Source organism: Rhizobium sp. WSM4643 (genome assembly GCF_025152745.1).
GTDB lineage: Bacteria > Pseudomonadota > Alphaproteobacteria > Rhizobiales > Rhizobiaceae > Rhizobium > Rhizobium leguminosarum_I.
On record NZ_CP104042.1, the window covers coordinates 112,253 to 168,841 of the forward strand.

A 56,589-nucleotide genomic window follows, 5' to 3' on the forward strand; every position below is an offset into this window, starting at 1 on the left:
CGGCGATGGGAGCCTGATCAATTTCAGGCGATCTTCTGGCGGACCGGCAGCTTCCAGCCGGGCCGGACGAAATGGCAGGTATAGCCATTCGGAATCCGCTCCAGATAATCCTGGTGCTCGGGTTCGGCTTCCCAGAAATCGCTGACCGGCACAACTTCGGTGACGACCTTGCCAGGCCACAGGCCTGATGCATCGACGTCGGCGATCGTATCCCTGGCGACGCGCTCCTGCTCAGGAGTGACGTAGAAGATCGCCGAGCGGTAACTCAAGCCAACATCGTTGCCCTGGCGGTTGCGCGTGCTCGGGTCGTGGATCTGGAAGAAGAATTCGAGGATTTCCCGATAGCTGATCATTGCGGGGTCGAAGATGATCTCGATCGCCTCGGCATGGGTTCCGTGGTTGCGGTAGGTGGCATTTGGCACATCGCCGCCGGTATAGCCGACGCGGGTCGAAATCACGCCCTTGTATCGGCGGATAAGGTCCTGCATACCCCAGAAGCAACCACCGGCGAGGACTGCACGTTCTTCGGTCATTGGATATCTCCTTTTCCGCAAGAGATAGTATCTCCTGCCGCCGATTTCCACTCGGGGCAATCAGCACAGCTGTGCAATTTCCCTGCCGATACGCCCGATCCTGTCATGTCGATGTTACGCGCCGGCGCTAGCAAAGCCTTGGACAATCCTGCGGAGGCTGAGCCTCGACACCTGATGGAGACGGTTATGAATAGACGCGAATTTCTGATCACATCGTCAGCTGCAGCCGGTCTGCTGGCTCTTCCGCGTTTCGCATCGGCTGCGGCCGGCACGATCGATCTCTACAGCGGTTCGGATGCCAACATCGTCGACCTCTGGAACAACGTCATCCGCCCGGCCTTCGAAAAGGCGCATCCGGGTGTTGCGCTGAAGGTGACCGATGCCGGCGACAATAATGGTCTGCGCGCCATCGCCGACCGTGCGCTCGCCGCACTGAAGACGAAGACCAATCCGCAGGCTGACGTTTTCGAGCAATTCGATCCGCGCCTGCCGTCCGGCGGCATCGATGCCGGGCTCTGGGTCAAATTCTCCGCCGAAAACATCGAAGGCTACGACCATATCAACCCGCTTGCCTTCGATACCCCCTACTCCCTTCCCTATCGCGGTTCGCAGGTGCTTCTCGCCTACGACACGACCAAGCTCGATCCGAAGGATGCGCCAAAGAGCTGGGATCAGCTCACCGCATGGATCAAGGCCAGTCCGGGCCAGTTCATCTACAACAGACCCGACAAGGGCGGTTCAGGCGGAAATTTCGTCCGCCGCGCGATCCATGAGGCCAATGGCCGCGATCCGAAGAAGTTCAAGATCGATAATTTCACAGCCGACTTCGCCACTGAGACGCTGACGCCGGCCTGGAAGATCCTCAACGACCTCGCGCCCGCGCTCTACGACAAGGGCGCCTATACATCAGGCAACACCCAGTCGATCCAGCTGCTCGCCCAGGGCGTCGTTACCATGGTGCCGGTCTGGTCGGACCAGGTGCTGCAGGCAATCTCGCAGGGCGTGCTGCCTGATACAACCGGCCTCGTGCAGCTTACCGATCTTGCCCTTTGCGGCGGCTTCTCCAGCATCACCGTCTTCTCGAACGGCGCCAACAAGGATGCGGCGCTGAAGCTGGCTGCATTCATGCTGACGAAGGAAATGCAGGAAGCGATCATCACCGAGATCGGCGGCTTCCCCGCCATCTCGTGGGACCACATTTCCGACGACCTCCGCAAGAAATATGCCGACGTCATTCCGTCGACCATCCCGACCTTCCCGGGCGGCGATTGGGAAAAGGCGATCGCCGACGGCTGGTACCGCAATGTCGCTCCGGGTATCAGCCGCACCTGATGTCCACTGACACTGCGCCGGCGGTTCTGCGCCGTCACCCGTTCATCAACAGGGGGAGCTCGATCGGGCTCCTCCTCGTTGCCCTGCCGGTCTTCCTGCTCGCATGGCTGATCGTCTTCCCGATCTTATCGGCGGTCTTCGGCACGATTTTCGTTCGAGGCCCCGACGGCGCGACGCAGTTTTCGCTTGCCTCTTACCGCTTCTTCTTCACCGACGGCTACAGCCTCGGCAATCTGTGGCTGACGCTCTGGACCACTGCCGTCTGCGGCATTCTGCTTCTGGCGATCGGTCTTCCAATCGCGCTTTACCTCCGGTTCTCGCAAGGACGCCTTGCCGCCTATGTGCAGGCTCTCGCGATCTTCCCGATGTTCGTGCCGTCGATCATTCTGGCCTATGCGCTGATCCGCACCATCGGTCCGAACGGCACCGTCGACCTGCTGCTGAATGCCATCGGCCTGCCCAAGCTGCGTACGCCCTATCTGACGCCGTGGGGGCCGGTCATCGGCCTCGTCTGGGACAATCTTCCCTTGACGGTGCTGATGCTGACATCAGGGCTCTCCTCCGTCTCGAACAGCGCCATCGAAGCCGCCCGCGATGTCGGTGCAAGGCCGCTCCGGGTGTTCATCTCGATCATCCTGCCGCGCATGGGCAATTCCCTGCTGGTGACCGCGTCCTTCGCCGTGCTCGGCATCTTCTCTGCCTTCACCCTGCCCTATGTGCTCGGCTCGGCATCGCCGGAGATGATGGGACCGTTCATGCAGCGCACCTTTGCCGACATGAACGACCCGCTGAACGCCATGACCCAGGCCGTCATCACCTTCGGCTTCTGCCTAGTCTTCGGCATTCTCTACATCAGGTCGATCGCCCGCAACCGCGAGGCCCGGCCATGAGTGCCGGCAGATCGAGCTTCGGCCTGCGCTTCGACTGGATCGGCTTGCTCTTCGCCTGCCTGCTGACGCTGTTCATCGCGCTGCCGCTGATCGTCGTCGGGACATGGGCCTTCACCGAGATCTGGCGTTACCCCTCGGTGATCCCACAGCAGTTCGGCCTGCGTTTCTGGGGCCAGACGTTGGCGCGTCCGGATGTCTGGGACGCGCTCTTCCTCAGCTTGCGGCTGACCGCCACGGTGACCATTCTTTCCGCCGTCATCTGCCTTCCCGCGGCTTACGCCTTCGCGCGCATGCGCTTTCCCGGCAGAAACATCCTGTTCCTGTCGTTCCTCTCATCGCATGCCTTTCCGAAATTCGGCCTGCTCGTCGCCATTGCCGGCATCTTCCTGCAGCTCGGCCTGATCAGCACCTTCTGGGGCGTTGTGTTGATCCAGCTTGTCGGCACGCTGATGCTGATGATCTGGATTCCGGTCGCAGCCTTCCAGAATGTCGACCGGCGCATGGAAGAGGCGGCGCGCGATGCCGGCGCAACCCCGCTGCGCGTCTTCTGGTCGATCACCCTGCCGCAGGCCGCACCGACGATATCAGCAGCACTGCTTTTGACCTTCGTCGGCACATTCTACGAGACCGAAGGCGCCTGGCTAATCGGCGCGCCTCAAGTCCGCACCATGCCGGTGCTAATGATCAGCTTCATCAACAATCAGATCGTCGTGCAATACGGTGCCGTACTGTCAGTCATGCTGTGGGTGCCGTCCTTCATCGCGTTGATGTTTGCCCGCCGGGTGATCGGCACCGGCGCCTTTGCGAGAGGCTTCGGCGCCTAAGGCATCGCTTATCAGGAAAGGGTTTGAGAATGGCACATCTTTCGATCGAGGGCGTTTCGAAGCTGTTCGGGACCACCTTTGCCGTTCGCGACTTCTCGCTCGAAGTGAGCGATGGCGAGCTCGTCTGCCTGCTCGGCCCATCCGGTTCCGGCAAGTCGACGCTTCTCAGAATGATCGGCGGTTTCGAGCGCCCGAGCGGCGGAACGATCCGCATCGATGCGAAGGATGTGACGGCGCTGCCGCCCGAGCGGCGCCCGACCGGCATGGTGTTTCAGAGCCATGCGCTCTGGACGCACATGGATGTCTTCAACAACATCGCCTTCGGCCTGAAGCTCCGCCGGCTGCCGAAAGCGGAGATTCGCCAGCGTGTCGAGGATGCTTTAGCCTTGGTCGGTCTCGCCGATTACGGACGGCGGATGACGACTCAGCTCTCCGGCGGTCAGCAGCAGCGCGTCGCGCTTGCCCGCTCGCTCGTGCTCGAGCCGAAGATCCTTCTGCTCGACGAGCCCTTCGCCAGCCTTGACCAGCATCTGCGCGAAAGGCTGCGGGAGGAAGTGCGCGATATCCAGCAGCGCCTCGGCATCACCACGCTCTTCGTCACCCATGGCCAGGACGAGGCCTTAGCGCTCGCCGACCGCATCGTCGTCATGCGCGACGGACGCACCGAACAGATCGCGCCGCCAAGCACTATCTACCGGCAGCCGCAGACAGCTTTCGTCGCCGGTTTCATCGGCTCGATGAATTTTGTCCAGAGCCGCGTTAGAAACGGTGTCTGCGAGCATCCGCTGTTCCCGCTTGCGGTTCCCGTCGAGGATGGGCCGGTGACGCTGGCCGCCCGCCCGGAAGCGCTGACGATCCGTTCCTCGGACCGCGTCGATGCCGCGACAGTCCATCGCATCGTCGATTTCGGCACCCACAAGATGGTCGATGTCGATCTTGCCGACGGCACCCGTCTGAAGGCGATGATGGCGCCGGACGATCGGATCCGGGCCGGGATGAGGGTCGAGCCGTGCTTCTCCCGCTTTTTTATCTTCCGTCACAACGAGCTTGTGCATTCCGAGTTGCAGATCCTGCCGCAGTACCCCGGTGAGCGAATCAAGTCGAATACATGCCTTTGATTCGGCATGAGCGGCGCTTCAGATGTTGACTGTGCCGGCTCACGCCGTGTGATCTGATACCAGGTCGGTGTTTTCGAACTAAAGTTAAAGTTTATTCTACTTTTTCCATAGGCTTTTTATGTATCCGTGGTTGTGCGGAGCGACCGCCATTTCGATTATCTGAAACAATTCAAATAGAAATGCGCGAATCTTACACGAATGCATTCGTACATTTACATATTATAAATGTCTTCATTTAAGAATTGGCCCTATCAAAAGTGATGGTATTTGATGGCTTCCCGCCTGCAATAATTGGCCATTGTGAAACTATGGAGGAATGAATGTTGGGATTTGGCGCAGGCGCCGATGCAAGGGCCGTTCTCGAAGCGATGAGCAAGTCTCAGGCGATCATCGAGTTCAAGCTGGATGGTACAATCATCACCGCGAACGAAAACTTTTGCCGGGCGCTCGGTTATCAGCTTTCCGAAATCGTCGGTCAACATCATCGCCTCTTTGTCGATCCGGCTGAGGCAGCCAGTTCCGACTATAAAGACTTCTGGGCAAAACTAGCGCGCGGCCAGTTCGATCAACGGCAATATAAGCGCATCGGCAAGGGCGGCACGGAGGTCTGGATCGAGGCCTCCTACAACCCGGTCATTCGCGGGGGCAAGCCGTATAAGGTCGTCAAATTCGCGACCGATATCACCGCGCAGAAGCTCAAGGCGGCCGAAGATAGCGGTAAGCTGAACGCCATCTCGCGCGCCCAGGCAGTCATCGAGTTCACTCCGAAAGGCGATATTCTCACCGCAAATGAGAATTTCCTGACGACACTCGGCTACGAACTGGCGGAAATCCAGGGCAAACATCACTCGATGTTCTGTGAGCCAAGCTATAGCAACAGTGAAGACTATCGTCGGTTCTGGACGAAGCTTGCCGCGGGAGAATTTGTTGCGGATGAGTTCTTGCGCATCGGCAAGGGCGGCAAGAAGGCCCATATCCAGGCATCATACAATCCGATCTTCGACATGAACGGCAAAGTGTTCAAGGTCGTCAAATTTGCGACCGATGTCACCACGCGCGTCGGAAATGTCGACCAGCTCGCGGGAGCGCTAAAAGCTTTGTCAGAGGGCGATCTGATGCAGACCATCGCCATGCCCTTCCTGCCCGCCTTGGAGAAGCTGCGCGCTGATTTTAACGACGCTTCATCGAAGCTTCGCGTTACATTGCAGACAATCTCGCAGAACGCTGGCGCCATCGCTGCGGCATCGCAACAAATACAATCCGCCTCGAACGATCTGTCCAAGCGTACCGAGCAGCAGGCTGCTTCCGTCGAGGAGACGGCCGCTGCGCTGGAGGAGATCACAACCACCGTCGCTGATTCCAGTTCCCGCGCCCAGGAAGCAGGGCAGCTTGTTCGCAAGACCAAGGAGAACGCGGAAAATTCTGGCAACATTGTCAGTCAAGCCGTCGACGCGATGGGCAAGATCGAAAAGTCCGCCAGCGAGATCGCCAACATTATCGGCGTGATCGACGAGATCGCATTCCAGACCAATCTTCTGGCGCTCAATGCAGGTGTTGAAGCGGCCCGGGCCGGCGACGCTGGCAAGGGCTTCGCCGTCGTCGCTCAGGAAGTTCGCGAACTCGCCCAGCGATCGGCCAAGGCGGCAAAGGAAATCAAGGAGCTGATCAACGCCTCGAACGAACACGTCAAAAGCGGTGTCACATTGGTTGGTAACACCGGCAAGGCATTGCAGGAAATCGTGACCCAGGTCGTCCAGGTCAACGGTAATGTCGGCGCCATCGTCGAAGCCTCCAAAGAGCAGGCAACGGGTCTCAAGGAAATCAACACCGCCGTCAATACGATGGACCAGGGCACACAGCAAAATGCCGCCATGGTCGAGGAGACGACGGCCGCGGCGCATAGCCTTGCCAAGGAAGCAGATCAACTCTTCGATCTCCTCGGTCAGTTCAACATCGGGACAGGTGCCGGTGCACCTCGCGCCGTCCCGGTTGCAGCCGACCGGCATTTGCGGGCTATGCCGTCGCCAGCCCGTCAGATGACGGCGAAGGTTGCCCGAGCATTCAGCGGCAATGTGGCGCTCAAAGGCGGCGACAGCTGGGAGGAGTTTTGATGGCGTCGACATCCAAAAATCGCGATGGACGCACGTCTCTCGAAATCATTGCATTCCAATTGCATGGTCAGAGCTTCTGTATCGAAACCACCTCCATTCGAGAGATCCGTGGATGGGCAGCTTCGACGCCGATCCCGCACGCGCCGCCGGAAATGGTCGGCATCATTAACTTGCGAGGCGTCGTCATTCCCACCATCGACTTATGTCGCAAGCTGGGGATGCCTTCGTCGGAAGCGACCGAACGCAGCGCAATCGTGGTCGCCGAAGTTCACGGCAAACCGATCGGCCTTATGGTGGATCAGGTCACCGATATGCTTTCGATCAACGCCGATGATCTGCAACAGGCTCCAGAGATTGTCAGTTCGCCGGACCGCTCATACTGTGAAGGAATTATCACTCACCAGTCTGGGATGATTTGCTTCCTCAGCTTGACCCGGATGTTCGCTGACGATGACGAAGCATTGGCCGCTTAGATGCTGATGATTTTAGGCCGGCTCGGCCTAAAATCTGAATCAGCATCTAAATCAAATAAATAGAGCATGATGTCGTCCGAAAACCGCCCATAGGCATCGTCCTCTAGTACCGCGCCAACACAGTTGTTGGCGCGGCATTCGCCTATGCGAAACCGGGATAATTGCGCCGGAATGCATCGGTTCACGTCCTGATCTGGAAGCCTTCCAGCAGCCAGGGATGCAGCGCCTTGCTGGCAGCCAGGATGTCGCTCTTTCCGACAACCTTAGCGCCGGAAAAACGGGTGACGATGCCGCCCGCCTCTTCGACCATCAGAGCCGAGGCGCCGAAATCATGGATCGCGAGCCCGTCCTCGAAGAATCCGTCCAGCCGGCCGCAGGCGACATAGGCGATCGACAGGGCCGCCGAGCCGAGGCGGCGCACACCCGCCGTATTCGCCATCAGGCGTTTGATGGCCTCGAAATAGGTCTCTTCCGCAACCGCCGTGACCTGGCCGGGGATCGGCAGCCCGGCGCCGACAAGCACGTTCTCGACGTCGCCGACATCGGCGCAGTGGATACGCTCGCCGTTCAGATAAGCGCCGCCACCGATCTCGGCGCTGAACAGCTCGTCCTGCATGGCGTCATAGACGACGCCCATGACGAGCCTGCCGCTTTCGACGATCGAGATCGTCATGCCGAAATGCGGAACGCCCCAGGCGTAATTGGTCGTGCCGTCGATCGGGTCGATGTAGATAACAGGCGTTTCGGGACCCGCCGTGCGGTTGCCGACGGCTTCCTCGCCTTGGATGGCGTAGTCCGGGAAGGCCTTCGTCATCTCGTCGACGATGATCCGCTCGACGGCGAGATCGATTTCGGTCTGATAGTCGCGCGGCGCCTTGGCGAGCATCTCCTGGGATCTGCGCCGCCGCAGGGAGCCGCGGGCAGTTTCGCCCGCCTTCAATACCGTTTCGGCAAGCACGACAAGGCGGAACGAGGCGGTCGGGGAAAGACGCGCGGAAATCGGGGAAGATGTCATGAGAAAGGTCCGGATGCTGCTGGATATGACGGAGTGAATCGCAAGGAGCCCATCCCTTCGCAGAGGCCGATGATGATTTTATGAAGCGCGCTCATGCCGAGCGGATTATCGCAGGATCGTTTCAAGCTCGGAAATGGTCGGAAACGCCTTTCTTGTTCCATGTCTTGAGACGGTGATGGCTGCGGCTGCCACTGCGTGTTCGATGGCTAGCCTGTCCAACCGCTGTCCGCGCAGCGCGCAGGATGCAAGTGCTGCGGCCATGAATGTATCGCCTGCGCCCGTTGTATCCACAACATCGCAGACCTGGGCGGGCACTTCGATGCTATCGTGCCGATTCACCAGCGTCGCGCCTTCGCCGCCCAGCGTCAGGACGATTTCGCGCAGCCCTCGGCTCAGCAGATATTCGGCAGCATCCCTGCCCGTCGTTCCCGTCAGGGCCTGCGCCTCGCCCTTGTTGAGGAAGGCGATGTCGATCAATCCCCAAAGATCGGAGAAATAGGTGCGCACCGGCGAGGGATTGAAAGCGGTGACCATGCCGATCGCTCTTGCATGCTCGAGAATGTCGCGTGTCGTCCGGTCGGACAGATTGCCCTGCAGCATTATGAAATCGCCGCTACCGGCCGCCGACAGCGTCCGCCTGACATGGGAGAGGGACAGGCTTTGCGCCGATTCCGTCGTCGTGACGATGGCATTTTCGCCGCTCGGCAGCCGGAAGATGATCGAGACATCGCTCGATGCATTTTCCATTTCGATCAGTTCGCTTTGAAGCGGTTCGTCCGCGAGGTAATGGCGAATGGTATCGGCCCTGGCATCCCTGCCGACCGGCGCCACCAGCGTTGTCGGAACGCCGCAGCGGGCCATGACGACCGCCTGGTTCGTGCCCTTGCCGCCGAGATCGCTGCCCCCGGCATTGCCCAGAATGGAGGCGCCGATGACGGGAAGTTCGGAGACGGCGATGGTTTCGTCGATGGCGACGTTACCGATTATGTAGGCGCGCATGCATCCGCTTTCGCAAGGTGGGGTTTAGAGCGGTTTAGCTTTTCATAAAATCGCAGCACCGTTCTAAGCTTTTGTTTTTACGCAATTCCCGGCAAAACCGCTTCGCGCTTTGCCTGGGAAAACCGCTGCGCGCTTTTCCTGGAATTGCTCTAGAGGTAAGGCGCATCGTGAAAATCGATCTCGAGCTGCATCGCCCGGGCGAAGATCGCGCTGAGCCGCGCTTTTTCACCCTCTTCCAGCGTTTCTCCTGCCATGTCGAGTTCATTCTTCAGCCATTGCGCCTGGGCGGCGAAATTCAGATCGATATGCAGGTCGACCCATTCCTTCAAGAGGGGATCGCTGATCGGGCGGTTAGCTGCTTCCTTCGACCAGGTCCAGTACATCCACTCGGCCGCAAACATCGCCGCGACCGTGTCGAGGAAGCCGCCCTGGCGGGCGATCTCCAACATGCCGGTGCGAAAGGCCTCGACTTCGGCGATGCCGGTATCGAAGGACGAGGGATCGATGCCGCGGCTGGCGAAGGTGCGCTCGAAATAGGTGATCTGCTCGTTGGCAAGCGCATCGAGAACCGCGATCAGCCAACGCTTCTGCGCTATCGTTCCGGCTGTCGCCGCCGCATAGGCGAAGATCGAGATGGCGCTGTCGACGAAGGCGCCTTCATAGACGAGATAACGCTCGAAAGCCTCCTTGCTCAGCCTGTCGTTCTTGACGTCCTCGACGAAGCGATGGCTGAGCATCGTGCCGAGGACGGCGTTGTTCTCGCGCAGGATGCGGTCTGAAAGGCTTTCTGCTGCCATGCTCAGCCCTCCAGTCCCGGTTCGGCCGCCGCCCGGAAGGCGCGCACCCGCTCGACGTCGACCGGGTTCCACCAGACGCCGCCGTGCTTCAACGAAGACGCAACGATGACGCCGTTGGTGCGGGCGAGAATATCGACGATATTGTCTTTGTTGACGCCGGAGCCGACGAGCAGCGGCAGGTGTGTTGCCGCACCGATCTCCTCGATTTCTTCCATCGTTGCCGAATTGCCGGTCCGCTGGCCGGTGGCGATGACGCCGTCGGCATCGAAGAAGGCGAGATCGCGCGTCAACTCCTGGATCGACCGGTCGGCGACGATGGCGTGGCTGCCATGCTTGACGTGGCTGTCGGCAAAGACCTTGATGTGCTCGGCTCTCAGTAGCGAGCGGTAGCGCATGGCTTCAGCAGCCCTGCCCTCCATGAAGCCTTCATTGGCGACATAGGCATTGGCCCATTGGTTGACGCGGATGAATTTGGCGCCACCGGCCATGGCAATGGCAAAGGCCGGGATAGGCGCGTTGGCAAGCACGTTGACGCCGAGCGGAATACCGGCCGCGCGCGCGATCCGGTCGGTGACGACGGACATGAAACCTGTCGTCTCGGGGCCGATATCCTCGGGCTTCGAGAACGGCACGTCGCCGTGATTTTCGATGATCAGCCCATGCAGGCCGCCTTCCACGCAGGCTTCTGCGTCGCGCATGCAGGCGTCGTAGATCGCATCCATCGCAGCCCCCCGGTAGCGCGGCGCGCCCGGAAAGGCCGGGCAATGGATCATGCCGATCAGAACCTTGTCCCTGCCGAAGATATCGCTGATAGCGTTGGACGGCCTGTCCGAAATTTCCTGCATGTCGTTCCCTTTCCAATTCCCGCCCGGCGCTGACATCACGCCTGCTTTTCGGTGAGCCAGCCGAGGATGTTCTTCCAGAGCTGGCCGTAGCCTTCCCATTCGCAGAAAGCGGGCGAGAGCCAGTGCGGGCCGATATCCGACGTCCAGGCCGCGGTCCGCCCGGTGCCATGCGTGCCGACGACGAGCAGCGGATAGCCGCCCTGATCCTGAGGCAGGCGCGCGATGATCTCGACATCGGCGCGCTCGCGCACTTCGACCTCGTTGACGCCGAGAAGCACCGGCCAGGTGCCTTCGAGGCCCCGCATCGTCGGATGCTCGGGCTTTACTACCTCGGCAACGGTTCCTTCGGGAATTTCGATGCGGTCGTCATAAGGCAGGCACGTGACCGGCAGCGTGTCTTCGACGGGGGTGCGCCGCCAACGCGCCTTGCCGTCGATGCCCTGGAAGGAGAAGTATCCGCCAACCATCAGCAGGCCGCCGCCCTTCTCCACCCACACCTTCAGGAGCTTCAGCCGGTTCGGCACCGTGCGCGAATGCAGCCACACATCCGGCGGCAGCAGCAGCGAGTTGGCGCCGATATCGGAGAGAATGATGGCGTCGTAGGCATCGAGCCCCGCCATATCGAAGGGGAATTTCTCCACTGCCTCATGCGCCGGCATATAGATGAGCTCGAAGGCGCTGCCGGCGAGTGCTTTCACCAGCGGTTCGGCGCCGAGATGGAAGGTGACGCTGCCGAACTGGTCGAAGCCTTTGTAGTGGGTGGCGGAGCTGACCCAGCTTTCGCCGACAAGGAGGATTTTCTTAGTCATGGTCTGCGTTTACCTGTGATCATTGATTGGGTGGAGCTAGGCTCCGGCATGAAAGACGCGGCGCGGATTGCTGCGCATCATTTCGTCGAGAACCGTCCTGTCGAGGCCGTGCCGCTGAAGACGGGGAAGGAAGTGGCGGAGGACGTAGGCGTAGCCGTTACCGCCATAATGCGTCAGCATCATCTTCAGAAACACGTCATGCGACAGAAGAATACGGTCGAGATAACCGGCCTCGACGAGACGCACGATCGCGCGCGCCGCCTCCTCGTCGCTCGGGCACTGCACCTGCTGGTCGGCATAGAAGAAATCCATGCCGATCATGTCGTATTCGATGAAGGCGCCGCGCTCTGCCAGCTCGCTCTGGTAGGCGATATCGTCATGCGACGGATTCATGTGGCAAAGCACGGTGTGGCGGAGATCCGCCCCCTCCTCGGCCACCACGTCGAGCACGCGGTGGCCGAGACGGAACCAGCCCGGCAGATGCACCATCAGCGGAAGCCCGGTCAGCACCTGTGCGCGTGCCGCACCGCGCAGCGACTTCTCCTCTTCGGCGGTGAAATCCGAGGAGACGCCGATCTCGCCGATCAGGCCGATCCTGACGCCGGTGCCGTCGACGCCTTCCCTCGCCTCGCGGAGGATCTCTAGCGCGATGTCATCGACGCTCATTGTCGCGACGCCTTCCGGATGTGAGGAGCCGAGGTAATAACCCGCCCCCATCACGATGTTGAGACCGGATGCTTTCGAGATGCGCTGGAGCGCTTGGGGATCGCGGCCGATGCCCTTGCAGGTCGGCTCCACTACCGTGCGGCCACCTTCTGTTACGAAGTCCTTGAGCTCGGAGATCGCCAGATGTTCGTCGTCGAGCGTGATATTGTGTTTGTTGACGAAGGGATCCTGCCGGAGTTCGCCGAGGATCTCCATGCAGACGAAGCTTTCGGCAAGATATTGCCGTTCCGGCGTCTTCGGCGCATGCCACCAGCAGCGGCAGTCGTTGAGGATATGCTCGTGCATCAGCGTCACGCCGAGCGCATCCGCCGAAATCGGACCGGTCACGGTCATCACCTTGCCCGACCGGACATGCGCTTCGGACAGGTTCTCTCCATTCTGTTCGCTCATCGCTTCATCCTTTCCTGCTCAGCCGGAAATGGAAATTGGCCGTGAAGATGCGCGTGTTCAGCCAGATGGCGACGAGGATGATGGCGCCGGTGACGATCTGGGTGAAGAACGGCGATATGTGCATCAGGATCAGGCCGTTGCCGATGACGGCGATGGTCAGCGTGCCGAGCACGGTGCCCAGGATGGTGCCGCGTCCGCCCATCAGCGACGTTCCGCCGAGCACGACGGCAGCGATTACCTGCAGTTCGAAGCCGACGGCGGCATTGGACGAGCCGGAGCCGAGACGAGCGGCGATCAGCAGGCCGGCGACGGCGCAGGCGATGCCGGAGATGATATAGACCGAGGCGATGATCCATTTGGCCGGCATGCCGACACGCCGCGCGGCTTCCGCATTGGAGCCGACCGCCACGACCTGCCGGCCATATTTGGTCGCGGTGATGACGACGTAGCCGAGAATGGCGATGGCGATGGCGATGACCGCCGGGATCGGGAAGCTCAGAATTTCGCCCCGGCCGAGCGCGAAGAAGCCCGGCGCATCCTTGATCGGAATGGAATAGCCCTGGGTCAGATAGAGCGCCAGACCGCGCAGGATCGAGAGGCCGGCAAGCGTGACGATGAAGGCCGGGATGCCCTGATAGGCGGTGAACCAGCCCTGGACCAGCCCCATGAAGCCGCCGAGCACGATCATGCCGATGACGACCGACGGCCAGGGAATACCCATCGCCATGACGATCGCCGCGACTGCATTGACGAGGGCGACCTGCGAGCCGACCGACAGATCGATGCCGCCGGTGATGATGACGAAGGTCATGGCGATGGCGACAATCAGGATGGGGGCTGCCTGGCGCACGATGTTCAGGATGTTGCCGAGCGTGAAGAAGGTTTCGCTGCCGATCGAGAAGAAGATCATGCAGGCCAGGAAGAAGATGGCGATCGACAGGACCTGTGCGTGTTCACCGAAGAAATCGGCGACGCGCGAGCCGTGGCCGCGTTCCGTATAAGCTGTCATTGTCTGGCTCCTTCACCGACGATCAGCCTGACGAGATCCTCGAGGTTGGTGCTGCCGATCTGCCGTTCGGCCACCTTCGTGCCCTCATACATCACCGCGATACGGTCGCAGACCCGGAAGAGGTCCTGCAGCCGGTGGGTGATGAGGATCACCGAGACCCCGTTTGCCTTGACGCGGTTGATCAGGGCGAGAACCGCCTCAACCTCGGCCACGGCAAGTGCCGAGGTCGGCTCATCCATGATCAGCACCTTCGGTTTGAAGGAGGCGGCGCGTGCAATGGCGATCGCCTGGCGCTGCCCGCCGGAGAGCTGGGCGACCTTGCCGGTCGGCCTCGGGATGCGGATCTCGAGCGAATCCAGCATCTTGCGGGCCTCGGACAGCATCGTCCTGGTGTCGAGAAACGGCCCGCGGCTGAGTTCGCGGCCGAGGAAGAGATTGCCGACGACATCGATATGATCGCAGAGGCTGAGATCCTGGAACACCATTTCGATGTTACGCCCACGCGCATCCGCGGGGCCGGAGAAGCGAACCTCTTCGCCCTCCATGGTGATCGTGCCGGCATCCGGAATGTAGGTTCCCGAGATGATTTTCGTCAGCGTCGATTTGCCGGCGGCGTTATCGCCGACGAGCCCCAGGCATTCGCCAGGGAAGATGTCGAGATCGACGCCGCGCAGGGCCTGGTGAGAGCCGAACGACTTGCGGATGCCGCGCAGCGAGATGCGCGGGTCGGATCGGGTGCCGCCGGATGTTCCGCTTCCGGAGGATGCGACCCCTCCGGAACCGGCGGCAGCGATGTCACGCTGTCCGCTTGCGATCATTTGAAGACGGCCCGGTACGGCTCGACATTCTCCTTGGTCACGATGGTGATCGGTACCGAGATCGTCTTGGTGACGGCCTCGCCGGCCGAAGCCTTGACGAGCGCGTCGACGGCGGCACCGCCCATTGCGGCCGGATCCTGCTGGACGACGGCGACGACGAAGCCGGCATCGATGCCGGCAATGGCTTCGGCCGTTAGATCCCAACCGAACACCTTGATTTTATCCTGCTTGCCCTGGCTCTGGACAGCGGCGATCGCCCCCATCAAGGCCGGCTCGCCGGTGGCGTAGATCGCGGTCAGATCAGGATTGGCGGTGATCAGGTTTTCAGCCGCCGCAAGAGCGTTGTCCTGGATGTTCTGCCCGTCGACGACGCCGGCCATTTCAATGCCGTCGACGCCTTTCAAGGTCTTCTCGAAGCCGTCCTGGCGGATGTTCTGGATGAACGAGTTCAGCGCGCCGACAACGCCGAGCTTGGCCTTGCCGCCCATGTTCGCCTTGACGTAGTCGAGGAAGTATTTGCCCATGTCGGCGCCGGCCGCGGCATTGTCCACGCCGATCTGCGCCTTCTGCGGGCCATCAGGCAGGATGGCGTCGATGGCGACGACCGGAATGCCGGCATCGGCCGCCTGCTTGACCGCCGGCATGATGCCGTTGACGTCGATCGCCACGACGGCAAGGCCGGAGACCTTTTCCTGGACGTAGGTTTCGATCGCGCTGTTTTGCGCGGTCGTCTCATTGTTGGCGTTGAAGATCACCAGCTTGACGCCGGCGGCATCGGCCGCCTTCTGGGCGCCCTCATTCATCTGATTGAAGAAAAGCGCCTGCTGGTTGATCTGCACCAGCGCGATGGTCTTCTTTTCCTGTGCCGCAGCGCTGGCCAGGCCGATGAAGGTCAATGCCGTGAAGCCGGCGGCTGCGATCATCGTTCGTCTTGTCAAATTCACTGTCATGTTCTCATCCTCTTTTGGTTTTTTGACGTTGCTGATTGTTATTTCGCAGGCGGCGCAACGGAGTTCCGCACCACGATTTCGACAGGCAGGAGTTCCTCCGAAGCGGATGGTTTCCACTCGTGCCAATTGGTTTCCAGAAGCAGCTCCAGCGACCGCCGGCCGATCTGGCGCACCGGCTGGCGGATGGCCGTCAGCGGCGGTGCAAAAAGATGAAGCGGACCGACGTCGTCGAAGCCGATGACCGAGATGTCATCAGGAATCGAGATGCCTCGGCTTCTGAAGACCTCGACCAGCCCGATGGCGATCTCGTCGGAGCTAGCGAAGATCGCCGTCGCCTTTTGGTCTCCGGAGAGATAGTCGAGTGCCGCCGCGCGGCCGTATTCGATCGTGTATTCGCCGGCATAACGATCCGCCCTGGCTTCGTCGCCATACCGTTCTCTGAGCGCCTTCAGCAGGCCGTCATAACGCCTGCGGGCGCTGATCATGCGCTCGTCGCCGCCGATGAAGAGGACACGGCGATGGCCTTGCTCGGCCAGATGTTGGCCGGCGAGATAACCGCCCTGCTCATTGTCGCAGAACAGCTTCGGCGCCTTCGAATCGGGAATGTCTTCGTCGACGATGATGACCTTGCCGCTGCCGTTGATCAGCGCGGCAAGCGCGCCGTCGTCTGGGTGGTTGGTGACGAAGATCAAGCCGTCGACGTGATTGCGCTCGATCAGCTGCAGATATTCGATCTCGCGTCCCGGCCGATTGAGCGTGGCGTGCAACGAGACCGCCAGCTTCTTTTCATCGGCCGCCTGCTCGACGGCGGCGACGAGGGTCGCGAAGAAGGGATTGGCGATATCGGGCACGACGAGGCCGATCGTGTCCGAGCGCCCCCTGCTTAAGCGACGCGCATGCGGGTTCGGCCGGTAGTTCAGCGTCTTGATCGCATCCTCGATACGCTTCTTGGTCTGAAAAGGAAGGTCGAGGCTTCCGTTGACGAAACGCGACACGGTCGTGACCGACACGCCCGCAGCCGCCGCAACATCCTTCAAGCTTGGTGTCGTTCCCTTGGCCATTGACTGGACCTGTTGTAAAGCGGTTTAGTAAAGCGCTTTACAAGATATCGATTGCTCGCCGTTGTCAACATCGATGAATGTGCAGGATCTGTTTTTCTTGCGAGCCGATCGAAGCTCGACCGGCAGGCCGCCAGCCGATCCTCGGCTCGAGCGCAGCCAGTCGCCGGTGATGGCTTCGAGATCTGGCTCGACGGCGTCACCGGGTTCGATTTATGACATTGCCAAGCCGGCGCGCTGGTGCCGTTAGATGACGTGGTCCGTCGACGCGTCGAAGAGATGGATCTGGTGCGGATCGACCGAAAGTCCGATCATCTCTCCCGCTTTGACCCTGTCGCGGCGCGTCTCGACGATCGTCACTTCCGGCTGGGTCTCCGCGACGATGAAAGTCGACGAGCCGGTCGATTCGACGAAGGCGATCGGCACGTCGAAGCTGCCATGCCCGGGCTCGACGACGCCGATATGTTCCGGCCGGATGCCGGCGATGAGCTTACGCCCAGGCTCGATGGTGCGGTTGATCGCAAGCGTCTGCTTCACCGCGCCGAAATCCAGGATCAGGCTCTTGCTGTCTTCCGCGGCAATCGCGGGAATGAAATTCATCGCTGGCGAACCGATGAAACCGGCGACGAACCGGTTCGCCGGCCGGTCATAGAGATCAAGCGGCGCGCCCTGCTGTTCGATGATGCCGTCGCGCATCACCACCACATGGTCGGCCATCGTCATCGCTTCGATCTGGTCATGGGTAACATACACCGAGGTGGCGCCCAGCCGGTCGTGCAGGGCGCGGATTTCCTTGCGCATCGAGACGCGTAGCGCTGCATCAAGATTGGAAAGCGGCTCGTCGAACAGGAAGGCCTGGGGGTTGCGGATAATGGCGCGGCCCATGGCTACACGCTGCCGTTGGCCTCCCGAAAGCTGGCGCGGATAACGGTCTAGCAGCCGTGAAAGACCGGTGATGACAGCGACTTCCTCGGCTTTCCGCTTTGCCTCAGCCTTGGGGACGCCGTGCATTTTCAGCGAATAGGTCAGGTTCTGTTCCACCGTCATATGCGGATACAGCGCGTAACTCTGAAAAACCATGGCGATATTGCGCTCCCGCGGCGGGACGTCGTTCATCACCTCGCCGGCAATCTTCAGCGTGCCGCCGGTAATTTTTTCCAGCCCGGCAAGCGAGCGGAGCAACGTGGACTTGCCGCATCCGGACGGGCCGACCAGCGCGACGAACGTGCCCTTGGGAATTGAAAGGTTGACATTCTTCAGCGCATGAAAAGCGCCGTAGTGTTTCTCGATGCCCGAGAGTTCGATCTGAATGTCCTGGCTCATGCCGAAAACCTTGCTGGTCCCCAAGCGGGGCCGATGAGATGGCCAAGGGTGAAAAACGTTGTCATTTGACTGCTCCGGCGGCGATGCCGCGCGTTAACGTGCGCTGGAAGATCAAGAAGAAGATCACGGTCGGTATTATACCCAGGAAAGCCGCCGAGGCCTGCAGCACCGGGTCCGACATATTCTGACCGCGGGTAAGGCCCATGGCGACCGAGACCGTCTGGTTGTTGTTGGACACCAGCATGACGAGCGGGATCAAGAATTCGTTCCAAGTCCAGATGAAAAAGAAGGTTCCGAGGACCATGAGTGTTGGCCGCAGTACTGGGACGATGACGAACCACAGCGTTTTCCAGTGGGTCGAACCATCCATCTCGGCCGCTTCGAGGATTTCCTTGGGAAAGGTACTCAGCACGGTCGAGAGCAGGTAAGTCCCGAACGCGCTTTGCAGGACCGCGAAAATAATGATCACGGAAAGCTGCGTATCGTAGAGACCGCTCGCTTTCGCCATGTAGTAAAGTGGGTAGATGATCGATTCCTGCGGCACCATAATGCCCAGAAGAAAGACCACCAAAATCACGCGCGAACCCGGCACCTTGCCGACCCCAATCGCATAGGCGTTGAACAGGCTTATCAGTACCCCTAACACCGACACGGCGAGACTGATCACCACGCTGTTGAGCAGCTTGCGGCTGAAATCAGACACGGTCCAGAATTTCTCGATCGCCGTGAGATCGATCGACCGGGGAATCGAAAGCGGTCCGCCGACCGCGTATTCGGCACTCGCCTTGACGGCGTTGAGCAGAGCAAGGAAAAAGGGAAACAGCGTAAAGGCGAGGAGTAGAATAAGGATGGCCAGCACCACCCACCGCATGGGATCGCGTCGCGCGCGATCGGCTGCCACCGTCGCCTTTGCCTTGGTCGTACCATCGCTGAGAACTGAGTAAGCCATGATCTACTCCTTCGACTCCTGCTGGCTCTGGAAGCGTAGGAAAATGACAGCCAAAGCGATCGTCAGAGTCGTTTGCACGACCGCGATGGCTGCGGCATAGCCGACGCGCTGTGTTGTGAAGAAGTGGTAGTAAGTCAGATAGGATGGCACGAGGGTGGCGTTATCGGGGCCGCCGGCGGTGATGACAAAGATTGGCGCAAAGACTTTAAGCGCTGCGATCAGCGTGGTCAGCACAACGACGAAAATCTCCGGCGCCAGAAGTGGAATGGTGATCGTCACCAGCCGGCTCCACCAGTTTGCCCCATCGAGCTCGGCAGCCTCGTAGAGCGAAGGGTCGATGCGCGAAAGACCGGCCATGAAAACCACCAGACAGTAACCGACCTGTATCCAGACAATGACCAGTGAGACGGCAGCGAGCGCGTATGTCGCATCGCCGATCCAGTTCTGTGCGAGATTATCAAGGCCAATGGCCTTTAGCGTGATGTTGATGACACCGACGGGATTGAGAATCCAACCCCAGAGGACGCCCGCGACCGTTACGGGCAGAATCTGCGGTAAGTAAAAGCCGGCTCTGAAAAAGCTCGAGACCCATTCACCGAATTGGTCCCTGACATAGTCGAACAGCAGAGCGGCCAGGACCAGGCCGATGCACACCGGTATCACGGTCATCGAAACGATGAACAGCAGCGTGTGATACATCGATCCCCAAAATTGATCATCCGTCAGCAGGCGATGATAGTTCTGCAGGCCGACCGGTCGTGGCGTGCCGACGCCTTTCCATGCCGTGAAGCTCAGCCCGAGATTCGCAAGCTGCGGTATGAGTACGATCAGAATGAAGCCGATCGTCCCCGGAATGAGATAGAGGCTATAGCTTCGTGAACCGTCGCTCGATCGCTGGCTGGATATGGCCATATCATTCTTCCTTCAGCCTCGCCCGCTGGGCCGCGCCTTCGGCGCAGCCCAGCGTTCAAGGTCGCGCTACTGATTTTCCTGCGTGTCGTCGTAAACCTGCTTGATCTGTTCGACGAACTGCTCCGCAGTAAGACTGCCCTGGAAGAGACCGGTGTCCTTCTGGTTGAGCACGTCGTAGTAGCCGGGAACCGGCCAGTCAGGATAGAAACCGAGGCCGTTTTTGTCAGAGATCTGCTTGAAAACCGCTGCGGCGTTCTTACCGATGGGGTTGGTGATGACGGAAAGATCAGCGGCGATCGGCACGCCGCCGGCATTGCCGAGTTCAGCTTGGTATTTCGGCGACAAGGTCAGGCTGATCCACTCGGCGGCGAGATCGGGATTCTTGCTACCCTTGGGAACGACCCAGAGATTGCCTGTCGAGCCAACCGAATATTTCGGCGTCGGAATGACGAACTGACCCCACTCGAAGTCCTTGATGGTCGAGGCGAAGGTGCCGAGATTCCAAGTGCCCGAGACGTACATCGGCGCCTTGCCGGAGGTGAAGAGCAGAGCCGCGTCCGGGTCCTTCATGCCCGTGGAGTCCTTGTTGATGTAGCCCTTTTTGACCCAGTCGAGCAATGTTTGCGCCGCATAGAGGTAGGGCGCGCCGTCGAGGGGAGCCTTCAAGCCCTGATAATTCTGGACCCAGGCGTCATCGGCCTTGGTATAGGCTAGAGAGGCTAGCAAGTGCTGGCCACTGGTGTCGATCGCCCCGAGCGCGAGAGGCGTGAGACCCTTCTGCTTGAAGGCTTCCATGTCAGCGACCCACTCTTCGAGCGTCGTCGGCGGCTTGAGGCCTGCCTTTTCGAACATGTCAATATTGTAGAAGCACGAGACATATTCGCCGAAGACCGAAACGCCCCAAACAGGGCCGGAACCATAGATGCCCTTTTCGTCATAACGGCTAAGGACAAAATCGCCTTCGTTAAGGATCTTGTCCCAGCCTTCCTTCTTCACATAGTCATCCAGGTTGGTGAGCAATCCCTGGCTTGCAACCAAGCCAGCGGTCGCATTGCCCTTGTTGTACTCGAGCACGTCGGGGGCCTGATCGGAATTGAGGATCATGCCGCCTGAGGCCTGCAACTGCTGAAAGGTCTTCTGCTCGAAGCTGACGTTGATGTCTGGATGTTTCGTCTTGAACTCCTCGAGCGCTTTCTTCCAGACAATGCCCTGGGCCGTGGTCGGCTCCTCGAACCACCAGATCTTGAAGGTCTTCTGTTCGGCATGGCCGACCGATGTCATCAGCATCGCCGTGCCGAGTGCCAGCGCAAGTCTTGCAATTCTTTTCATGCTTTCCTCCCAAAAAAGCGGCTGCGCCGCGAAAAAACCAAGTTAGTCAGGCGTGGCGCCGCCGGGCCTCCCAGCCCGATGGCCCTAGCTTAGGCGGTCGATCAGGGATCAACAACGAAATCTCCGCCCCGGCACTTCTTCAGATAGTTGAGCCCGTGAACCTGACCAGTCATTTCAAGCGCGTCGCGATAGACCGGGTCGTGCCAGCCTTCGATGTCGATCGAGCCAGACCAGCCGGCAAGGCGCAGTTCTGAAATAATGTCGGTCCAGTTGCTGTCGCCGAAGCCCGGCGTGCGCATGAAGACGAACTTCTCCTTGCCGAAGATGCCGTGTTCCTTGATGACCTCCCAGCGGATGGTCGCATCCTTGCCGTGGACGTGGAAGAATTTGTGCGCCCATTTGCGGATCTGCGGCAAAGGATCGATCAGATAGACCATCTGATGGCACGGCTCCCATTCCAGACCAATATTATCATCCGGGGTCTCGTTGAACATCAGCTCCCAGGCATCTGGATTGTGGGCGATGTTCCAGTCGCCGCTTGCCCAATTGCCGTCCATGGCGCAATTCTCGAAGGCGATCTTGATGCCCTTGTCGGCCGCCCGCTTGGCAAGCTCGCTCCAGACCTGCTTGTAGCGAGGCAGGCTGTCGGTCAGCGGCTTGCCGCGGATGCGGCCGGTGAAGCCGGCAACGCAGGTGGCGCCGAAGTGATGGGCATTGTCGATGCAGTGCTTCCAGCCCTCCAGCGTTTCGAGGTCGATTGCGGTTTCTTCCAACGGGTTGCCGAACATGCCGAGCGTCGAGATGGTGATGTCGCGGTCGCCGATCGCATCGAGGCAGCGCTTGCCGAGCTCGGCAAGGTCCTGGCCCTTGGTCGTTTGCCAGAAGAAGGGCTCGAAGCTTTCGAAGCCCATATCGGCGATCTCGCCGATGCTGGTAGCGGCATCGCCCTTGTTGCCGCTGACCATGGTGCCGATGCGAATGGATTTTGCAGGGTTGCTCACGTCACTTGATCCTATGCTGAAATTTCGACGCGCCTGCCCGTCTTGGCGCTTTCGATCGCGCCGAAGACCATGGCAAGGCTTCTGATATTGTCGGAATTGACCGTCTCGGGCCGTCTGCCGGTACCGATCGCCGCGATGAAGTCGGCGATGACGCTGGCGTGGCCATGGGTCTCCTCGTCATGTTCCGGACCGGGAACGTTTACGGCTGCAGAGCCGCGTAGAAGACCGGGCTCTTCGCCGGCGACAGTCGCCTTGAAACTCTCCTCGCCATCCCAGGTGAGCATTCCCTTCGAGCCGACGAGACGCCACTGGCTTTCCCAGCTGGTGCGCTCGCCCTCGGCGCACCAGGAGCCGCGGTAGGTGAAGACGATGTCGTCGGAAAATTCGAAGATGGCGTTGGCTGCGGCGCCGTGCCGGTACCACGAACCCTTCGGATTGCGCTCGACGCAATAGACGGCGAGCGGCTTCCTGTCGGCGACGTAGCGCGCCGCATCGAAGGTGTGAATCGCCATGTCGAGAAGCAGGACGTTGTCCATCTCTTCGCGGAAGCCGCCGAAGTGCGGCGCCAGGAAGAAGTCGCAATGGATGCCGGTGAGTTCGCCGATCGCGCCGCTATCGACAAAGCGGCGCAGGCGCCTGACGCCTGATATGAAGCGACGGTTCTGGATGACGGCGTGGATGCGGCCGGTCTCGGCGGCAAGATCGATCAGTGCGGCGCCCTCGGCAAGCGAGGCCGCCATCGGCTTTTCGCTGAGCACATGGCAGCCGGCCTTGAGGGCGGCCGAAACGACGTCGTAGCGCGCAGCCGGAATGACGATATCGAAGACCAGGTCGGCCTTCGTGGCCGCGATCACGTCGGACAGGTCCGAACCGATGACGGCGCCTTCAAGGCTGAACTCCCCGGCAAGCTTTTCCGCCGTCTCCCGGTTCAGGTCGACGAGGCCGACAATGGTGATGGAGTCGGCCAGCAGAGGGTTGGAAGCGATGGCTCGCAACCAACCTTTGGACATAGCTCCGCACCCGCACAGAATGGCACTGAATTTCACGATTTCCTCCAGGGGAATGGTGTCAACTCTCCTCGTGACACGCACTCCGTAAACGTTTACGACTGTATGCGGAAACATTTTGCGGTGTCAATAGACGCCAACTGGGAAATTACGGGCCCCCGATCCGGACGGATCTGAATTAAAGAAAGGGAGCAAGATGTCGTCCGAAAACCGCGCACACTTTTCGGCATCATGCTCCGGGGAAAATCGTCAGCGATGAAGGGGATTCGCCAGCTTGCCGAACACTTGAATATCTCGATCGGCACGGTCTCCCGCGCGCTGAACGGCAAGCCTGATGTCAATCAGGAAACCCGCCGGCGGGTGCTGGCGGCGGCCGAGGAACTCGGCTACGTCGCCAACCAGTCTGGGCGGAGCCTGAGGCAGGGGGAGACAAAGGTCATCGGGTTGATGATCGAATCCAGCAAGGAGACGGTCGAGAATGCCGACAACTTCTTCCTCGGCGTCACCAGCGGCCTGCAGAGCGTCTTTGCTCGTCACAAGCTCGACCTCATCATGTTGCCCTGCCCGAGCGATGAGGATCCGCACGAATATCTGAAGCGGATGGTGGCGCGGCGCATCGTCGACGCGATGATCATCTCGGACACGCAGCGCGTCGACCGACGCATCGACTTTCTGTCGCGGGCGAAGATCCCCTTCGTCGCGCTCGGCCGCAGCCTTTCGGCCAGCAATTTTCCTTGGATCGATCTCGATTTCGAGGGCGTGGCCGACCATGCTGTCGAGCGGCTGATCACGCTGGGACATCGCCGGATCGCAATCACCGCGCCATCGAGCGAGGCCAACCTCGGCTATCTCTTTATCGACAGCTATCGCCGGGCGCTCGAGCGGCACGATATTGCCTTCGACCCCTCACTCGTCATCCGCGTCAGGTCGAGCGAACAGGGCGGCTATCAGGCGGCCCATGAGCTGCTGCTGCTCGAAGAGCGGCCGACGGCGGTGATCCTGATCTACGAGCTGATGGCGATCGGCCTTTACCGCCGCCTGATGGAATCGGGCGTCATGCCCGGCCGCGACCTTGCGGTGATCGGCTTCCGCGACGCTCCGCGCGCACGGTTCCTGCAGCCGTCGCTGAGCTGCTTCCGCATCTCGCTCTACGATCTCGGTGTTGCGCTCGGCCAGATGCTTCTCGCCAACATGCCTGCCTATCGAGATTTCTATCCGGGAGGCGAGCGCAACATCATCTGGCCGCTCGAACTGATGCCGGGCGAAAGCGATGCGTTTCGGGTTGGGGTCATGGCCTGAGCACTATCGGCTTGCTTCCGGAAGCGAGCCCCCTCATGTACCTGATGCAAAGAACCGGTTCTCCGGTCGCGGCAATCCGAGATGTTCGCGCAGCGTCGTGCCCTCGTATTCGCCGCGGAACAGGCCGCGGCGCTGCAGTTCCGGTACCAGCCGTCCGGTGACATCGAGGAGACCCTGCGGCAGATAGGGGAAGACGACGTTGAAACCGTCCGAACCCTCCTCGTCAAGCCAGCGCTCCATCTCGTCGGCGATGCTGGCCGGCGTGCCGACGAAGGCAAGGCCGGCATAGCCGCCGTAGCGTTGCGCCAGCTGGCGCACCGTCAGATTTTCTTCGGCGGCAAGCTTCAGCACCTGTGCCCGACCGGTCTTGCTGGCATTGGTGTCGGGAATATCGGCCGGCAGCGGTGCGTCGGGATCGAAGCCCGAAGCGTCATGGCCGAGCGCGATCGAAAGCGAAGCGATGGCGCTGTCGTAATGCACCAGACTGTCGAGGGTGGCGCGTTTGGCGCGGGCCTCCTCGATGCTGTCGCCGACGATAATGAAGGCGGCAGGCAGGATCTTCAGATGCTCGCGGTTGCGGCCGATGGCTTCCATGCGGCCCTTGATATCGGCATAAAGCGCCCTGCCAGCGGCAAGATCGCGCGGCGAACAGAAGACCATCTCGGCGGTCTCCGCGGCAAGCTGGCGGCCGGCGTCCGACTGCCCGGCCTGGACGATGACTGGCCAGCCCTGTGGCGGCCGGGCGATATTGAGCGGCCCGCGGACGCTCAATTCCTCGCCCTTGTGGCCGAGCACATGCATCTTTTCCGGATCGAAGAACAGGCCGCTCTCACGGTCGCGGATGAAGGCATCGTCGGCGAAACTGTCCCAGAGCCCGGTTACCACGTCGTAGAATTCCCGGGCGCGATGATACCGCTCGCCATGCTCCACATGTTCGTCAAGGCCGAAATTAAGCGCGGCGTCGGGGTTGGACGTCGTGACGATGTTCCAGCCGGCGCGGCCGCCGCTGATATGGTCGAGCGAGGCGAAACGACGGGCGATGTGATAGGGTTCGTCGAAGGTGGTGGAGGCGGTGGCGACGAGGCCAATGCGCTCCGTTACCGCTGCCAGCGCCGAGAGCAGCGTGAGGGGCTCGAAGGAGGTGACCGTGTGGCTGCGCCTGAGCGCCTCGACCGGCATATTGAGCACGGCAAGGTGATCGGCCATGAAGAAGGCGTCGAATTTCGCCCGTTCCAGCGCCTGCGCAAAGGACTTCAGATGGGCGAAATTGAAATTGGCGTCGGGATAGGAGCCGGGATAGCGCCACGCGCCGGTATGCAGGCTGACGGGACGCATGAAGGCGCCGAGGCGCAACTGCCGTGGGGTCATGACTTTCCTCATGGATCAGGCAAGGCGGCCGCCCTGCCCCGCATTGGGCGTTCTGTCTGAAGCCGCTGCAGCGACGCATCGGATATCGGTTACGTAGGAACTCGACGAACTCAAATCGAGGCCGGCTCCGCTAATTTCCGGTAGCGATTTCGGTGCTTCTCCGGCCGCGTTTTCGCAGAACCGCCCGTCTGAGACACTAATCGCGGCAGCCACAAGCCCATAAGCAAACACTTTTTATTTTCTATCACATCTATAGAATTTGTACTCTTATCTCGACGCTCGATTTCTTTCACCGATAGGGCCGTCAGAAATGGAGACATCGATGAACACCGTGCTGAGGCAAGCAGACCAGATCCGGCCCGTGGCCGACCGTATCGGCAGCGACGAGGAGGCGATCGCCACTGCCCGCAGACTGGCGGTGCAATTTGCCGCGCGCGCCGCCGAGCGTGACGCAGAGCGGATCCTGCCGTTTAGCGAACTCGATCTCATCGCCCAGTCCGGCCTTCTGGCAATCACCGTGCCCGCGCAATATGGCGGCCTCGACATCTCCAACGCCGTGCTTGCCGAGATCACGGCGATCCTTTCGGAGGCGGACGGCTCGATCGGCCAGATCCCGCAGAACCATTTCTATATTCTCGAAGCGCTCAGAACCGACGGCGGCGAGGATCAGCAGCGTTATTTCTTCGGCCGGGTGCTGGCCGGCGACCGTTTCGGCAATGCGCTTTCCGAGCGCGGCACCAAGACCGTCGGCCACTACAACACGCGCATCACCCGTGACGGTCCGGGTTACCGGATCAACGGCCGCAAATTCTATTCGACCGGCGTCCTCTTCGCCGACTGGATCACCATCTTCGCGCTCGATCCGGAGGACCGGTTGACCATGGCCTTCGTCCCGAAGGGCACCGAAGGTGTCGAGATCGTCGACGACTGGGACGGTTTTGGCCAGCGCACCACCGGCAGCGGCACGACCATCCTCGACAATGTCTATGTCAGCGCCGATTCCGTGGTCTTCCATCACAAGGGCTTCGAGCGGCCGACGACGATCGGCTCCGTTGGTCAGATTATCCATGCCGGCGTCGATCTCGGTATCGCACGGGCGGCCTTTGCCGAAACGCTGGAATTCGTCAGGACGAAATCGCGCCCCTGGATGGATAGCGGCCTTGAGCGTGCCTCAGACGATCCGCTGACGATCGCCAAAGTCGGCCAGATCGCCATTCGCCTGGAAGCCGCAACGGCTCTCGTGGAGCGCGCCGGGCACAAGGTCGATGCTGCGCAGGTCGAGACGACGGAGGAAAAGGTGATCGCAGCGACGCTGGCGGTTGCCGCCGCCAAGGTGCTGACGACCGAAGTGGCGATCGAGGCCGCGAATACGCTCTTCGAGCTTGCCGGAACTTCGTCGGTGCAGGCGAGCCTCAACCTCGACCGCCACTGGCGCAATGCCCGCACCCATACGCTGCATGATCCCGTGCGCTGGAAATATCACGTCGTCGGCAACTACCATTTAAACGGCGTAACGCCGCCGAAGAACGGCGCGCTCTGAAATCTCCCAGTCTTCCAACCGAAAACCCCACCGCCGGGGCCGGCAGTGGTGTTTTTTCTTTCGATGAAAGATGGCCGCCTCAGCTATAGAGGCTGACCTCCGGTATCTTGTCGTTCAGCACGAATTCACCGACTTCCTTCGCCTTGTAGAAGACCGGATCGTGCAGCGTATGGGTGCGGACATTGCGCCAGAAACGGTCGAAACGGTATTTGTCGGCCGTCGAGCGCGCGCCCGTCAGCTCGAAGACGCGCGAGGTGATGTCGAGCGAGACATGGGTGGCGTGGACCTTGGCGGCATAGGCTTCCGCCGCCGCCTCGCCGCGCTCGCGCGCCGTCACATCTCGGCCGCGGGCAAGGCCCGCCTGCACGGCGGCTGCCGCATTGTCGGCAAGGGCCGCCGAGGCCTTCAGCGCGGCGGTGAATTCGCCGACGCGTTCGAGGATATAAGGATCATCGGCCGCCCGCTCGACACCCGAGGTGATCCATGGCCGGGTCGTGTTGCGGACATAGTCGACGGCAGCCTGCAGCGCGCCTTCCGCCGTGCCGAGATAAAAGTTGACGAAGACCAGCTGGATGAACGGCGTATTGAAGGTCGACAGCACCGGAGGTGCTGCGTCGGGTGCAGCCGGCGCGCCGACGAAATCCTCCTCGTAAACGGGGAAATCATGAAATTCGACGCTGCCGCTGTCCGACAGGCGCTGGCCGATATTGTCCCAGTCGTCATTGGCGACGTAACCTTGACGATTGGTCGGCACGGCGAAGCCGGCGATCTTGTCGTCGAGTGTCGCATTGGCATTGATATAGTCGGAGACCCGAGCTGCCGTGGAAAAGGACTTGCGTCCGTTCAGCACATAGCCATTGCCGCGACGGGTGAGCACCAGCCCGGGATCGCGCGGATTGACGGCGGCCCCCCAATAGAGGTTCCTCGCGACCGTATCGCTGCCCAGCGCATGGGCCCGCGCCGGATCAAGCGCCCAATAGATGTACTGGCTGTTGACATAGTGGTAGCCGAGCAGCTGGCCGATCGAGCTCTCGCCACGGGCGAGAATGCGCACCAGCTTCAGCCCGTCGACCCAATCGAGGCCACCGCCGCCGATTTGCGTGGGATGCAGCGCATTGAGCAGCCCGGCATTCTTCAATTTGACGATCTCAGCGAGCGGCGGACGGCCTTCGCGGTCGAGGTCTGCCGCGTGCCGCGACAGGTCGGCAGAGATCTCCTCGGCACGGGCAAAGAGGTCTTCGCGTGTCGGGTTTCGGCTGGCCGCGAAGATGACATTGGATTGGCTCATGGGCGGAACTCCAATTCTCCAAAAAGATGATCCGGCGGGAGCCGCACGCTTCCACCGCAAGGATCGAAGTGCAAGGTCTCAGAACAGCTTGTCCGGGATCCAGCTGGCGGTCGCCGCATCGCTGGTGCTGAAGGCCGGGATCTTTTCGGCCAGTTCCTCGATCGTCTTGACGCCGGCCGCACGCAGGCTTTCCTGCGTCAGAAGCGTCGGCTTCACGGTGATTTGGTGGGGAACCGTCTGTCCGGCGATTTCGAGTGCTGCGGCGCGAATAGAGACGGCGCCGACGACAGCAGGATTGGTCGCGACGGTCGCGACCCAAGGGCTGCCTTCCTCGGTAATTTCCTGGATATCGGCCGTCGAGACGTCGGCCGAATAGATCTTGAGCTTGCTTGCTAAGCCGAGATCGTTGGCGGCGAGCTTCACGCCGCGGGCGAACTCGTCATAGGGGGCGAAGACGACCGATATATCGGGATTGGCGGTGAGCACGGCCTTCGCCTGATCGGCGGTCGAAGTGGCCGTCGTGTCGCTGACATTGCCGAAACGGGCCTTTTCGACCACGCCTTTATTGTCCGACTTGAACTTGTCCCAGACTTCGTTGCGGCGGTCGAGTGGCGCAAAGCCCGCGACGTAGACGTAGCCGGCGCTGAAGCTGTTGCCGTTGTCCTTCACCACCTGCTCGAGCGCCAGTGACGCGAGTTCGTGATCGCTCTGCTCCACCTGCGGAATCTTGGGGTTGTTGAGGTTGACGTCGAAGGCCACGACCTTGATGCCCTTGTCGAGCGCCTGCTGCACGACGTCGCCGAGCGATTCCGACAGGCCGTGGTCGATGACGATGCCGGAGACGTCGAGATTGATCGCCTGCAGGATCTGCTCGCGCTGCTCGGCGGCATCCTGCCGGCCGGGGAAGATGCGCAGGTCGATATCCAGCGCCTTGGCCTGGGCTTCAGCCCCTGCCTGGTAGGCCTGGAAGAAATCGCCGGCCGAGATGTAGCTGATCAGCGCGACCTTGACGCCGCCCTTGTCGAAAGGGGCAGGAGCGCCGGACAGACCATCGGCTTTTGCGCCTTGAATGAAAATGAACGGAATGACGGCGGCAGACAGTGCGAGCCGTGCGAGGGATTTCATTGTCGCGTTCCTTTTAGCAATCGGGAGCGTCGTCTGACAGGTTCGGCAGCCCTCGCGACGCATCGGATTATTAGATATAATCTCTATGTTTTTAGTAGAGTAAATGATCCGATTTTATGGGCCATGGGAGATTCTTTGTTTCCCGAGGGCAGTTCGCCGGGGAAAGGCGTGCCTGGAGTTCGACCGCCCGGACAGGGCACACTCCGGCTTCGATTGCAGTCCCGGACCTTTGTCGATGCCGCTTCTTCACGTTGAAAATGTTACCCGCAGTTTCGGGTCGACGCGGGCGCTTGCCGGCGCTGATTTTTCTATGGAACGCGGCGAGATCATGGCGCTGATGGGCGCAAACGGTGCGGGCAAATCGACGCTGGTCAAGATCCTCTCCGGCGTGCTTCCGGCTGATGGCGGCACGGTCAGCCTCGATGGCCGCCCCTTTGCGCCCCATAGCCCGGCCGAAGCGGCAAGGGCCGGTGTCGTCACGGTGCATCAGTCGACGGATCTCGTCGGCGCGGCCGGTCTGACCGTTGCCGATACCCTGCTGCTCAACCGGTACGCCGATCGCAGCACACCCTTCTTCGTCTCGCACGCCGGCATCCGCCGCGCCGCGCAGGCAATGCTCGATGTCGCTGGCTTCACGCTGCCGCTCGACCGCGATTTCGGCACTCTCGCCAGCGCCGACCGGCAACTGGTGGCGATCGCCCGCGCGCTTGCCAACCGCGCCGACCTGCTCATCCTCGACGAGCCGACGGCAAGCCTTTCCGGAGAGGAAAGCCGCCGCCTCTTCGATATTCTGCTTGGGCTTCGCCAGAAAGGCCTGGCGATCCTCTATATCTCGCACCGCACCGGCGATCTCGAAGCGATTGCCGACCGCGCGCTCGTCATGCGCGGCGGCCGCGTCGTCGGCACCTTCGCGCGGCCGATCGATTTTTCGAGCGCCATCGAAACGATGATCGGCCGCAGACTGGATGCGGCGCGGCCGGATGCGCGTTCCGCGACCGGCCCGGCGATCTTCGAGATGCGAGATGCCAGGCTGCTCACTAAGGCCGCCTCCTTCGATCTGTCACTGCACGAGGGCGAGGTGGTGGCGGTGACCGGTGTGCTCGGCGCCGGCAAAAGCCGGTTGCTCCAGGCGATCTTCGGCGTGACGGCGCTTGCCGGCGGCCAGATGTTCCTCGATGGCCGGCTTTATCGGCCGAAAAGCCCGGCTGAGGCAATTGCGGCGGGTGTCGCCATGGCCGCCGAAGACCGTCACCGTTCCTCGCTAATGCCGCCGGCATGGCCGGGCAATTCACTGTCGGCGACGATCAGCCTGCCGCATCTTGGCAAATGGTATCCGCGCGGTTTCCTTATCGGCGGCCGTGAACGACGCGAGGCCGAACAGGCGATCACTCGTCTCGGCATCAAGGCCGCGGGTCCGCTCGCCTCGATCTGGTCGCTCTCCGGCGGCAACCAGCAGAAGGCGGTGATCGCCCGCTGGGAGGCGGAACCGAGCCGGCTGCTGCTGCTCGACGAACCTTTCCAGGGTGTCGACGTCGGCGCCCGTCATGACATCATCCGGGCAATCCGCGCCCGCAGCGACCGGGCGACGCTGATTGCGACCTCCGACCCGGAGGAGGCCTATGAGGTGGCAGATCGCATCCTGGTCATCGACCGCCACGTGTTGATGCCCGCTGCAGGCGGAATTGCCGCTCCTTCCGCCATCCAGGGAATATCCGCATGACGACGATCGATGACGACACTCTTCCACAGGCAAACACCCGGTCGAAGGCATCGCCGCAAGCCGATAGCGGTCGTCTTGCGGCTCTCGGGGCATTTCTCCGGGCGGGCGCGGTGTTCATCCTGCTGGCACTGCTCATCGTCGGCTTCACCGTCGCCGAGCCCGCCTTCATCAATATCGCCAATCTGATGAGCATCCTGCAGGCGGTGTCCGTCGTCGCCATTCTCGGCGCCGGCGTTACCGTCACGCTTGCCGTCGGCGGTTTCGACCTGTCGATCGGCGCGGTCGCCGCATCGAGCGTGATGGCGGCGAGTTACGCGATGATCGTCTGGGGCCTTGATGCCTATGCGACGGTGCCACTGGTGCTCGCCTTCGGCGCCCTGGTCGGCCTCGTCAACGCCGTTCTCATCGTGCGCCTGAAGGTGCCGGATCTCTTGGCGACACTGGCGATGATGTTTCTGCTTTCCGGCCTGCAGCTGATCCCGACCGCCGGCCGGTCGATTTCATCAGGTCTCACCCTGCCCGACGGCTCGAAGGCGACCGGCGCTTACGACCCCGCCTTTTTGTTGATCGGCCGCTACAGCATCCTCGGCACCCTGCCCGTTTCCGTGGTGCTGATGGCGGTGGTCGCCATCGCACTCTTCATTCTCACAGAACGCACCCGCATCGGCCGGCTGCTGTTTGCGACCGGCGGCAACGAGGTAGCGACCCGGCTTGCCGGCGCCTCGACGGTGCGGCTGAAGACGCTCGCTTATGTTCTGTCGGGCACACTGGCATCGCTCGGCGGCATTGTCATCGCTGCCCGCGTCGGGCGCGGTGATATTTCCTCCGGCGGCTCGCTGCTGATGGATTCGGTCGCCGCCGCGTTGATCGGCTTTGCCGTCTTCAACCTGCGGCGTCCAAACGTGCTTGGCACCATTGCCGGCGCCGTCTTCGTCGGCGTGCTGCTGAACGGCCTCACCATGCTGAACGCTCCCTACTACACTCAGGATTTCGTCAAGGGCGCCGTGCTCGTCGGCGCCTTAGCGCTGACCTACGGCCTCGGCCGCAGCAATCCCTAATTCCAAGGAAGAAAGACATGACCCGCGAAATCAGGCTGAACGCCTTCGACATGAATTGCGTCGGACACCAGTCGCCAGGGCTCTGGCGCCATCCGCGCGACAAGTCCTCAACCTACAAGGATCTCGACTACTGGGTGCATCTGGCAAAGACGCTGGAGCGCGGCAGGTTCGACGGGCTGTTTATCGCCGACGTGCTCGGCGTCTACGATGTGCTGAACGGCAATGTCGATGCCGCACTTCGCCATTCGGCGCAGGTGCCGGTCAACGATCCCCTGCAGCTCATTCCAACCATGGCCTACGAGACCGAGCACCTCGGTTTCGGCCTGACGGCGTCGCTCTCCTTCGAGCATCCCTATACCTTCGCCCGCCGCATCTCGACACTCGACCACCTGACCAAGGGTCGCGTCGGCTGGAATATAGTCACCTCCTATCTCAACAGCGGCGCGCTCAATATCGGCCAGCCGGCACAGACGAAGCATGACGATCGCTACGACCTCGCCGAGGAATATCTCGAGGTCTGCTACAAGCTCTGGGAGGGAAGCTGGGAAGACGGCGCCGTCGTCCGTGACCGGGAAAGCGGTATCTTCACCCATCCCGACAAAGTCCACCCGATCCGCCATTCCGGCAAGCATTTCAACGTGCCCGGCATTCACTTGAGCGAACCCTCGCCGCAGCGCACGCCGGTGCTCTACCAGGCCGGCGCCTCCAACCGCGGCAAGGATTTCGCCGGCGCCCATGCCGAATGCATCTTCGTCGCCTCTCCATCGAAGGCGGTGCTGAAGCGTTACGTCGCCAATGTCCGCGAGGCGGCCGAACGCGTCGGCCGCAACCCGCGCGAAATCCTCGCCTTCAACCTGCAAACGGTGGTTCTCGGCGAGACCGATGCGGAGGCGCAGCGGAAGTTCAACGAATACCGCAAATATGCCTCCTTCGAGGGTGCGCTGACGCTGATCTCCGGCTGGACCGGCATCGATTTCGGCCAGTTCGGGCCGGACGAGGTGCTGCGGCACCGCCATACCAATGCGGTGCAATCGGCCATCGAGACCTTCACCACCATCGATCCCACCAAGGAGTGGACGGTGCGCGAAATGGCCGACTGGGTCGGCATCGGCGGTTTCGGCCCTGTTTTCGTCGGCTCGCCGCAAACCGTCGCCGATTTGATGCAGGAATGGATCGAGGACACCGATGTCGACGGCTTCAATCTTGCCTATGCCGTGACGCCCGAGAGTTTCGAGGATGCCGTCGATCTGCTGGTGCCGGAACTGCAGAAGCGCGGCGTCTACAAGACCGACTACGCCAAGGGAACGCTGCGGGAAAAACTTGGGCGGGCGGGGCCGCGGCTCGTCGCGCCGCATCCCGGTGCCGCCTATCGCAATTTCTTCGGCGAGCCAGCACGTGTCGCGGCCAACGGCTGAGCCAATAATGGCTGGGTGACAAAAAATATCTCGCCCAGTCCAACCATTCGAATCTAACCTCTATGACGATTTGCATTTCGTCCTGAATATGAGCACCCGAATTTCACCGATCAGGAGGGGTCATGACCATATCATCTATCTCGCGGCGCACGCTGATGAAGGGCACCGCCCTGCTGCTGGCCTCGACGGCGCTCGCCCGACAGGCACTTGGGCAGGCCGCGCCCGGCGGCGGCCGGCTGATCGTTGCCGCCGATTCCGAGCCGAAGAACCTCAATCCCGCAATCGTTGCCTCGAACGGCGTCTTCTTCGTCGCAAGCAAAGTGATCGAGCCGCTGGCCGAAGCATCGTTCGACGGCAAGGACGGGCTTTCGCCGCGCCTCGCCACCTCCTGGGAGGGTTCGGCCGACGGCCTTTCCGTCATCTTCAAGCTGCGCGATGGCGTCACCTGGCACGACGGCAAGCCGTTCACCTCGGTCGATGTCGCCTTTTCCGCGCTGAACATCTGGAAACCGCTGCAGAATCTCGGCCGCCTGGTCTTCGCCAATCTCGAAGCCGTCGACACGCCTGACGATTACACCGCGATCTTCCGCTTCTCCAGGCCGACGCCGTTCCAGCTGATCCGCAACGCGCTGCCTGTCGTCACCAGCGTCGTCGCCAAGCACATTTTCGACGGGACCGATATCGCCACCAACCCGGCCAACAACACGCCGATCGGCACCGGCCCCTTCAAGTTCGCCGAACACAAACCCGGCGAATATTACCGGCTGACGCGCAATGAGAATTACTGGGACAAGGAGCAGCCGAAACTCGATGAGATCGTCTTCCGCGTGCTGCCCGATCGCGAAGCAGCGGGCTCGGCGCTCGAAGCGGAAGAAATCCAGCTTGCCGCCTTCTCGGCTGTGCCGCTGGCCGATCTCGACCGTATCTCGAAGGTCGCCGGCATCAAGGTGATCTCGAAGGGCTACGAGGCCCTGACCTACCAGCTCGTCGTCGAGATCAATCATCGCCGCAAGGAGCTTGCCGATCTCAGGGTGCGCCAGGCGATTGCGCAGGCAATCGACAAGAAATTCGTGGTCGACACGATCTTCCTCGGCTACGCCGCCGCCTCCACCGGTCCCGTGCCGAAGAATGCGCCGCAGTTCTACACGCCGGATGTCGCGGCCTATGATTTCAACCCTGCCGCCGCCAACAACATCCTCGACAAGGCAGGCTACAAGCAAGGGGCAGACGGCAACCGATTCACGCTGAAGCTTCGCCCCGCGCCCTATTTCAACGAAACCCGCCAGTTCGGCGATTACCTTCGCCAGGCGCTGGCGGTGATCGGCATCAATGCCGAGATTGTCAATGCCGATGCGGCCGCGCACCAGAAAGCTGTTTATACCGATCACGACTTCGATCTTGCCGTCGGCCCGCCGGTCTTCCGCGGCGATCCGGCGATCTCCACCACCATTCTCGTCCAGTCCGGTACGCCAGCCGGCGTGCCCTTCTCCAATCAGGGCGGCTACGTCAATCCGGAACTCGACAAGATCATCCAGCAGGCATCCGAAACCATCGACACGGCGGCGCGCACCGATCTCTACCGCAAGTTCCAGCAGTTGGTCGTCGCCGACCTCCCGCTGATCAACGTTGCGGAATGGGGCTTCATCACCGTTGCGCGCGACACCGTGCTCAACGTCTCGAACAACCCGCGCTGGGCCGTCTCGAACTGGGGCGATACCGCGCTGCAATCGTGATAGAATCGGCAGCAATTCTCTTTCAGAGGCCCTGTCCGGCGTGAGACGTGCAATCATCCTCCTGAGGCGCAGGGCGATCAGCAGCATTCCAGTGCTGCTGATCGTGGTGATCTTCACCTTTTTCTTGCTTGAGTCAGCCTCGGGCGATGCCGTCGACGCCTATCTCGGCTCGATCGGCGGCGGCGATGCCGCACTGAGGCAGTCGCTGCGCCAGAGCTACGGCCTCGACCAATCGATGTTTGCCCGCCTCTGGCTCTATCTTTCCTCACTCGCACGCTTCGATCTCGGCTGGTCGGTCGCCTTCGGCCGGCCAGTCGGTACGCTCATTGCCGAACGCCTGCCCAATACGCTGCTCCTGATGGGCAGTGCGACGGCACTCTCCTTCGGCCTCGGCTCGGCGCTCGGCATCCTTGCCGGGGCGCGGCCGGGCAGCCTGCGGGACCGATTGCTGTCGATCGGCTCGCTGATCGTCTATGCCATTCCGAGCTTCTGGCTTGGCCTAGTGCTGAGCATCGCCTTTTCGGTGAAGCTGCGCTGGTTTCCCATCGCCGGCGTCGAGACAATCGCTTCCGGCAAGACGGGTTTTTCGCACGGGCTTGATATCGCCGATCATCTCGTTCTGCCGGTCGGCGCGCTGGCGCTGATCTATCTCGCCTTGTTCCTGCGGGTGATGCGCAGCGGCATGGCCGAGGCGTGGAAGCTGGATTTCGTGCTCTTCGCCCGCGCCAAGGGCCTGTCGCGCAGCCGCATTGTGCTGCGCCACGTGGCGCGCAATGCGCTGCTGCCGCTCGTCACCATGCTCGGGCTGCAATCGGCGGCCATGCTCGGCGGCAGCGTGGTGATCGAGAGCATCTTTGCGATCCCGGGTTTCGGGCGGCTGGCACAGGAGGCGGTCAACGGCCGCGACGCACCGCTGCTGATGGGCATCATCGTCACCAGCGCCGTCTTGGTCATCTCGGTCAATTTCCTCGTCGATCTCGTCTATGCCGCACTCGACCCGCGCATCGGCGCTTCGGAGGGCGGCGCATGAACTGGCTGCGGCGACTGCTGCGCACGCCGGAAGGTGCGGCAGGATTTGCAATCCTTTTCGTCCTGCTTTCGGCCGGGCTGCTCGCTCCCATCCTTTCATCGGGCGATCCGTTGAGGATCGCCGGCCGTGCGCTGCTGGCGCCGTTCACCGATCCGGCTTTTCCGCTCGGCACCGACCGGCTTGGTCGCGACGTGCTGGCGGGCCTGCTCTTTGGTGCCAGGACGTCGCTTGCCGTTGGCCTGGCGGCGGCGTTTGCGGCCATGGTGCTTGGGCTCTGCGTCGGCCTTGCGGCCGGTTTTGCCGGCGGGCTCGTCGACGAGGCGCTGATGCGGGTGGTCGACGCCTTCCAGATCGTGCCGGGCTTCCTGCTCGCTCTTGCGTTCGTCAGCACCATCGGCGTCTCGACGCCGGTGATCGTCCTTGCCATCGCACTCGGCACCTGGGCCGATCCGGCGCGGCTGACGAGGGCGCAGGTGCTTGCGATCCGTGAGCAGGATTATGTCGCCTCGGCAAGGGTGATCGGCATGCATCCGGCCGAGATCGCCTTCCGGGAAATCCTGCCGAACGCGCTGCCGCCGGTGCTGGCGCTTTCGGCCACCATCGTCGCCGGCGCGATCCTCACCGAAGCAGCGTTGTCCTTCCTAGGCCTGGGCAATCCCAATATCGCAACCTGGGGTTCGATGATTGCCGAGGGCCGCAGCGTGTTGCGTTCGGCGTCCTATCTCTCCGTCATACCGGGTGCGGCACTCGCCATCACCGTGCTCGGCGTCCATCTCTTCAGCGAAGGCCTCGGCAAGGTGCTCGGCGATGACGATGCGAGGGCGGCATGAGCATTTTCTGCAGCCTGCGACAGCTTTCGGTCACCTACGGGCGCGAGAGAAGCGGCGCGGCCGCGCTCGACGGTATCGACATCGATATCGCCGCCGGCGAAAGGCTGGCGATCATTGGCGAAAGCGGCTCCGGCAAGAGCACGCTCGCCCGTGCCCTTGCCGGTCTGCTGCCGGAGGGAGCGAAGGTCGGCGGCGAGATATTCTGGCCGGAGCTTGGGCATCCGCCCCGCCCCGGCCGCGATTTCGGCTTCGTCTTCCAGGATCCGGGCTCCAGTCTCAATCCCGTCCTGACGATCGGCGAGCAGATCGCCGAGGGCGCCAGGCGCCATCTCGGCCTCAGCTGGAAAGAGGCCTATGTCAGGGCCGAGGAGCTGCTTGGGCGGGTGCGGATACCCCAGCCTGACAAGGCGATGCGGGCCTTTCCGCATCAGCTTTCCGGTGGCCAGCGCCAGCGCGTGGCGATTGCCGCTGCCATCGCCGCGAGGCCTGCCCTGCTGATCGCCGACGAGGCGACGAGTGCGCTCGACGTCGTCGTTCAGGCCGAGATCGTCCGCCTGCTCGACGGGCTGGTGCGCGAGGACGGCATGACGCTTGTCTTCATCACCCACGACATCGCGCTTGCCTCCGGCTTCGTCGACCGCATGGCCGTTTTCCGCAATGCGAGACTGGTCGAGGCAGGGCCGGTCCGTTCGGTGCTTTCGGCGCCGAAAAGCGACTACACAGCCGCCCTTATCGCCAGCCATCGCGACCTCGCGACGCCGCCGCTGATCGCGGAGGTGCCGTCATGAACGACAGGCTGCTTTCCATCGAAAACCTGTCGAAAGGGTTTTCTTCTGCGGGACGCCGGATTGCTGCCCTCGATAATGTGTCGCTCACCATCGCGGCCGGGGAAACGCTCGGTCTCGTCGGCGCCTCCGGCAGTGGAAAATCGACGCTGTCGCGCATCCTGCTGCGGCTTCTCAGCGCCGATGCCGGCTCGATCCGTTTCGAGGGAGAGGATTGGCTCGCGCTGAACGGCGCGCCTTTGCGCCGCCGGCGGGCGCGTATGCAGATGGTGTTTCAGGACCCGCTTGCGGCCTTCAATCCGCTGGCGAGCGTCGGTGCGGTGCTCGACGATCCGCTTCGCATCCACGACATTGCGGCGAAAGGCCGGCGCCCGGGTGAGATCGCCACGCTGCTGGAGCGCGTCGGCCTCACCGCCGATCATGCCGCCCGGCCTGTGCGATCGCTCTCCGGCGGCCAGCGCCAGCGCGTGGCGATTGCGCGGGCGATTGCGACGCGGCCGTCGCTGCTGGTGCTCGACGAGGCGGTGTCGGCGCTCGATGTCACCGTGCGCGGCCGGATCCTCGAGCTCCTGGTCGATCTGCAGAAAGAACAGGGCATTGCCTGTCTGTTCATTTCGCACGATCTTGCCGTGGTCCGGGCCGTCTCCCACCGCATCGCCGTCATGGATGGTGGGCGGATTGTCGAGACCGGCCCGGCAGCGGCGGTCGTTGTCGCGCCGCAATCGGAGGCCGCCCGCGCGCTTATTGCCGCCGTCCCTCGTCTCGTGACCGATCCTTGCTGAAGGAAGTATCCATGTCCGATCTTGGTTGGAATCCCCTGCATGGCGTGCACTCCTATCCCGCGGAGCGCTACGCCGTCCTTGCCGACAGGATCGGCGGTATCTTGCGCAGCCGCAATGACATAGTGCTGATGCAGGCCGAGGCGGTGGTGGCGCTGGAGGCGGCGGCGGTCAGCCTTGGGCGCGCCGGTCTTTCAGCACTCAACATCATCACCGGGCCCTATGGCGGCTGGTTCGGTCAATGGCTGCGGCGGGGTGGCGCGGCGGTCGCCGATATCGTCGCCGAACCGGGCCTGCCGATCGAGATCGAAACAGTCGCCAAAGCGCTCCAGACGGGTCCGAAGATCGATGTTCTCGCGCTGGTGCACGCGGAATCCGCAAGCGGCCTTCTCAACCCCCTGCCCGAGATACTAGCACTTGCCCGGGCTCGCGGCATCGTCACGGTTGTCGACGCGGTCGCCTCAGTCGGCGGCCATCCGCTCGATGTCGACGGTCTCGGCATCGACATCGCCGTGATCGGCCCGCAGAAGGCGCTCTGCGGTCCGGCTGGCGTGTCCGCGCTTTCGGTCAGCGGCAGGGCCTGGGATCTGATGCTCAGTGACGGCGCACCGCGCGATTCGATCTTGTCTTTGGCCGATCTGAAGACTTGGGTCGATGGCGGCCGGCGTGGCCTGCCGGGAACACCGGCGCCGCTGGAATTCTTCGCGCTGGAGGCGGCGCTCGACCGCATCGAGGCTGAAGGCCTGGAGAATGTCGTCGCCCGCCATGCGCTGGCGGCATCGGCGACACGGGCGGGGCTTGCCGCACTCGGAGCCCCGGCCTGGGTGCCGGCAGTAAGAGCGTCGAACCTGGTCACGGCCGTGCCGGTGCCGGAGGCGCTGGCGCCTGCTGCGCTGATCGCAACTGCCGGGCAGCTCGGGGTTGAGCTGACCGAAGGCGTTGGAACCGCGCCGGTCCGTCTCGTGCGGCTGAACCACACGGGTTCGCGCGCCACATTCCAGACGGTGCTGTCGAATGTCGTGGCGTATGGCGCCGCCCTCAGGCAAGCAGGCCATCCCTCGGATATATCAGCCGCTTCGGAGGCAATATCCGCAGCCTACAGTCGATGAAAGCCATATTCGGCCCTTGATAATCATGGTTCATCAAGGCAGGAGAGTAGCAATCGTGGAGACTTGGTGCAGATGACAAGATTGCTGGATGCGCAGGGCCTGGAGATCTCACATGAGGGGCACCGCACCCGCCTGAAATGGCACCGGTTGCGCAAGCAATTTGCCGATCCGCTGTTCTCAGCCGAGGTTATGGCGGAGGGCTTTGCAGCAGGCGCCTCGATGGAGCTCGATCTGCGCGTACGTGCCGACGGCGGTTTCGTCGTGCTGCACGATGAGGATCTCGAAGGCGAGACGACAGGACATGGGTCGGTCGCCGAAAAGAGCATCGGCGACCTCGGCGATATCAGGATGCAAGAGGGCGACCGGCCGCTGATCCTCAGCGAGGATCTGGCTGCCATGATGCAATCGACGCATCCAGCCGCATTGCTGCAATTCGACATGAAGGACGACTACGAAGCCATCGGTGCCAGAGGCGTCGCGCATCTGGCAACGCATTTTAGGGATATCGCCGCCTCGGTGATCGTCAGCGCCGACAGTCTGGATCTCATCGTCGCGGTCAAGGAAAAACTTCCCCACCTCCTGCGCGGGATCGATTGTACAGACAAGCTCTACAATATCGGGCAGGCCCGAGGCTGGAAGGCGGTCGAGACGGAACTGCGCGCCGACCTCAGCGGCCCGACCGAGCCGGACACGATCTATCTCCACTGGCCGCTGATCCTGGATGCCGCCAATCAAGGTCTTGACCTGATCGCGCTCTGCCGGGATGAAGGCAAACGCGTCGATGCCTGGACCTTCACCTTGAAGGATCCGGAAGCCGGTTTCAGCGAACAGGAATGGCAAGGCTTTTCGGCGCTGATGGCTCTGAAGCCGGATCAGATTACCACCGACGAGGCGCCGGCGACCGAACGTGCCTGGCGCCGTCGCATGGCAGATTAACCGGCGGACATTGGAGCATGATGCCGAAAGGTGTGAGAGGCTTTCGAGACCCTAATTCTAGGTTTGTCGCCTGTTTTCTGCAGTTTGCATCATTTTAAACTTCTAGTGCTATCCGTAGCCAGCAGACAAATGTTGGTGTCCGATATGCAAGGTGTTGATGCCGAAACAAATACTCGACAAGCAAATTCCAGCTTACAGGAAGCGTGGCATCTTGGGTGTACAGGCCGTTCGCTTGAGGCACTCACACTGGCCGGCGAAATCCTTGTTGATGCCGAGGCGCGGGGCGACGATCGCCTCGCCGCGCAATGCGACACCGACATTGCATGGTACTGTTTTCAAATCGGCAAGGCCGAACTTGGACTGACTCATATCCGGCGGGCGGTAGACTTCTGGAAATTGAACGGGGAGCGCAAACAGGAAGCCTGCGCCCGGGCGTATTTCGGATGGTTGCTCTTGGAACTGGGATTGCCGGAGGAAGCGATCGAAGAAGCGACCCGAGCGTTGGATCTGGCCGACAAGACGGCAGACCCGAAAGCACAAAGCCTGGCGACCAACGTCATTGGAATTATCTTCTGGTACAACAAGCAGCCCGACCGGGCCATCTTGATGAGCGAGAGGTCCGTCGCAATCGCCAGATCGATCGGCAACAAGACCTATGAAGGCTGGTGGCTCATCAATCTCGGCGGCGCTCATTCGGAAGCCGGATATATCGCGGAGGCGCTCGGTCGGCCGGAGGAAGGACGCCAGATGCTGGTGAGAGCGCTGGAACTGACCGAACTGGCGCTCGACATCGCAACCGAGACCGGCGACGGCTGGGCTGCTCGCATCTGTCTCGGCAATAAAGCCGAGTTCCTCAGTCACCTGGGCGAACATGACGAGGCGCTCCAGTGCATGGTCCGCTACCGGCTATTTCAAGAGAACAGCTATATCAGGGACAGGCAGCAATATCTCTACACCCTGGGCCAGATCTACAACAATTCCGGAAGATTCGAAGAAGCCCTGTCGCCGCTGCTCGAGGCGATGGAGCTGATCGACGCAGGCGGCAGTTTCGATTCCTGTATCCTGATCTATCTCTATCTGTCGCAGGCCTATGAGGGGCTGGGACAGTTCGATCCGGCGCTGGCGGCGCATAAAAAATACCATCAAGCCTATTTGCGCAATAGTGCCGAAAAAACCCAGCAGCGCGCACGTCTCGCCGAAATCTACTATGAAACCAAGCGGTTTAAAGAAGTTGCCGAAACGGAGTCGAAGCGCGCAGAAACGCTGGAGGCCTCCTATCAGAAATTGCAGGAGCAAACCGATATCCTTGCCAGTGCCGTCTATCTGGACGTACTGACCGGGCTCTATAACCGCAAATATCTCGACAGCCGCTTCAAAGAGTTGACATCTGAGAAGCGCCCATATTCCATCGCGATGCTGGATGTCGACCACTTCAAGTCGATCAACGACAACTTCTCTCACATGATCGGCGACCGGGTCCTGGGTGCCATTGGAACTATATTGCGCAGCCAGTTGCGCATTACCGATCAGGCAATTCGCTTTGGCGGCGAGGAGTTCGTCGTCCTGTTCGCCGGCGCTCCCCGAGGCGCCGCAGATCTCTGTGAGAGGCTGCGTTTAGCCATTGAACGATGGGACTGGTCCGAGATCTGCAACGGGCTGCACGTCACGATCAGCATTGGGCTCGCCAGTACCCTGTCTGCCAAGTCTCCGAACGATATTTTGGCGATCGCCGATCAGAATCTCTACGCGGCGAAAAAGACCGGTCGCAATCGCATTGTTTCGTAGCGCTCTCAGCTCCAATCGGGTGTCGCGTCTGTGGCAATGGTGTGTCTATAGCCCCTCGATGTCGAGGATAAAGGCGAATTCGCCGGCAAGCCCCGGCGAGTGGGCGATGACAGGCCCGCCCTGCGCAAGCAGCCTGTCGACCGGCGGCATCACCACCATCGCGCCGCCCTCCTCGGCGATGAGTGCCCCGGCCAGCATGTCCCAGGCATTGAGGTGGCGTTCATAGTAGAGATCGGCGGCACCCTCGGCGACGCGGACGAGGTCGATGGCGGCAGCACCCATGCGGCGATAATCCATGCCCCGTTCATGGAGCCGCCGCGAGAGCGCGAGATGGTCGTCGAAGCTCGTCTTGCGGGAATGGCCGAGAATGACAAGGGCATTGGCCGGATCGACGGTCGCAGCCGCATGGACCGGAATCCCGTCCTTGAAGGCGCCACCGCCGCGCACTGCGTGAAAGACCTTGTCTCCGGCGGCGTCGTAAACCACGCCGATCTCCACCTTTCCGCCGACGACGAAGGCGATCGAGACGCCCCAGTGCCGGAAGCCCCTGATATAGTTGGTCGTGCCGTCGATCGGATCGACGACCCAGGTGCCGCCCTTACCCGATCGCCCGCCGCTCTCTTCGCCCATGAACGTATCATCGGGAAAGCGCGAGAGCAGGCCGTCGCGGATTGCCTGCTCGGCCCTCCTGTCGGCGATGGTGACGAAATCCTGCAATCCCTTGTTCTCGACGGTGAGCGAGCCGGAGTCGGAATCGTGCCGAAACCGGGCGGTTTCCCGCCCGACTTCGAGAGCAACGGTGATCGCGACCTCCGCCCGTGCACGGATGGCGGCGGGATCGAATGCGGCATTCATCAGGCAGTCCTTCTTCTGATCAGTGTCACTGGCGTAAATTCGACACGCGCCGTCAGGTCCGGCTCGACAATCCGGCTCATCAGCAGGTCGACCGTCTTTTCGGCCTGGACGTCGCAGGGTTGGCGGATGGTCGTGAGATCATAGGCGGTCCAGCTCGCCTGAGGAATGTCGTCATGGCCGATGATGGAGAGCGGCGGCGCATCATCGCGGCCGCGACCCTGCATGACCCGGTCGATGACGCCGCAGGCCATGTAATCATTGGCGCAAAACAGTCCGTCGATGCCGGATGCGGCAAGTTCAGCAGCCGCATCATAGCCGCTTCGGTAGTCGTTGATCCTGACCTGCACGAACTCGGCCTCGACGCCGAGCTGCTTGCATCGCGCAATGAAGGCCTCGCTGCGTCGCCGCGCCGTATAGGATATGGCAGGTGCGGCCATCACGGCGGGCCTTTGCACGCCGCTGTCGATCAGGTGGGTTGCGGCGAGATGGCCGGCCATACAATCATCGGAGAGGATGCGGTCTACGAAGGGGATGTCGTTGCCCTTGTTAATCAGCACGATCGGCACGCCCTCGGCCGCGCATTGCTCGCAGATCTCGGTCGGCGGGGCATCCGAGGTGACGATAACGCCTGATACGGCGTAATGCAGCAGTTGGCCGATGACCGTCGAAGTATCGGCCTCCGGCGAGGTTGGCAGCAGGATGGGGCGGAAATTGCGGGCGAGCAGCACTCTTGCCAGATTCTCGATCTGCAGCGTGCGGAACGGATTGTCGAGGCCGGCCGCGACGAGGCCGACGAGATCGGAGCGTTTGTTGGTCAGGCTTCTGGCAAGATAGTTCACCCGGTAGCCGAGCTCCTTGGCGGCTTGGTAGACTTTTTCGCGCGTCTTCGGCGAGACGCTGGCATCCGGCGTGAAGGCGCGCGACACGGCAGCGCGCGAGACGCCCGCCACGCGCGCCACGTCGAAGGAGGTTACCTTGCGCGGTCCCTTATCCCTGTCTGCCAACTGCTTTTTCCCTGCCTGCCGGTGGCCGCATCAGATCGGGCAGATCCGTGCAGATGCCGAGAACCGGAAGCTTCATGATATCAGCGAGGATGGCCGGCCGTTCCTCGTGCCAAAGCACGATCTCGCGGCCTTCCTCGAAGGCGCGACGCATCAACGCGTCGGTCACCAGATCCTGCGGACGCTCGCCTGCCCTCTCCCAGCACAGATGGAGGATATCGGCCCCGGCCTCGTCGCCGAGCGCATGCGGATCGTGGCCGACACGGATCAGCACGGAAAGCGGAAAATCGCAGGCGGCGTCGCGGAGTTCGCGCACCTGAGCCGTATCGAAGGAACCGAGACAGGCGAAACGCTGGTTCATCTCGGCAAGGTGCTGCCAGCAGTGCAGGCCTGTCCCGGGCGCCTTCAGCTCGACATAGAGGCCGCTCCCGGTCTCGCGGCCGAGCGCGGCCACCTCCGAAAAACTCGGCACGTCGACGCCGTCGAGCTCGGCAAGCTCCGCAGCCGTCATCTCGGAAATGCGGCGGTCGATGCCGAAGACGCGCTCGAGGTGGTCGTCATGCGAGACGACGACCACGCCGTCCTTGGTCAACTGCGTGTCGAGCTCCCACATCTCAGCCCCGAGTTCGGCGGCGCGGCGGAAGGCGGTGATGGTGTTTTCACGTTCATGGCCGCTGGCGCCGCGATGGCCGATGCAGAAGGGAAGCTGGCCCTTGCCCGACGGCCAGCCATAACGCTCGAAAAATGCCGAGAAATCGCGGGGCATCAGAGCCTCCTGCCGTTTTCGTCGAAGACGAAGACGCCGCGGCTGTCGATCGCCCAGCGGACGTCGTCGCCGACGTGGATATCACTGCGTACCGGCTGGATGGAGCGCAGCAGTGGTCCGCCGGCAAGAGCCACGTCGTAGAGGTTCTCGCGACCCTGTGTCTCGGCAAAGGTGACCTTGCCCGCCACGGCGATGTCGCCTGCCGGCGTAAAATGCTCCGGCCGGACGCCGAGCATCAGCTTGGTGCCCTCGGCGGCGCCGATTGTATCCGGCAGCGGCACGCGGATCTCGCTTTGCGGGATTGTGAAGGCGCCCTTGTCCACGACGCCGCGCAGGAAGGTGATCGGCGGATTGCCGAGAAAGCCGGCGACGAAAGCCGTCTTCGGATCGTTGTACATTTCGGCCGGCGTGGCGATCTGGACGATCTCGCCTTCCTTCATGATGGCGATGCGGTCACACATGCTCATCGCCTCCACCTGGTCGTGGGTGACGAGAATGGCGGTGATGCCGGTTTCGCGCTGCAGGCGGCGGATTTCCGATCGCATTTCGAGGCGCAGCTTGGCGTCGAGATTGGCGAGCGGCTCGTCGAGCAGCAGCACATCCGGCTTGCGGATCAGCGCCCGCGCCAGGGCCACGCGCTGCTGCTGGCCGCCGGAAAGCTCAGCTGGCCGGCGGCCCATCAGGTTGCCGATGTGAACGAGAGTGGCGATGCGGTCGACTTCCTTGCGGATTTCGGCGGCCGCTATGCCCTTCACCTTCAGCGGAAAGCCGATGTTCTCGGCAACCGTCATGTGCGGATAGAGCGCATAGGATTGGAAGACGACGCCGACATTGCGGACCTGGCTGGGCAGGTCCGTGACGTCGCGGTCGCCGAAGAGGATGCGCCCGCCGCTTGGCCGATGGATGCCGCAGACGGAAAACAGCGTCGTCGATTTGCCGCAGCCGGAAGGGCCGAGCAGCGCCAGCATTTCGCCGTTGCCCACTTCAAGCGTCATGTTCTCGATGACTTTGGTGGAGCCGAAGCTCTTCGAAAAATTGTCGAGGAGGATGCGCATCAGCCTTTGCTCCCGCCGCCGTAGATGTTCATGAGATATTTGTTGAAGAGCGCGTAAACGATCAGCACCGGAACGAGGTAGAAGACGCCGACCGCTTTGAACATGTTGAAGTCATAGTTGTTGTCGTCGGCGAGGAAGGCCGCGAGATAGACCGAAAGCACCTGCACCTGGTTACCAGGCGCCAGCACCTGCGGCAGGATGAATTCACCCCAGCCGGAGAGGAAAGAAAACAGGCCGAGCGCCATGATGCCGGGCTTGACCTGCGGCAGCACGAGGCTGCGCCAGACCCGGAAGCGCGAGGCGCCGTCGACGACGCCGGCCATCTCGATTTCCCAGGGCACTGTGTCGTAGAAGCCCTTCATCAGCCAGATGCCGAGCGGCAGGTCGATCGCCGCCTTCACCAGGATGACGCCGATCAGCGAATTGTAGAGGCCGATCATCTGCAGCACGATGAAGATGGCGATGATCAGCGTCACCGACGGAAAGGCATGCAGCACCATGACGCCGGCAAGGAAGAAGCCGCGCGCCGGGACGTTCAGCCGTGACAGCACGTAGCCCGCCATCGACGAGACGATAAGCACGAGACTGGTGGTGCAGGCAGCAAAGAGCAGCGTATTCACAGTCACCTGCCAGATGTTCGCCTTGCCCTCTGTCGTCTGCCACAGGAAGCGCCAGTGCTGGAGCGTCAAGCCCGAAGGCAGCAGCGCATCGGCCTGCTTGACCGTCACGGTGTCGAGGAAGAGATAAACATACATCAGGAGCAGCGGCAGGCTGACGATGGTCAGCGCCGATATGACAGGCCAGCTGCGGTAATTTGCCGAGGGCTGCGATCGTTCGGCCATGGTCAATCCTCGATCAAGGGCTTGGCGACAAGCGTGCCGTAGTTGAAGACGCGCAGATAGAGGAGCGACAGCATCACGCCGATGACGACGAGCACCAATGCCATGGCCGCACCCAACCCGTATTCGAGGTTGCCGGCATAATTTCTCAGCGCCGTGTGATAGGCGGAGAGCGCCCAGACCTCGGTCGCGTTGCCCGGTCCGCCATTGGTGGCAAGCAGGATTTCATTGAAGGAGGCAAGCAGCGACAAGGTCTGATAGCAGGTGACGAAGAGGATCGGCCAACGCATCTGCGGCAGGACAATGTAGCGGATCTGTTGCCAGCGCGAGGCGCCATCGACCTCGCTCGCATAGAACTGGCTCTTCGGAATGGCCTTCATCGCCGAGGAGAACACCAGCATGCCCATCGAGGCGCCGATGAAGCCGTTGATCAACACGACGAAGAGCCAAGCGTTATAAGCGTTATCGAGAAGATAGTTCTTCGGCGGATAACCGAACTTTCCCATCAAGATAGAGATGAATCCGCTGTCCCAGGCGAGCCACTTCCACAACAGGACGTATATGACGACGGGCGTGATGCGCGGCAGGAGCCAGATGCCGCGGAAGATAGAGGCAGGCGTCGGCCGCATGTAATGCGTCAGGATGGCGAGCAGCAGCGCATAACCGACATTGAAGAGCATCAGCACCAGCGCAACGTAGAGCACTGTATTGAAAAGCACACGTGCCATATCGGGCGACGTGGCCATGCGTGAGAAATTGTCGGTGGTCCAGGTCCAGCCGGTATAGGTGACCCTGGCGACGGTTTCCTTCTGTTCCGGTGTCAGCTTGAATCCCAGACTGTCCAGTGCCGAAAAGAGCTGCTCCTTGCTGTCGAAGCGGGTGTTGAGGACGGAGCGGTTGAACTGTTCGGAGATCTGCTTGACCTCGCGTGTCGAAGGTCTCTCGGCAAGATCCTTGATCATGCGCTCGACGTCGCGGCGCACCGTGAACACCTCACCTGCATGTTTGGCGCGCAACTCCGTGGCAATCCCAGGCGCAAGCCCGAGAGCCTCGACGGCTTTGAGGCCCGTTTCATCGATCGTGTAGCGCGGTTCGGCCATTTCGGCGGCAATGTCTGGTAATGCCGATTTCAGCGCGATCAGGGAGTTGGGCGCGATCTGGTAGACACCGCCGGAAATACCCGTCGCCGTCGTCATGCTGGTCATCGAAAAGACCGCCGTCAGAACGACCGGCATCAGGAAGAAGAGGATGATCATGATCGCGGCAGGCGCGATCATCACCAGTCCGAGCGCTCTGGACGATTTCATGAAAGCCCTCTCATCGCGGACCGACCGGGCGGCGATGTTGCCGCCGCCCGGAAGAGTGCTTCGATCTTAGCGGATGACGATCTTGTCGCCGAGCGTGCTCTTCAGCTCGCTCTCTGCATCACTGACCGCGGCGTCTACGGTCTTGGCGCCGGTCCAGGATGCCTCGAGGTTCTTCCACATGATGTTCCAATATTTGCCGAAATCGGAATTGTTGGGCATCGCATTGGCATGCGGCAGCAGGCGCTCGGTGGCTTCACGTGTCCAGCGGTCGGCCGAGTAGAAGTCGACGGTGGATTCCGACTTGGAGATGCCGAGATGGGCTGATTTGACCGCATGCAGCGCGTTGGTGCGCGGCTCGGAGGCGATCTTGACCAGCTGGGCGGCAATCTCGGTGTCTTCCTGGTCGTGACCTGCGGTCAGCAGGTAGACGAGCGGATGGGTCAGCGTATTGGCCTTGCCGCCTTCGCCGGCGGGGATCAGCGTGAAGATCACGTTGCCGAAGAAATCCTTCAGGCCTTCCTGGTTGACGAGGCGGGCATAGTGCCATGTGCCGCCGTCCCAGATGCCGGCCTTGCCGGTGGCGACTTCCTTCCACCACTGGTCGCCCGGCATGCCGATGTGGTTCTTCTTGGTGACGCCTGCCTTCACGGCATCGGCGAAGAACTGATAGGTGCGGGTCATCGCCGCCTTGTCGAAAACGAGCTTGCCGCCTTCTTCCATCGTGCCGCCGAAGCTGGTGTAGAATTGCCAGTAATCAGGGCCGTTGCTGGTACGCGGATAAAAACCGTAGCCGGCCTGGACGAGACCCTTGTCCTGCATCTTCTTGGCGTCTTCGAGCAGGTTCTTCATGGTGTACTTGCCGTCCTGGACGTTCTGCGGCAGCGCGTCCAGATCGGCATCGCTGTAACCGATCGCCTTCATGTAAGGCTTCCAGAAGAACATCGGGCGGGATTCAGCGTCCTGCGGGATACCGTAGACGGTGCCGTTATAGGACGCGATCTTCAACAGGTTTTCATAGATGTCGCTGAGCGGCCATGAGTCGAGATCGACATAATCTTCGATCGGAACGATGAGGCCCGCCTGCGACCAGGGCGCGATGTCTTCATGGCCGCTGACGACGATATTCGGGGCGGTCTTGGCTTCGGCGGCAAGGGTCAGCGCCTGCTTGAAGTCCTCCCAGGCCGAATAGGGCTTCTTCTCGACGGTGATCTTCAGGTCTTCGCCCTTGAGAGCAGCTTCGCGCTGCAGCTCCTGGGCTGCGATCTCGATCGCGTCGAGGCGATAAACGTCGTTCGGGCCGGTGCCGCCGGCCCAGACGCTGATGTGGACGTCCTTGGCGAGTGCAATTGCGGAGGTCGAGGCCAGGATGGCGGCTGCGACGGCAAGCGATTTCAGTGTCGGCAAAATGGTCATCTTCTTCGTCTCCCTAGAAGAGCAGTGTGAGGCCTCTTGACGGGTCATCACTGTTGCGTGACGGCCGTTCCGAAAACCCCACGAAACGTGGCGTATCCCGCTCTAGGGGTTGAACGTAACGGCCGAATGACAAAATTGAGCACGTGTGCAAAAATATTATGACGATGTCCGCGCGAGTTGCAAGCGGCGGTTTTCGACAGGCGTCTTTTACGCTTCAAATTGCGTGTTTCCTGGTCTAGCATCCGAACTATGAGCCTTGAATCCGTCCGCGCCTTCCTCGGCGCCCATGCACCCGATCTCGAAATCATCGAAACGCCCGGAAGCTCCTCGACGGTGGCGCTTGCCGCCGAAGCCCACGGCGTCGAACCCGCGCAGATCGCCAAGACGATTTGCCTACGCGTCGGCGAGCAGATGATGCTGGTCGTAGCCGGCGGCACGGCAAGGCTCGACAATCGCAAGTTCAAGGACACCTTTGGCGCCAAGGGGCGCATGCTCGGCGCCGAAGAGGTCGTGGCGATCACCAGCCATCCGGTCGGCGGCGTCTGCCCCTTCGGCCTGCCTTCGCCGCTGCCCATCTATTGCGACATCTCGCTGAAACGCTTCGATGAAGTCGTGCCGGCGGCCGGCTCGACGAACTCGGCCGTGCGGATCGAAACTGGGCGGTTGGCCGAGCTGACCGGCGCCAGTTGGGTCGACGTCTGCCAGTAACGCAGCCGAAGAACTTCACACGGGGGAAAGACTACCTATATTAGGTCCCGACATGCCGTGATTGTGCATGACAGGAGATCAGGAATGCCGAGTGCCGTTTCGCGTTTTGCCAAGATCGCGGCAATTGCCGCACTGACGAGCGCCACCGTTTTTGCTTCCCTCGACGATGCCGAGGCGCGCCGCGCCGGCAGCTTCGGTTTCGGAAGCCGCGGCACGCGCACCTTTCAGGCGCCGCCTGTCACCCGCACCGCACCTGCCCCCACAGCGCCGATCGAACGGTCGATGACGCCACGTCCGCAGACCACGGCACCTGCTACCGCTCAGCAGCCTTTCGGCGCTCAGCGCCCCGGTTTCTTCGGCGGCTTCGGCCGCTCGATGATCGGCGGTCTGATTGCCGGTGGCCTTCTCGGCATGCTGCTCGGCCACGGTTTCGGCGGCGGCTTCGGCTTCCTCGGCATGTTGCTGCAGATCGCATTGATCGGCGGCGCCGTCATGCTCGCCATGCGTTATTTCGCCAATCGCCGCCAGCCTTCCTACGGCGTTGGCGGCCGGAGCCAGTCCTATAGCATGTCGCCCGCCAACAATTCGTCTTTCCAGATCCCGGCGATCGGTTCGGGTGCTGGTTCCCTCCAGTCCTCGCGCGGCAACCGCTCCAACGACGAGATCGGATTGGCGAAGACCGATCTCGACAAGTTCGAGGAACTGCTGACCCAGGTTCAGACCGCTTACGGCGCGGAGGATTACGGCACGCTGCGCAGGCTGACGACACCCGAAGCGATGTCCTATCTTGCCGAGGAACTCGGCGAAAACGCCACCAACGGCGTGCGCAACCGCGTCTCCGACGTCAAGCTGCTGCAGGGTGACATTGCCGAAGCTTGGCGCGAAGATGGCCAGGAATATGCAACGCTTGCCATGCGCTATTCCTCGATCGATGCCATGGTCGAACGCGACACCGGCCGCGTCGTTTCAGGCGACGACCGCCGCCCGAGCGAAAGCACCGAGGTGTGGACCTTTGTGCGTAAGCCGGGCGCCGACTGGAAGCTTGCCGCCATCCAGGGCACCGAGCAGCGCGCCGCCTAGCGCGGTGCGCCAAATTGGCCTTCCCTTAATTCACCACGACAGGCTTGGAGCGCATGCGGGAAACCGTTTCGCGCTCCGCCCGCTTGCAGCGCATCGGCGGCAGGCCGCGGTCCATCAGGTCCATATCTTCGAGCACCATGTCGCCCATCTTCTTGAAGGCGCTGTCGAGCGCACCGGCCCGGTGCGCCGAGCGGAGGAAGCCATTCAGATTGCGCACCGGATGGCCGGGCGGCAACGGTTCTTCAGGGTAGACATCGCTCGCCGCCACGATATGGCCTGACGAGACGGCCGCCATCAGCGCATCAAAATCGACGACATCGGCGCGGCTGAGCAGGATGAAGGCGGCGCCCCGGCGCATGCTGGCGAAGGCCTCGGTGCCGAGAAATTTGCTGTTTTCGCTGGTGACGGCGGCAGCGACGAAAATGAAATCGCTCTTTGTCAGGACGTCCTGAAGGCTTGCGGGCTCGACGCCGCTTTCCTCGATGATCGAGCGCGGCAGCCAGGGATCGAACACCCGGATGCGCGCCCTGAAGCCGGACAGAACCCGGCGCAGCGCTTTGCCGAGATCGCCGAAGCCGACGATGCCGATCTCGGAGCCGGCGATCAGCCGCGCGCTTGCATTCCCCTCGCCGCCCCAGAGTTCCGTGCCCTGGCGGAAAGCGACATCCGCGTCGACGATGCCGCGCGCTAGAGCCAGCGCGAAACCGAGGCCGATTTCGGCGACCGGCTCGGCAAAGACCTGTCCTGTGGTAACGACATGGATGCCGCGCTGGAAGAGCACCTCGTAAGGCATGTTGTTGAGAAGATTGCTTTCGACGTTGAGGATCGAGCGCAAGGCCGGCATTCTGGCCAGCGTTTCGGCCGAAAGCGGCGGCTGGCCGATGATGTAGCGCGCGATTCCGAGGATCTCGTCGCCGAGTCCGGCGACATTCTCGGGATCGGCCTCGACGATCTCGTATTTCGCATGCAGTTCGGCGCGCGCCTTGTCGCTGAAGATCAGATCGAGCGTGCGCGGCTCGGGCGCGCTGATCGCCAGCGGCCGTTCAGTATTCGTCATTGGTGTCTCCTCCATCGCAGCGATTTGCACCGTCATCGCCGGACAATTGATAGACCCTGCGGGGGACGGTTTCCAGTTCGATCTTGTGGCGCGAGGCGCTGAGAGGAGCTATCGAAAGCGGCATCTGCCTATCAGATAAGCACTTGAATTAGCTTGGTATTTCAAGGAGTTTTCGTTGACGGCGTGAATTCTTTGAACTAGCGTGATCTGTGCGACCTGGAACCATGCCGGTGTTCGGCGGCCGCAGGATATTCGAAAACTCACGAGGGAATGAGCAATGAAATCAGCAATCAAGAGCGGCCTGCTTGCCTTGGCTGCCGCAGCGCTTCCAGCCGTCGCCTATGCCCATCCTGCGATCGGCGAAGCAGCCGGCTTCAGCCACGGCTTTGCCCATCCGATGTCTGGCCTCGATCACGTCCTCGCCATGGTGATGGTCGGAATTTTCGCATTTCAGCTCGGCGGCCGCGCCACCTGGCTCGTGCCGACGACCTTCGTCCTGGTGATGGCGCTCGGCGGTGCCTTCGGCGCTGCCAGGCATTGCTGTTCCCTTCGTTGAAATCGGCATCGCGCTTTCCGTCGTCGTCCTCGGCGCCGTTGTTGCGCTCAACGTCAAGGCGCCGCTCGCCGCAGCACTCGGCATCGTCGGCCTCTTCGCTATCTTCCACGGTCATGCACATGGCGCCGAAATGCCGGAAAATGCCGCCGGCACCGCCTATGCCGCCGGCTTTATGATCGCAACCGCACTGCTGCACCTCGCCGGCCTTGCGCTTGGTTACGTCATCGGCCGCGCCGGTGAAGGTCAGGGCGTTTTCGTGACGCGCACGGCCGGTAGCATTGCCGCCATATCAGGCATCGGCCTTCTGGCCGGCTTGATCTGAGCCTGACGGCATTTCTGAACAAAAACCAGGCGGCGGCCTAGACATCCAATCCGACAGAACGCCCGGCATGTGTAATGTATCGCCGGGCGTTTTTGCGTCGTCGCTGCAAAGCGCTACGGATTTGATCCAAGTCAAATTCGGCCACGTCGCGTCCGGCTATATCTAGCCAAGGATCAACGAAGGGACGTCCAAATTGACGCAGACCAGCCTTGCCGATTGCCGGAGGGACGCAAAGGTCAGTATAGTGATTTCAGAAATTTCTGAAATCACAGACGCAACGGAAACGACCATGAACCTTCCGCCTCTCGTCCAGTCCTTCGTTCTCCATTTCGGCGAAATGGGATCGCGCTGGGGAATCAACCGCACGGTCGGTCAGATCTATGCCCTGCTCTTCGTTTCGCCAGCACCCGTCTGTGCCGAGGAGATCGCCGATTCTCTCGGCATCTCACGCTCGAATGTGTCGATGAGCCTGCGCGAGTTGCAGGCCTGGAACCTCGTCATCCTGAAACACAAGCCTGACGATCGCCGTGATTTCTTCACCACGCCTGATGATGTTTGGCACATTTTGCGGACGCTTGCCGAGGAACGGAAGAAGCGCGAAGTCGATCCGACGCTGTCTGTCTTACGCGAAATCCTGATGCAGCGGCCGGCCAGCGACGCCGAGCGCTATGCGCAGGCGCGCATGGGTGAGATGCACACGCTGATCGAGCAGCTGACGCATTGGTATGAAGATGTAAAACAACTTGAAACAGAAAGGCTTGCAACGCTACTCTCTTTGGGCGCGAAAGTGACGAAGCTTCTGGAGGCCAAGGACCGGGTGGTTTCGCTCGGCCGCAGCCGCCGGCCGAATCCTGCGAACAAGAGTTAGCGCCATGGGCACTGCTTTTTTCGACGCAAGAGACAGATCAGAGGCTCGGCCCCGGGATGGTGGTGCCGTTTCGCCCGGCCGTGACACAGCGAAAAGCGGGCTGCGCAGGGCGGCGATGCTGCAGGCGCTGGCCGCCGCCTTCTGGATTCCGCAAGCCGGCTTGCTGGCCGTCTCGCTCGGCCGCATCGCCGATGGCGGCGGATTGCATGACGTTCTCTGGCCCGCCCTCGGTATCCTCGCCCTCGGATTTGCAAGAAGCTGCCTCGATGCGGCTGGCGGCCGCCTGGCTTTTCAAGCCGCCCGCACCGAACTCAGCCGCAGGCGGCAGATCGCCGCCATGGCGCTTTCCGTGTCGTCGCCGGTCGATCGCGACCGATCTGCCTCCGGCAAAGCCGCAAGCGTGCTTGGCGAACAGGCCGAACTGATCGTGCCTTACCTCGCCCGTTTCCAGTCGGCACGCATGAAGGCGAGCCTCGTGCCGCTTATCATCCTTGCCTTCATCCTGCCGGTCTCCTGGATCGCCGCGCTGGTTCTGCTGTTTGCCGCGCCGCTGATCCCCATCTTCATGGCGCTGATCGGCTGGCGCGCCCAGGCGGCCAGCGAAAGGCAACTCGTCGCCACCGGCGGCCTCAATGGCTTCCTGCTCGATCGGCTGCGCGGACTGGCGACCATCCGTGCGCTCGACGCGGTGGATGCAACGGCACTGCGCCTGCGGTCGGAGGCGGAGTCGCTGCGTGTGCGCACCATGGCGGTGCTGAAGATCGCCTTTCTGTCCTCGGCGGTGCTTGAGCTTTTCGCCGCGCTCGGCGTGGCGATGATTGCCGTCTATGTCGGCTTCAGCCTGCTCGGCGAGATCCGCTTCGGCACTTGGCTAGGTCGGCTCGACCTGACCGAGGGACTGTTCATCCTGCTGCTCGCACCGGCCTTCTTCGATCCCCTGCGCGAACTCTCGGCCGTCTGGCATGATCGGGCGGCCGGCGAAGCGGCGCTGAAAGCCCTGGACGCCCTCGCTGCCGGCGGCCTGTCCATCCGAGGAGCAGCCGAAGTCGCGCCAACAGCATCTGCCATCGTCGAAGCGCCGGCCATTCGTATTGAGAATGTCGATTTCCGTTACGACGCCGCCGCGCGGTTGATCCTTGACGATTTCAACCTCGATATCGCGGCCGGCGAACATCTGGCGCTTCTTGGCGCCAGTGGTTCCGGCAAGTCGACGCTTCTTTCGCTGATTTCAGGACTGGTGCCCTGCACCGCTGGCCGCATCGTCATCGGCGGCATCGAACTTGCGGATGACAGCGCCCAAGCCTTGCGCGTTGGCATGGCATGGATCGGCCAGAGACCGCATATTTTCGCTGGCACCATCGCCGGCAATATTGCGCTCGGCAGGCCCGGTATCCTGCGCAGCGACATGACGGATGCGCTCGACGCCGCCAGGCTCGGAAAAGTCGCCGCCTATGGCAACCGGCCGCTCGGCGAAGGCGGGATCGGGCTTTCCGGCGGCGAGGCGCTGCGGCTTGCGATCGCGCGGGCGGCCTGCAATCCGCATCTCCGAATCATCCTGGCCGACGAGCCGACTGCGCATCTCGACGCAGCCACCGCCGCCGAGGTGACCGACAGCCTGCTTTCGCTCGCCAGGGGCCGCACTTTGCTCGTTGCGACCCACGATCCGCTGCTTGCCGCCCGCATGCATCGCGCCATGCGCATCGATGCCGACATCTTCATGAGGGAGGCCGCCGAATGAGCGGAT

Annotated in this window: 53 protein-coding genes and 2 pseudogenes (2 of these 55 only partly in view); 27 read left to right on the top strand and 28 right to left on the bottom strand. The window is 61.8% G+C overall.

Annotation, left to right across the window (positions count from 1 at the left end; translation table 11 throughout):
* A pseudogene (locus N1937_RS27410) lies at positions 1 to 17 on the top strand (LysR family transcriptional regulator) (it extends 855 nt beyond the left edge of the window).
* 6 nt (positions 18 to 23) lie between these two features.
* Here the strand turns inward: N1937_RS27410 and msrA are convergent.
* Entirely contained in the window at positions 24 to 533 is a 510-nt protein-coding gene (gene msrA / locus N1937_RS27415; protein WP_260060127.1) for a peptide-methionine (S)-S-oxide reductase MsrA, read from the bottom strand.
* 186 nt (positions 534 to 719) lie between these two features.
* Between msrA and N1937_RS27420 the strand changes: the two genes are divergently transcribed.
* The 6 genes from N1937_RS27420 (at position 720) to N1937_RS27445 (ending at position 7,281) form a co-directional block, all read left to right on the top strand.
* Positions 720 to 1,865: an extracellular solute-binding protein gene (locus N1937_RS27420; protein WP_260060129.1), complete on the top strand. Its 1,146-nt coding sequence runs from the start codon at positions 720 to 722 to the stop codon at positions 1,863 to 1,865.
* A complete protein-coding gene (locus N1937_RS27425) occupies positions 1,865 to 2,755 on the top strand; it encodes an ABC transporter permease (protein WP_170256905.1) in 891 nt (296 codons plus the stop codon). Before N1937_RS27420 ends, N1937_RS27425 begins: the two co-directional genes overlap by 1 nt.
* On the top strand, positions 2,752 to 3,579 hold the full coding sequence (locus N1937_RS27430) for an ABC transporter permease (RefSeq protein ID WP_017969194.1): 828 nt from the start codon (positions 2,752 to 2,754) through the stop codon (positions 3,577 to 3,579). Before N1937_RS27425 ends, N1937_RS27430 begins: the two co-directional genes overlap by 4 nt.
* Before the next feature lie 29 nt (positions 3,580 to 3,608).
* Positions 3,609 to 4,697 (top strand): ABC transporter ATP-binding protein, encoded by a 1,089-nt coding sequence (locus N1937_RS27435; protein ID WP_162116671.1) that lies wholly within the window; start codon positions 3,609 to 3,611, stop codon positions 4,695 to 4,697.
* 320 nt (positions 4,698 to 5,017) lie between these two features.
* The gene (locus N1937_RS27440; RefSeq protein WP_260060131.1) at positions 5,018 to 6,808 is read left to right on the top strand and encodes a methyl-accepting chemotaxis protein; all 1,791 of its coding nucleotides are present in this window, start codon (positions 5,018 to 5,020) and stop codon (positions 6,806 to 6,808) included.
* Complete coding sequence (locus tag N1937_RS27445; protein WP_131665805.1) at positions 6,808 to 7,281, top strand: chemotaxis protein CheW; 474 nt, start codon at positions 6,808 to 6,810, stop codon at positions 7,279 to 7,281. The genes N1937_RS27440 and N1937_RS27445 overlap by 1 nt, the downstream gene beginning before the upstream one ends.
* Positions 7,282 to 7,462: 181 nt before the next feature.
* Here the strand turns inward: N1937_RS27445 and N1937_RS27450 are convergent, their stop codons facing one another.
* The 10 genes from N1937_RS27450 to N1937_RS27495 all read right to left on the bottom strand — a co-directional run bounded on the left by N1937_RS27450 (position 7,463) and on the right by N1937_RS27495 (position 16,700).
* Positions 7,463 to 8,296: an inositol monophosphatase family protein gene (locus tag N1937_RS27450; RefSeq protein WP_260060135.1), complete on the bottom strand. Its 834-nt coding sequence runs from the start codon at positions 8,294 to 8,296 to the stop codon at positions 7,463 to 7,465.
* 105 nt (positions 8,297 to 8,401) lie between these two features.
* A complete protein-coding gene (locus tag N1937_RS27455; RefSeq protein WP_170256901.1) occupies positions 8,402 to 9,295 on the bottom strand; it encodes a ribokinase in 894 nt (297 codons plus the stop codon).
* A gap of 149 nt (positions 9,296 to 9,444) precedes the next feature.
* A complete protein-coding gene (locus tag N1937_RS27460) occupies positions 9,445 to 10,092 on the bottom strand; it encodes a TenA family protein (RefSeq protein WP_260060137.1) in 648 nt (215 codons plus the stop codon).
* Positions 10,093 to 10,094: 2 nt separating this feature from the next.
* Positions 10,095 to 10,937, bottom strand: coding sequence for a BtpA/SgcQ family protein (locus tag N1937_RS27465; protein WP_260060139.1), 843 nt, complete (start codon positions 10,935 to 10,937; stop codon positions 10,095 to 10,097).
* Positions 10,938 to 10,972: 35 nt separating this feature from the next.
* A complete protein-coding gene (locus tag N1937_RS27470; RefSeq protein WP_260060140.1) occupies positions 10,973 to 11,746 on the bottom strand; it encodes a glutamine amidotransferase in 774 nt (257 codons plus the stop codon).
* Positions 11,747 to 11,782: 36 nt separating this feature from the next.
* Positions 11,783 to 12,862: a phosphotriesterase family protein gene (locus tag N1937_RS27475; protein ID WP_260060141.1), complete on the bottom strand. Its 1,080-nt coding sequence runs from the start codon at positions 12,860 to 12,862 to the stop codon at positions 11,783 to 11,785.
* 4 nt (positions 12,863 to 12,866) lie between these two features.
* Positions 12,867 to 13,871: an ABC transporter permease gene (locus N1937_RS27480; protein ID WP_260060142.1), complete on the bottom strand. Its 1,005-nt coding sequence runs from the start codon at positions 13,869 to 13,871 to the stop codon at positions 12,867 to 12,869.
* Entirely contained in the window at positions 13,868 to 14,689 is an 822-nt protein-coding gene (locus N1937_RS27485) for an ATP-binding cassette domain-containing protein (protein ID WP_260060143.1), read from the bottom strand. The genes N1937_RS27480 and N1937_RS27485 overlap by 4 nt, the downstream gene beginning before the upstream one ends.
* Positions 14,686 to 15,639 (bottom strand): ABC transporter substrate-binding protein, encoded by a 954-nt coding sequence (locus N1937_RS27490; RefSeq protein ID WP_260060144.1) that lies wholly within the window; start codon positions 15,637 to 15,639, stop codon positions 14,686 to 14,688. The genes N1937_RS27485 and N1937_RS27490 overlap by 4 nt, the downstream gene beginning before the upstream one ends.
* 38 nt (positions 15,640 to 15,677) lie before the next feature.
* Entirely contained in the window at positions 15,678 to 16,700 is a 1,023-nt protein-coding gene (locus N1937_RS27495) for a LacI family DNA-binding transcriptional regulator (RefSeq protein ID WP_170260238.1), read from the bottom strand.
* Between the two features lie 51 nt (positions 16,701 to 16,751).
* Between N1937_RS27495 and N1937_RS27500 the strand changes: the two genes are divergently transcribed.
* On the top strand, positions 16,752 to 16,916 hold the full coding sequence (locus N1937_RS27500) for a hypothetical protein (protein WP_260060146.1): 165 nt from the start codon (positions 16,752 to 16,754) through the stop codon (positions 16,914 to 16,916).
* 27 nt (positions 16,917 to 16,943) lie between these two features.
* On the opposite strand, the gene N1937_RS27505 is transcribed toward N1937_RS27500, so the two are convergent.
* From N1937_RS27505 to N1937_RS27530, 6 genes are all read right to left on the bottom strand, one after another.
* Positions 16,944 to 18,020 (bottom strand): ABC transporter ATP-binding protein, encoded by a 1,077-nt coding sequence (locus N1937_RS27505; protein ID WP_260060147.1) that lies wholly within the window; start codon positions 18,018 to 18,020, stop codon positions 16,944 to 16,946.
* Positions 18,021 to 18,081: 61 nt separating this feature from the next.
* Positions 18,082 to 18,969, bottom strand: a complete 888-nt coding sequence (locus tag N1937_RS27510) for a carbohydrate ABC transporter permease (protein WP_017969209.1) — start codon at positions 18,967 to 18,969, stop codon at positions 18,082 to 18,084.
* A gap of 3 nt (positions 18,970 to 18,972) precedes the next feature.
* Entirely contained in the window at positions 18,973 to 19,881 is a 909-nt protein-coding gene (locus tag N1937_RS27515) for a carbohydrate ABC transporter permease (protein WP_162116685.1), read from the bottom strand.
* A gap of 66 nt (positions 19,882 to 19,947) precedes the next feature.
* A complete protein-coding gene (locus N1937_RS27520) occupies positions 19,948 to 21,210 on the bottom strand; it encodes an ABC transporter substrate-binding protein (protein WP_260060149.1) in 1,263 nt (420 codons plus the stop codon).
* A 101-nt stretch (positions 21,211 to 21,311) separates the two neighbouring features.
* Positions 21,312 to 22,211, bottom strand: coding sequence for a sugar phosphate isomerase/epimerase family protein (locus tag N1937_RS27525; protein WP_260060150.1), 900 nt, complete (start codon positions 22,209 to 22,211; stop codon positions 21,312 to 21,314).
* 11 nt (positions 22,212 to 22,222) lie between these two features.
* Entirely contained in the window at positions 22,223 to 23,257 is a 1,035-nt protein-coding gene (locus N1937_RS27530; RefSeq protein ID WP_260060151.1) for a Gfo/Idh/MocA family protein, read from the bottom strand.
* A gap of 216 nt (positions 23,258 to 23,473) precedes the next feature.
* Between N1937_RS27530 and N1937_RS27535 the strand changes: the two genes are divergently transcribed.
* Positions 23,474 to 24,517 carry a substrate-binding domain-containing protein gene (locus N1937_RS27535; RefSeq protein WP_260060152.1) on the top strand — a complete coding sequence of 348 codons (1,044 nt, stop codon included), beginning with the start codon at positions 23,474 to 23,476 and terminating at the stop codon, positions 24,515 to 24,517.
* A 33-nt stretch (positions 24,518 to 24,550) separates the two neighbouring features.
* Here the strand turns inward: N1937_RS27535 and N1937_RS27540 are convergent, their stop codons facing one another.
* Positions 24,551 to 25,885, bottom strand: coding sequence for an LLM class flavin-dependent oxidoreductase (locus tag N1937_RS27540; protein ID WP_260060153.1), 1,335 nt, complete (start codon positions 25,883 to 25,885; stop codon positions 24,551 to 24,553).
* Positions 25,886 to 26,207: 322 nt separating this feature from the next.
* On the opposite strand from N1937_RS27540, the gene N1937_RS27545 reads away from it, so the two are divergent.
* Positions 26,208 to 27,425 (top strand): SfnB family sulfur acquisition oxidoreductase, encoded by a 1,218-nt coding sequence (locus N1937_RS27545; protein WP_260060154.1) that lies wholly within the window; start codon positions 26,208 to 26,210, stop codon positions 27,423 to 27,425.
* Positions 27,426 to 27,504: 79 nt separating this feature from the next.
* Here the strand turns inward: N1937_RS27545 and N1937_RS27550 are convergent, their stop codons facing one another.
* Positions 27,505 to 28,713 carry an acyl-CoA dehydrogenase family protein gene (locus N1937_RS27550; protein ID WP_260060156.1) on the bottom strand — a complete coding sequence of 403 codons (1,209 nt, stop codon included), beginning with the start codon at positions 28,711 to 28,713 and terminating at the stop codon, positions 27,505 to 27,507.
* 78 nt (positions 28,714 to 28,791) lie between these two features.
* Positions 28,792 to 29,838 (bottom strand): substrate-binding domain-containing protein, encoded by a 1,047-nt coding sequence (locus N1937_RS27555; RefSeq protein WP_170260248.1) that lies wholly within the window; start codon positions 29,836 to 29,838, stop codon positions 28,792 to 28,794.
* 235 nt (positions 29,839 to 30,073) lie between these two features.
* Here N1937_RS27555 and N1937_RS27560 point away from each other — a divergent pair, with 235 nt between their 5' ends.
* From N1937_RS27560 to N1937_RS27610, 11 genes are all read left to right on the top strand, one after another.
* Positions 30,074 to 31,558, top strand: a complete 1,485-nt coding sequence (locus N1937_RS27560) for a sugar ABC transporter ATP-binding protein (protein WP_260060159.1) — start codon at positions 30,074 to 30,076, stop codon at positions 31,556 to 31,558.
* On the top strand, positions 31,555 to 32,616 hold the full coding sequence (locus tag N1937_RS27565) for an ABC transporter permease (protein WP_260060160.1): 1,062 nt from the start codon (positions 31,555 to 31,557) through the stop codon (positions 32,614 to 32,616). Before N1937_RS27560 ends, N1937_RS27565 begins: the two co-directional genes overlap by 4 nt.
* Positions 32,617 to 32,633: 17 nt before the next feature.
* The gene (locus N1937_RS27570) at positions 32,634 to 34,031 is read left to right on the top strand and encodes an LLM class flavin-dependent oxidoreductase (protein ID WP_260060161.1); all 1,398 of its coding nucleotides are present in this window, start codon (positions 32,634 to 32,636) and stop codon (positions 34,029 to 34,031) included.
* 122 nt (positions 34,032 to 34,153) lie between these two features.
* On the top strand, positions 34,154 to 35,764 hold the full coding sequence (locus tag N1937_RS27575; protein ID WP_260060162.1) for an ABC transporter substrate-binding protein: 1,611 nt from the start codon (positions 34,154 to 34,156) through the stop codon (positions 35,762 to 35,764).
* A gap of 40 nt (positions 35,765 to 35,804) precedes the next feature.
* The gene (locus tag N1937_RS27580) at positions 35,805 to 36,794 is read left to right on the top strand and encodes an ABC transporter permease (RefSeq protein WP_260060163.1); all 990 of its coding nucleotides are present in this window, start codon (positions 35,805 to 35,807) and stop codon (positions 36,792 to 36,794) included.
* On the top strand, positions 36,791 to 37,624 hold the full coding sequence (locus N1937_RS27585; RefSeq protein WP_170278427.1) for an ABC transporter permease: 834 nt from the start codon (positions 36,791 to 36,793) through the stop codon (positions 37,622 to 37,624). The genes N1937_RS27580 and N1937_RS27585 overlap by 4 nt, the downstream gene beginning before the upstream one ends.
* The gene (locus tag N1937_RS27590; RefSeq protein WP_260060164.1) at positions 37,621 to 38,412 is read left to right on the top strand and encodes an ABC transporter ATP-binding protein; all 792 of its coding nucleotides are present in this window, start codon (positions 37,621 to 37,623) and stop codon (positions 38,410 to 38,412) included. Before N1937_RS27585 ends, N1937_RS27590 begins: the two co-directional genes overlap by 4 nt.
* On the top strand, positions 38,409 to 39,191 hold the full coding sequence (locus N1937_RS27595; protein ID WP_260060165.1) for an ABC transporter ATP-binding protein: 783 nt from the start codon (positions 38,409 to 38,411) through the stop codon (positions 39,189 to 39,191). The genes N1937_RS27590 and N1937_RS27595 overlap by 4 nt, the downstream gene beginning before the upstream one ends.
* Positions 39,192 to 39,202: 11 nt before the next feature.
* Positions 39,203 to 40,297 carry a pyridoxal-phosphate-dependent aminotransferase family protein gene (locus tag N1937_RS27600; RefSeq protein ID WP_170256884.1) on the top strand — a complete coding sequence of 365 codons (1,095 nt, stop codon included), beginning with the start codon at positions 39,203 to 39,205 and terminating at the stop codon, positions 40,295 to 40,297.
* 72 nt (positions 40,298 to 40,369) lie between these two features.
* A complete protein-coding gene (locus N1937_RS27605) occupies positions 40,370 to 41,233 on the top strand; it encodes a glycerophosphodiester phosphodiesterase (RefSeq protein WP_260060166.1) in 864 nt (287 codons plus the stop codon).
* 129 nt (positions 41,234 to 41,362) lie between these two features.
* A complete protein-coding gene (locus N1937_RS27610) occupies positions 41,363 to 43,018 on the top strand; it encodes a GGDEF domain-containing protein (protein WP_260060167.1) in 1,656 nt (551 codons plus the stop codon).
* A 45-nt stretch (positions 43,019 to 43,063) separates the two neighbouring features.
* Here N1937_RS27610 and N1937_RS27615 read toward each other — a convergent pair whose 3' ends face one another.
* The 7 genes from N1937_RS27615 to N1937_RS27645 form a co-directional block, all read right to left on the bottom strand.
* Positions 43,064 to 43,873: an inositol monophosphatase family protein gene (locus N1937_RS27615; RefSeq protein ID WP_170256881.1), complete on the bottom strand. Its 810-nt coding sequence runs from the start codon at positions 43,871 to 43,873 to the stop codon at positions 43,064 to 43,066.
* Positions 43,873 to 44,877, bottom strand: a complete 1,005-nt coding sequence (locus N1937_RS27620) for a LacI family DNA-binding transcriptional regulator (protein WP_170256880.1) — start codon at positions 44,875 to 44,877, stop codon at positions 43,873 to 43,875. The genes N1937_RS27615 and N1937_RS27620 overlap by 1 nt, the downstream gene beginning before the upstream one ends.
* Positions 44,861 to 45,640 (bottom strand): glycerophosphodiester phosphodiesterase, encoded by a 780-nt coding sequence (locus N1937_RS27625; protein ID WP_260060169.1) that lies wholly within the window; start codon positions 45,638 to 45,640, stop codon positions 44,861 to 44,863. The genes N1937_RS27620 and N1937_RS27625 overlap by 17 nt, the downstream gene beginning before the upstream one ends.
* A complete protein-coding gene (locus tag N1937_RS27630; protein ID WP_260060170.1) occupies positions 45,640 to 46,695 on the bottom strand; it encodes an ABC transporter ATP-binding protein in 1,056 nt (351 codons plus the stop codon). The genes N1937_RS27625 and N1937_RS27630 overlap by 1 nt, the downstream gene beginning before the upstream one ends.
* A complete protein-coding gene (locus N1937_RS27635) occupies positions 46,695 to 47,537 on the bottom strand; it encodes a carbohydrate ABC transporter permease (RefSeq protein WP_162116709.1) in 843 nt (280 codons plus the stop codon). The genes N1937_RS27630 and N1937_RS27635 overlap by 1 nt, the downstream gene beginning before the upstream one ends.
* 2 nt (positions 47,538 to 47,539) lie before the next feature.
* Entirely contained in the window at positions 47,540 to 48,841 is a 1,302-nt protein-coding gene (locus N1937_RS27640) for a carbohydrate ABC transporter permease (protein WP_260060171.1), read from the bottom strand.
* A gap of 66 nt (positions 48,842 to 48,907) precedes the next feature.
* Positions 48,908 to 50,254 carry an extracellular solute-binding protein gene (locus tag N1937_RS27645; protein ID WP_260060172.1) on the bottom strand — a complete coding sequence of 449 codons (1,347 nt, stop codon included), beginning with the start codon at positions 50,252 to 50,254 and terminating at the stop codon, positions 48,908 to 48,910.
* A gap of 249 nt (positions 50,255 to 50,503) precedes the next feature.
* Here N1937_RS27645 and N1937_RS27650 point away from each other — a divergent pair, with 249 nt between their 5' ends.
* Positions 50,504 to 50,962, top strand: a complete 459-nt coding sequence (locus N1937_RS27650) for a YbaK/EbsC family protein (RefSeq protein WP_170256875.1) — start codon at positions 50,504 to 50,506, stop codon at positions 50,960 to 50,962.
* Positions 50,963 to 51,046: 84 nt separating this feature from the next.
* A complete protein-coding gene (locus N1937_RS27655; protein ID WP_260060173.1) occupies positions 51,047 to 52,042 on the top strand; it encodes a Tim44 domain-containing protein in 996 nt (331 codons plus the stop codon).
* 25 nt (positions 52,043 to 52,067) lie between these two features.
* On the opposite strand, the gene N1937_RS27660 is transcribed toward N1937_RS27655, so the two are convergent.
* Entirely contained in the window at positions 52,068 to 53,099 is a 1,032-nt protein-coding gene (locus N1937_RS27660) for a hydroxyacid dehydrogenase (RefSeq protein ID WP_170256873.1), read from the bottom strand.
* Between the two features lie 277 nt (positions 53,100 to 53,376).
* On the opposite strand from N1937_RS27660, the pseudogene N1937_RS27665 reads away from it, so the two are divergent.
* The 4 genes and pseudogenes from N1937_RS27665 to N1937_RS27680 all read left to right on the top strand — a co-directional run.
* Positions 53,377 to 53,977 (top strand): annotated as a pseudogene (locus tag N1937_RS27665) (HupE/UreJ family protein).
* A 289-nt stretch (positions 53,978 to 54,266) separates the two neighbouring features.
* On the top strand, positions 54,267 to 54,845 hold the full coding sequence (locus N1937_RS27670) for a GbsR/MarR family transcriptional regulator (protein ID WP_260060174.1): 579 nt from the start codon (positions 54,267 to 54,269) through the stop codon (positions 54,843 to 54,845).
* A gap of 4 nt (positions 54,846 to 54,849) precedes the next feature.
* Entirely contained in the window at positions 54,850 to 56,583 is a 1,734-nt protein-coding gene (gene cydD / locus N1937_RS27675) for a thiol reductant ABC exporter subunit CydD (protein ID WP_260060175.1), read from the top strand.
* On the top strand, positions 56,580 to 56,589 hold the start of the coding sequence (locus tag N1937_RS27680) for an amino acid ABC transporter ATP-binding/permease protein (RefSeq protein ID WP_260060176.1). 1,682 nt of this gene lie beyond the right edge of the window; only the first 10 of its 1,692 coding nucleotides appear in the window; it begins with the start codon at positions 56,580 to 56,582; its stop codon lies off the right edge, out of view. The genes cydD and N1937_RS27680 overlap by 4 nt, the downstream gene beginning before the upstream one ends.

Excerpts from the sequence above, each read along its gene's own strand:
- N1937_RS27615 (WP_170256881.1), bottom strand. The coding sequence starts at position 43,873 with ATGAATGCCGCATTCGATCCCGCCGCCATCCGTGCACGGGCGGAGGTC.
- N1937_RS27430 (WP_017969194.1), top strand. The coding sequence starts at position 2,752 with ATGAGTGCCGGCAGATCGAGCTTCGGCCTGCGCTTCGACTGGATCGGC.
- N1937_RS27535 (WP_260060152.1), top strand. The coding sequence starts at position 23,474 with ATGAAGGGGATTCGCCAGCTTGCCGAACACTTGAATATCTCGATCGGC.
- N1937_RS27520 (WP_260060149.1), bottom strand. The coding sequence starts at position 21,210 with ATGAAAAGAATTGCAAGACTTGCGCTGGCACTCGGCACGGCGATGCTG.
- N1937_RS27470 (WP_260060140.1), bottom strand. The coding sequence starts at position 11,746 with ATGACTAAGAAAATCCTCCTTGTCGGCGAAAGCTGGGTCAGCTCCGCC.
- N1937_RS27645 (WP_260060172.1), bottom strand. The coding sequence starts at position 50,254 with ATGACCATTTTGCCGACACTGAAATCGCTTGCCGTCGCAGCCGCCATC.
- N1937_RS27480 (WP_260060142.1), bottom strand. The coding sequence starts at position 13,871 with ATGACAGCTTATACGGAACGCGGCCACGGCTCGCGCGTCGCCGATTTC.
- N1937_RS27540 (WP_260060153.1), bottom strand. The coding sequence starts at position 25,885 with ATGACCCCACGGCAGTTGCGCCTCGGCGCCTTCATGCGTCCCGTCAGC.
- N1937_RS27660 (WP_170256873.1), bottom strand. The coding sequence starts at position 53,099 with ATGACGAATACTGAACGGCCGCTGGCGATCAGCGCGCCCGAGCCGCGC.
- N1937_RS27630 (WP_260060170.1), bottom strand. The coding sequence starts at position 46,695 with ATGCGCATCCTCCTCGACAATTTTTCGAAGAGCTTCGGCTCCACCAAA.
- N1937_RS27435 (WP_162116671.1), top strand. The coding sequence starts at position 3,609 with ATGGCACATCTTTCGATCGAGGGCGTTTCGAAGCTGTTCGGGACCACC.
- N1937_RS27555 (WP_170260248.1), bottom strand. The coding sequence starts at position 29,838 with ATGAAATCCCTCGCACGGCTCGCACTGTCTGCCGCCGTCATTCCGTTC.
- N1937_RS27515 (WP_162116685.1), bottom strand. The coding sequence starts at position 19,881 with ATGGCCATATCCAGCCAGCGATCGAGCGACGGTTCACGAAGCTATAGC.
- N1937_RS27465 (WP_260060139.1), bottom strand. The coding sequence starts at position 10,937 with ATGCAGGAAATTTCGGACAGGCCGTCCAACGCTATCAGCGATATCTTC.
- N1937_RS27505 (WP_260060147.1), bottom strand. The coding sequence starts at position 18,020 with ATGAGCCAGGACATTCAGATCGAACTCTCGGGCATCGAGAAACACTAC.
- N1937_RS27625 (WP_260060169.1), bottom strand. The coding sequence starts at position 45,640 with ATGCCCCGCGATTTCTCGGCATTTTTCGAGCGTTATGGCTGGCCGTCG.
- N1937_RS27490 (WP_260060144.1), bottom strand. The coding sequence starts at position 15,639 with ATGACAGTGAATTTGACAAGACGAACGATGATCGCAGCCGCCGGCTTC.
- N1937_RS27545 (WP_260060154.1), top strand. The coding sequence starts at position 26,208 with ATGAACACCGTGCTGAGGCAAGCAGACCAGATCCGGCCCGTGGCCGAC.
- N1937_RS27670 (WP_260060174.1), top strand. The coding sequence starts at position 54,267 with ATGAACCTTCCGCCTCTCGTCCAGTCCTTCGTTCTCCATTTCGGCGAA.
- msrA (WP_260060127.1), bottom strand. The coding sequence starts at position 533 with ATGACCGAAGAACGTGCAGTCCTCGCCGGTGGTTGCTTCTGGGGTATG.
- N1937_RS27640 (WP_260060171.1), bottom strand. The coding sequence starts at position 48,841 with ATGAAATCGTCCAGAGCGCTCGGACTGGTGATGATCGCGCCTGCCGCG.
- N1937_RS27635 (WP_162116709.1), bottom strand. The coding sequence starts at position 47,537 with ATGGCCGAACGATCGCAGCCCTCGGCAAATTACCGCAGCTGGCCTGTC.
- N1937_RS27485 (WP_260060143.1), bottom strand. The coding sequence starts at position 14,689 with ATGATCGCAAGCGGACAGCGTGACATCGCTGCCGCCGGTTCCGGAGGG.
- N1937_RS27510 (WP_017969209.1), bottom strand. The coding sequence starts at position 18,969 with ATGGCTTACTCAGTTCTCAGCGATGGTACGACCAAGGCAAAGGCGACG.
- N1937_RS27460 (WP_260060137.1), bottom strand. The coding sequence starts at position 10,092 with ATGGCAGCAGAAAGCCTTTCAGACCGCATCCTGCGCGAGAACAACGCC.
- N1937_RS27590 (WP_260060164.1), top strand. The coding sequence starts at position 37,621 with ATGAGCATTTTCTGCAGCCTGCGACAGCTTTCGGTCACCTACGGGCGC.
- N1937_RS27550 (WP_260060156.1), bottom strand. The coding sequence starts at position 28,713 with ATGAGCCAATCCAATGTCATCTTCGCGGCCAGCCGAAACCCGACACGC.
- N1937_RS27425 (WP_170256905.1), top strand. The coding sequence starts at position 1,865 with ATGTCCACTGACACTGCGCCGGCGGTTCTGCGCCGTCACCCGTTCATC.
- N1937_RS27475 (WP_260060141.1), bottom strand. The coding sequence starts at position 12,862 with ATGAGCGAACAGAATGGAGAGAACCTGTCCGAAGCGCATGTCCGGTCG.
- N1937_RS27655 (WP_260060173.1), top strand. The coding sequence starts at position 51,047 with ATGCCGAGTGCCGTTTCGCGTTTTGCCAAGATCGCGGCAATTGCCGCA.
- N1937_RS27610 (WP_260060167.1), top strand. The coding sequence starts at position 41,363 with ATGTTGGTGTCCGATATGCAAGGTGTTGATGCCGAAACAAATACTCGA.
- N1937_RS27600 (WP_170256884.1), top strand. The coding sequence starts at position 39,203 with ATGTCCGATCTTGGTTGGAATCCCCTGCATGGCGTGCACTCCTATCCC.
- N1937_RS27445 (WP_131665805.1), top strand. The coding sequence starts at position 6,808 with ATGGCGTCGACATCCAAAAATCGCGATGGACGCACGTCTCTCGAAATC.
- N1937_RS27440 (WP_260060131.1), top strand. The coding sequence starts at position 5,018 with ATGTTGGGATTTGGCGCAGGCGCCGATGCAAGGGCCGTTCTCGAAGCG.
- N1937_RS27495 (WP_170260238.1), bottom strand. The coding sequence starts at position 16,700 with ATGGCCAAGGGAACGACACCAAGCTTGAAGGATGTTGCGGCGGCTGCG.
- N1937_RS27560 (WP_260060159.1), top strand. The coding sequence starts at position 30,074 with ATGCCGCTTCTTCACGTTGAAAATGTTACCCGCAGTTTCGGGTCGACG.
- N1937_RS27565 (WP_260060160.1), top strand. The coding sequence starts at position 31,555 with ATGACGACGATCGATGACGACACTCTTCCACAGGCAAACACCCGGTCG.
- cydD (WP_260060175.1), top strand. The coding sequence starts at position 54,850 with ATGGGCACTGCTTTTTTCGACGCAAGAGACAGATCAGAGGCTCGGCCC.
- N1937_RS27650 (WP_170256875.1), top strand. The coding sequence starts at position 50,504 with ATGAGCCTTGAATCCGTCCGCGCCTTCCTCGGCGCCCATGCACCCGAT.
- N1937_RS27570 (WP_260060161.1), top strand. The coding sequence starts at position 32,634 with ATGACCCGCGAAATCAGGCTGAACGCCTTCGACATGAATTGCGTCGGA.
- N1937_RS27605 (WP_260060166.1), top strand. The coding sequence starts at position 40,370 with ATGACAAGATTGCTGGATGCGCAGGGCCTGGAGATCTCACATGAGGGG.
- N1937_RS27585 (WP_170278427.1), top strand. The coding sequence starts at position 36,791 with ATGAACTGGCTGCGGCGACTGCTGCGCACGCCGGAAGGTGCGGCAGGA.
- N1937_RS27455 (WP_170256901.1), bottom strand. The coding sequence starts at position 9,295 with ATGCGCGCCTACATAATCGGTAACGTCGCCATCGACGAAACCATCGCC.
- N1937_RS27595 (WP_260060165.1), top strand. The coding sequence starts at position 38,409 with ATGAACGACAGGCTGCTTTCCATCGAAAACCTGTCGAAAGGGTTTTCT.
- N1937_RS27420 (WP_260060129.1), top strand. The coding sequence starts at position 720 with ATGAATAGACGCGAATTTCTGATCACATCGTCAGCTGCAGCCGGTCTG.
- N1937_RS27450 (WP_260060135.1), bottom strand. The coding sequence starts at position 8,296 with ATGACATCTTCCCCGATTTCCGCGCGTCTTTCCCCGACCGCCTCGTTC.
- N1937_RS27575 (WP_260060162.1), top strand. The coding sequence starts at position 34,154 with ATGACCATATCATCTATCTCGCGGCGCACGCTGATGAAGGGCACCGCC.